The 53,259-nt window shown below is 68.4% G+C and carries 62 protein-coding genes, 1 tRNA gene and 2 pseudogenes (1 of these 65 running past the window's edge); 36 read left to right on the forward strand and 29 right to left on the reverse strand.

The window, feature by feature from the left end; genetic code table 11:
• The 3 genes from GGQ80_RS04935 to GGQ80_RS04945 all read right to left on the reverse strand — a co-directional run.
• On the reverse strand, positions 1–122 hold the 5' portion of the coding sequence (locus GGQ80_RS04935) for an acetyl-CoA carboxylase carboxyltransferase subunit alpha (protein ID WP_183982767.1). 826 nt of this gene lie to the left of the window's left edge; only the first 122 of its 948 coding nucleotides appear in the window; it begins with the start codon at positions 120–122; the stop codon falls past the left edge of the window.
• A 137-nt stretch (positions 123–259) separates the two neighbouring features.
• Positions 260–1,156 carry a tyrosine-type recombinase/integrase gene (locus GGQ80_RS04940; RefSeq protein WP_183982959.1) on the reverse strand — a complete coding sequence of 299 codons (897 nt, stop codon included), beginning with the start codon at positions 1,154–1,156 and terminating at the stop codon, positions 260–262.
• 32 nt (positions 1,157–1,188) lie between these two features.
• Positions 1,189–2,985 (reverse strand): hypothetical protein, encoded by a 1,797-nt coding sequence (locus GGQ80_RS04945; RefSeq protein ID WP_221364192.1) that lies wholly within the window; start codon positions 2,983–2,985, stop codon positions 1,189–1,191.
• 199 nt (positions 2,986–3,184) lie between these two features.
• Here GGQ80_RS04945 and GGQ80_RS04950 point away from each other — a divergent pair, with 199 nt between their 5' ends.
• Genes GGQ80_RS04950 through GGQ80_RS04960 form a run of 3 tightly spaced genes read left to right on the forward strand, consistent with a single transcriptional unit; the run spans position 3,185 to position 4,961 of the window.
• Positions 3,185–3,724: a shikimate kinase gene (locus GGQ80_RS04950; protein ID WP_183982768.1), complete on the forward strand. Its 540-nt coding sequence runs from the start codon at positions 3,185–3,187 to the stop codon at positions 3,722–3,724.
• Complete coding sequence (gene aroB, locus GGQ80_RS04955) at positions 3,721–4,821, forward strand: 3-dehydroquinate synthase (protein ID WP_183982769.1); 1,101 nt, start codon at positions 3,721–3,723, stop codon at positions 4,819–4,821. The genes GGQ80_RS04950 and aroB overlap by 4 nt, the downstream gene beginning before the upstream one ends.
• Complete coding sequence (locus tag GGQ80_RS04960) at positions 4,821–4,961, forward strand: DUF2256 domain-containing protein (RefSeq protein WP_183982770.1); 141 nt, start codon at positions 4,821–4,823, stop codon at positions 4,959–4,961. Before aroB ends, GGQ80_RS04960 begins: the two co-directional genes overlap by 1 nt.
• A 124-nt stretch (positions 4,962–5,085) precedes the next feature.
• On the opposite strand, the gene GGQ80_RS04965 is transcribed toward GGQ80_RS04960, so the two are convergent.
• The 5 genes from GGQ80_RS04965 to radA all read right to left on the reverse strand — a co-directional run bounded on the left by GGQ80_RS04965 (position 5,086) and on the right by radA (position 9,906).
• Positions 5,086–5,412, reverse strand: coding sequence for a DUF423 domain-containing protein (locus tag GGQ80_RS04965; protein WP_183982771.1), 327 nt, complete (start codon positions 5,410–5,412; stop codon positions 5,086–5,088).
• On the reverse strand, positions 5,409–7,172 hold the full coding sequence (locus GGQ80_RS04970) for a cation:proton antiporter domain-containing protein (protein WP_183982772.1): 1,764 nt from the start codon (positions 7,170–7,172) through the stop codon (positions 5,409–5,411). The genes GGQ80_RS04965 and GGQ80_RS04970 overlap by 4 nt, the downstream gene beginning before the upstream one ends.
• Positions 7,165–7,599: an iron-sulfur cluster assembly scaffold protein gene (locus tag GGQ80_RS04975; RefSeq protein WP_183982773.1), complete on the reverse strand. Its 435-nt coding sequence runs from the start codon at positions 7,597–7,599 to the stop codon at positions 7,165–7,167. The genes GGQ80_RS04970 and GGQ80_RS04975 overlap by 8 nt, the downstream gene beginning before the upstream one ends.
• A complete protein-coding gene (locus GGQ80_RS04980) occupies positions 7,596–8,147 on the reverse strand; it encodes a CvpA family protein (protein WP_183982774.1) in 552 nt (183 codons plus the stop codon). The genes GGQ80_RS04975 and GGQ80_RS04980 overlap by 4 nt, the downstream gene beginning before the upstream one ends.
• A gap of 388 nt (positions 8,148–8,535) precedes the next feature.
• On the reverse strand, positions 8,536–9,906 hold the full coding sequence (gene radA / locus GGQ80_RS04985) for a DNA repair protein RadA (RefSeq protein ID WP_183982775.1): 1,371 nt from the start codon (positions 9,904–9,906) through the stop codon (positions 8,536–8,538).
• Positions 9,907–10,000: 94 nt separating this feature from the next.
• Here radA and GGQ80_RS04990 point away from each other — a divergent pair, with 94 nt between their 5' ends.
• A complete protein-coding gene (locus GGQ80_RS04990; protein WP_183982776.1) occupies positions 10,001–11,185 on the forward strand; it encodes a glycosyltransferase family 4 protein in 1,185 nt (394 codons plus the stop codon).
• Positions 11,186–11,281: 96 nt separating this feature from the next.
• Here GGQ80_RS04990 and GGQ80_RS04995 read toward each other — a convergent pair whose 3' ends face one another.
• Positions 11,282–11,572, reverse strand: a complete 291-nt coding sequence (locus tag GGQ80_RS04995; RefSeq protein ID WP_183982777.1) for a DUF2218 domain-containing protein — start codon at positions 11,570–11,572, stop codon at positions 11,282–11,284.
• Positions 11,569–12,189, reverse strand: coding sequence for a PadR family transcriptional regulator (locus tag GGQ80_RS05000; protein ID WP_183982961.1), 621 nt, complete (start codon positions 12,187–12,189; stop codon positions 11,569–11,571). The genes GGQ80_RS04995 and GGQ80_RS05000 overlap by 4 nt, the downstream gene beginning before the upstream one ends.
• A 134-nt stretch (positions 12,190–12,323) precedes the next feature.
• Between GGQ80_RS05000 and GGQ80_RS05005 the strand changes: the two genes are divergently transcribed.
• The 6 genes from GGQ80_RS05005 to GGQ80_RS05030 all read left to right on the forward strand — a co-directional run bounded on the left by GGQ80_RS05005 (position 12,324) and on the right by GGQ80_RS05030 (position 16,758).
• Positions 12,324–13,637 (forward strand): replication-associated recombination protein A, encoded by a 1,314-nt coding sequence (locus GGQ80_RS05005; RefSeq protein WP_183982962.1) that lies wholly within the window; start codon positions 12,324–12,326, stop codon positions 13,635–13,637.
• Positions 13,638–13,691: 54 nt separating this feature from the next.
• Positions 13,692–15,080 (forward strand): serine hydrolase domain-containing protein, encoded by a 1,389-nt coding sequence (locus GGQ80_RS05010; RefSeq protein ID WP_183982778.1) that lies wholly within the window; start codon positions 13,692–13,694, stop codon positions 15,078–15,080.
• Positions 15,077–15,421, forward strand: coding sequence for an MmcQ/YjbR family DNA-binding protein (locus tag GGQ80_RS05015; RefSeq protein ID WP_183982779.1), 345 nt, complete (start codon positions 15,077–15,079; stop codon positions 15,419–15,421). The genes GGQ80_RS05010 and GGQ80_RS05015 overlap by 4 nt, the downstream gene beginning before the upstream one ends.
• Positions 15,405–16,265 (forward strand): hypothetical protein, encoded by an 861-nt coding sequence (locus GGQ80_RS05020; protein ID WP_183982780.1) that lies wholly within the window; start codon positions 15,405–15,407, stop codon positions 16,263–16,265. The genes GGQ80_RS05015 and GGQ80_RS05020 overlap by 17 nt, the downstream gene beginning before the upstream one ends.
• Positions 16,266–16,284: 19 nt before the next feature.
• Positions 16,285–16,360 (forward strand) — tRNA-Thr (locus tag GGQ80_RS05025).
• Positions 16,361–16,614: 254 nt separating this feature from the next.
• A complete protein-coding gene (locus GGQ80_RS05030) occupies positions 16,615–16,758 on the forward strand; it encodes a hypothetical protein (protein WP_183982781.1) in 144 nt (47 codons plus the stop codon).
• A 169-nt stretch (positions 16,759–16,927) separates the two neighbouring features.
• Here the strand turns inward: GGQ80_RS05030 and GGQ80_RS05035 are convergent, their stop codons facing one another.
• The 6 genes from GGQ80_RS05035 to GGQ80_RS05060 all read right to left on the reverse strand — a co-directional run bounded on the left by GGQ80_RS05035 (position 16,928) and on the right by GGQ80_RS05060 (position 20,463).
• Positions 16,928–17,884 (reverse strand): DUF2971 domain-containing protein, encoded by a 957-nt coding sequence (locus GGQ80_RS05035; protein WP_183982782.1) that lies wholly within the window; start codon positions 17,882–17,884, stop codon positions 16,928–16,930.
• A 129-nt stretch (positions 17,885–18,013) separates the two neighbouring features.
• On the reverse strand, positions 18,014–18,424 hold the full coding sequence (locus GGQ80_RS05040) for a hypothetical protein (protein ID WP_183982783.1): 411 nt from the start codon (positions 18,422–18,424) through the stop codon (positions 18,014–18,016).
• A 75-nt stretch (positions 18,425–18,499) separates the two neighbouring features.
• Positions 18,500–18,979 (reverse strand): hypothetical protein, encoded by a 480-nt coding sequence (locus GGQ80_RS05045; protein ID WP_183982784.1) that lies wholly within the window; start codon positions 18,977–18,979, stop codon positions 18,500–18,502.
• A 47-nt stretch (positions 18,980–19,026) separates the two neighbouring features.
• The gene (locus GGQ80_RS05050) at positions 19,027–19,377 is read right to left on the reverse strand and encodes a hypothetical protein (protein WP_183982785.1); all 351 of its coding nucleotides are present in this window, start codon (positions 19,375–19,377) and stop codon (positions 19,027–19,029) included.
• Positions 19,378–19,406: 29 nt separating this feature from the next.
• Positions 19,407–19,853 carry a LuxR C-terminal-related transcriptional regulator gene (locus tag GGQ80_RS05055; RefSeq protein WP_281375326.1) on the reverse strand — a complete coding sequence of 149 codons (447 nt, stop codon included), beginning with the start codon at positions 19,851–19,853 and terminating at the stop codon, positions 19,407–19,409.
• 82 nt (positions 19,854–19,935) lie between these two features.
• Positions 19,936–20,463 carry a helix-turn-helix domain-containing protein gene (locus GGQ80_RS05060; RefSeq protein WP_183982787.1) on the reverse strand — a complete coding sequence of 176 codons (528 nt, stop codon included), beginning with the start codon at positions 20,461–20,463 and terminating at the stop codon, positions 19,936–19,938.
• A gap of 54 nt (positions 20,464–20,517) precedes the next feature.
• Between GGQ80_RS05060 and GGQ80_RS18800 the strand changes: the two genes are divergently transcribed.
• The 13 genes and pseudogenes from GGQ80_RS18800 (at position 20,518) to GGQ80_RS05125 (ending at position 31,480) form a co-directional block, all read left to right on the forward strand.
• Positions 20,518–20,826 (forward strand): transcriptional regulator, encoded by a 309-nt coding sequence (locus tag GGQ80_RS18800; protein ID WP_183982788.1) that lies wholly within the window; start codon positions 20,518–20,520, stop codon positions 20,824–20,826.
• A pseudogene (locus tag GGQ80_RS18805) lies at positions 20,789–21,010 on the forward strand (site-specific integrase); the annotation flags it as partial. The gene GGQ80_RS18800 and the pseudogene GGQ80_RS18805, both read left to right, overlap by 38 nt.
• Positions 21,011–21,174: 164 nt before the next feature.
• On the forward strand, positions 21,175–21,732 hold the full coding sequence (locus GGQ80_RS18410; protein WP_246346860.1) for a tyrosine-type recombinase/integrase: 558 nt from the start codon (positions 21,175–21,177) through the stop codon (positions 21,730–21,732).
• A 58-nt stretch (positions 21,733–21,790) separates the two neighbouring features.
• On the forward strand, positions 21,791–22,501 hold the full coding sequence (locus GGQ80_RS05080; RefSeq protein ID WP_183982791.1) for an endonuclease/exonuclease/phosphatase family protein: 711 nt from the start codon (positions 21,791–21,793) through the stop codon (positions 22,499–22,501).
• The gene (locus GGQ80_RS05085) at positions 22,501–24,789 is read left to right on the forward strand and encodes a patatin-like protein (protein ID WP_183982792.1); all 2,289 of its coding nucleotides are present in this window, start codon (positions 22,501–22,503) and stop codon (positions 24,787–24,789) included. Before GGQ80_RS05080 ends, GGQ80_RS05085 begins: the two co-directional genes overlap by 1 nt.
• Positions 24,790–24,869: 80 nt before the next feature.
• Positions 24,870–25,229, forward strand: coding sequence for a hypothetical protein (locus GGQ80_RS05090; protein ID WP_246346861.1), 360 nt, complete (start codon positions 24,870–24,872; stop codon positions 25,227–25,229).
• Positions 25,226–25,900: an orotidine-5'-phosphate decarboxylase gene (gene pyrF, locus GGQ80_RS05095; RefSeq protein ID WP_183982793.1), complete on the forward strand. Its 675-nt coding sequence runs from the start codon at positions 25,226–25,228 to the stop codon at positions 25,898–25,900. Before GGQ80_RS05090 ends, pyrF begins: the two co-directional genes overlap by 4 nt.
• 143 nt (positions 25,901–26,043) lie before the next feature.
• Positions 26,044–26,676, forward strand: coding sequence for a phosphoribosylanthranilate isomerase (locus GGQ80_RS05100; protein WP_183982794.1), 633 nt, complete (start codon positions 26,044–26,046; stop codon positions 26,674–26,676).
• Positions 26,673–27,902, forward strand: coding sequence for a tryptophan synthase subunit beta (trpB, locus tag GGQ80_RS05105; protein ID WP_183982795.1), 1,230 nt, complete (start codon positions 26,673–26,675; stop codon positions 27,900–27,902). The genes GGQ80_RS05100 and trpB overlap by 4 nt, the downstream gene beginning before the upstream one ends.
• Positions 27,899–28,699, forward strand: a complete 801-nt coding sequence (gene trpA / locus GGQ80_RS05110) for a tryptophan synthase subunit alpha (protein ID WP_183982796.1) — start codon at positions 27,899–27,901, stop codon at positions 28,697–28,699. The genes trpB and trpA overlap by 4 nt, the downstream gene beginning before the upstream one ends.
• Positions 28,696–29,553 (forward strand): acetyl-CoA carboxylase, carboxyltransferase subunit beta, encoded by an 858-nt coding sequence (gene accD, locus GGQ80_RS05115; RefSeq protein ID WP_183982797.1) that lies wholly within the window; start codon positions 28,696–28,698, stop codon positions 29,551–29,553. Before trpA ends, accD begins: the two co-directional genes overlap by 4 nt.
• Positions 29,554–29,671: 118 nt before the next feature.
• Positions 29,672–30,979 (forward strand): bifunctional folylpolyglutamate synthase/dihydrofolate synthase, encoded by a 1,308-nt coding sequence (locus GGQ80_RS05120; RefSeq protein WP_183982798.1) that lies wholly within the window; start codon positions 29,672–29,674, stop codon positions 30,977–30,979.
• A 72-nt stretch (positions 30,980–31,051) separates the two neighbouring features.
• Positions 31,052–31,480: a DUF6628 family protein gene (locus GGQ80_RS05125; protein ID WP_183982799.1), complete on the forward strand. Its 429-nt coding sequence runs from the start codon at positions 31,052–31,054 to the stop codon at positions 31,478–31,480.
• 1 nt (position 31,481) lies between these two features.
• On the opposite strand, the gene GGQ80_RS05130 is transcribed toward GGQ80_RS05125, so the two are convergent.
• The 3 genes from GGQ80_RS05130 to pgsA are packed head-to-tail and all read right to left on the reverse strand — an operon-like array spanning position 31,482 to position 32,739.
• On the reverse strand, positions 31,482–31,919 hold the full coding sequence (locus GGQ80_RS05130; RefSeq protein WP_183982800.1) for a molybdenum cofactor biosynthesis protein MoaE: 438 nt from the start codon (positions 31,917–31,919) through the stop codon (positions 31,482–31,484).
• Positions 31,916–32,173, reverse strand: a complete 258-nt coding sequence (gene moaD / locus GGQ80_RS05135) for a molybdopterin converting factor subunit 1 (RefSeq protein ID WP_183982801.1) — start codon at positions 32,171–32,173, stop codon at positions 31,916–31,918. Before moaD ends, GGQ80_RS05130 begins: the two co-directional genes overlap by 4 nt.
• Positions 32,173–32,739 carry a CDP-diacylglycerol--glycerol-3-phosphate 3-phosphatidyltransferase gene (gene pgsA / locus GGQ80_RS05140; RefSeq protein WP_183982802.1) on the reverse strand — a complete coding sequence of 189 codons (567 nt, stop codon included), beginning with the start codon at positions 32,737–32,739 and terminating at the stop codon, positions 32,173–32,175. The genes moaD and pgsA overlap by 1 nt, the downstream gene beginning before the upstream one ends.
• Before the next feature lie 112 nt (positions 32,740–32,851).
• On the opposite strand from pgsA, the gene GGQ80_RS05145 reads away from it, so the two are divergent.
• On the forward strand, positions 32,852–34,150 hold the full coding sequence (locus GGQ80_RS05145) for an MFS transporter (RefSeq protein WP_183982803.1): 1,299 nt from the start codon (positions 32,852–32,854) through the stop codon (positions 34,148–34,150).
• A gap of 39 nt (positions 34,151–34,189) precedes the next feature.
• Here GGQ80_RS05145 and GGQ80_RS05150 read toward each other — a convergent pair whose 3' ends face one another.
• Entirely contained in the window at positions 34,190–34,357 is a 168-nt protein-coding gene (locus GGQ80_RS05150) for a hypothetical protein (RefSeq protein WP_183982804.1), read from the reverse strand.
• Positions 34,358–34,451: 94 nt separating this feature from the next.
• On the opposite strand from GGQ80_RS05150, the gene GGQ80_RS05155 reads away from it, so the two are divergent.
• The 3 genes from GGQ80_RS05155 to GGQ80_RS05165 are packed head-to-tail and all read left to right on the forward strand — an operon-like array spanning position 34,452 to position 36,881.
• Entirely contained in the window at positions 34,452–34,904 is a 453-nt protein-coding gene (locus tag GGQ80_RS05155; RefSeq protein ID WP_183982805.1) for a GreA/GreB family elongation factor, read from the forward strand.
• A gap of 40 nt (positions 34,905–34,944) precedes the next feature.
• A complete protein-coding gene (locus GGQ80_RS05160; protein WP_425506015.1) occupies positions 34,945–36,657 on the forward strand; it encodes a M1 family metallopeptidase in 1,713 nt (570 codons plus the stop codon).
• Positions 36,654–36,881, forward strand: coding sequence for a hypothetical protein (locus tag GGQ80_RS05165; protein WP_183982806.1), 228 nt, complete (start codon positions 36,654–36,656; stop codon positions 36,879–36,881). The genes GGQ80_RS05160 and GGQ80_RS05165 overlap by 4 nt, the downstream gene beginning before the upstream one ends.
• Positions 36,882–37,009: 128 nt before the next feature.
• On the opposite strand, the gene GGQ80_RS05170 is transcribed toward GGQ80_RS05165, so the two are convergent.
• The 6 genes and pseudogenes from GGQ80_RS05170 to ffh form a co-directional block, all read right to left on the reverse strand.
• Complete coding sequence (locus GGQ80_RS05170; protein ID WP_183982807.1) at positions 37,010–38,113, reverse strand: calcium:cation antiporter; 1,104 nt, start codon at positions 38,111–38,113, stop codon at positions 37,010–37,012.
• 80 nt (positions 38,114–38,193) lie between these two features.
• Positions 38,194–39,843, reverse strand: a complete 1,650-nt coding sequence (locus GGQ80_RS05175; protein WP_183982808.1) for a glycosyltransferase — start codon at positions 39,841–39,843, stop codon at positions 38,194–38,196.
• Positions 39,840–40,289 (reverse strand): annotated as a pseudogene (gene rimM / locus GGQ80_RS05180) (ribosome maturation factor RimM); the annotation flags it as partial. The pseudogene rimM and the gene GGQ80_RS05175, both read right to left, overlap by 4 nt.
• 19 nt (positions 40,290–40,308) lie before the next feature.
• Positions 40,309–40,443 (reverse strand): hypothetical protein, encoded by a 135-nt coding sequence (locus tag GGQ80_RS18585; RefSeq protein WP_281375327.1) that lies wholly within the window; start codon positions 40,441–40,443, stop codon positions 40,309–40,311.
• A gap of 54 nt (positions 40,444–40,497) precedes the next feature.
• Positions 40,498–40,953 carry a 30S ribosomal protein S16 gene (gene rpsP / locus GGQ80_RS05185; protein WP_183982810.1) on the reverse strand — a complete coding sequence of 152 codons (456 nt, stop codon included), beginning with the start codon at positions 40,951–40,953 and terminating at the stop codon, positions 40,498–40,500.
• Between the two features lie 31 nt (positions 40,954–40,984).
• Positions 40,985–42,469 (reverse strand): signal recognition particle protein, encoded by a 1,485-nt coding sequence (gene ffh / locus GGQ80_RS05190; RefSeq protein WP_183982811.1) that lies wholly within the window; start codon positions 42,467–42,469, stop codon positions 40,985–40,987.
• 288 nt (positions 42,470–42,757) lie between these two features.
• Between ffh and GGQ80_RS05195 the strand changes: the two genes are divergently transcribed.
• The 9 genes from GGQ80_RS05195 to GGQ80_RS05235 all read left to right on the forward strand — a co-directional run bounded on the left by GGQ80_RS05195 (position 42,758) and on the right by GGQ80_RS05235 (position 50,448).
• The gene (locus tag GGQ80_RS05195) at positions 42,758–43,078 is read left to right on the forward strand and encodes a MarR family transcriptional regulator (protein ID WP_183982964.1); all 321 of its coding nucleotides are present in this window, start codon (positions 42,758–42,760) and stop codon (positions 43,076–43,078) included.
• Between the two features lie 52 nt (positions 43,079–43,130).
• Positions 43,131–43,385, forward strand: coding sequence for an SH3 domain-containing protein (locus GGQ80_RS05200; protein WP_183982812.1), 255 nt, complete (start codon positions 43,131–43,133; stop codon positions 43,383–43,385).
• Positions 43,382–44,299 carry an N-acetyl-gamma-glutamyl-phosphate reductase gene (gene argC, locus GGQ80_RS05205; RefSeq protein ID WP_183982813.1) on the forward strand — a complete coding sequence of 306 codons (918 nt, stop codon included), beginning with the start codon at positions 43,382–43,384 and terminating at the stop codon, positions 44,297–44,299. The genes GGQ80_RS05200 and argC overlap by 4 nt, the downstream gene beginning before the upstream one ends.
• A gap of 20 nt (positions 44,300–44,319) precedes the next feature.
• On the forward strand, positions 44,320–45,783 hold the full coding sequence (zwf, locus tag GGQ80_RS05210; RefSeq protein WP_183982814.1) for a glucose-6-phosphate dehydrogenase: 1,464 nt from the start codon (positions 44,320–44,322) through the stop codon (positions 45,781–45,783).
• Positions 45,784–45,882: 99 nt separating this feature from the next.
• Positions 45,883–46,587 carry a 6-phosphogluconolactonase gene (gene pgl / locus GGQ80_RS05215; protein ID WP_183982815.1) on the forward strand — a complete coding sequence of 235 codons (705 nt, stop codon included), beginning with the start codon at positions 45,883–45,885 and terminating at the stop codon, positions 46,585–46,587.
• Between the two features lie 157 nt (positions 46,588–46,744).
• Positions 46,745–48,565 (forward strand): phosphogluconate dehydratase, encoded by a 1,821-nt coding sequence (edd, locus tag GGQ80_RS05220; RefSeq protein WP_183982816.1) that lies wholly within the window; start codon positions 46,745–46,747, stop codon positions 48,563–48,565.
• Positions 48,566–48,578: 13 nt separating this feature from the next.
• A complete protein-coding gene (glk, locus tag GGQ80_RS05225) occupies positions 48,579–49,544 on the forward strand; it encodes a glucokinase (RefSeq protein WP_183982817.1) in 966 nt (321 codons plus the stop codon).
• The gene (eda, locus tag GGQ80_RS05230; RefSeq protein WP_343050862.1) at positions 49,541–50,146 is read left to right on the forward strand and encodes a bifunctional 4-hydroxy-2-oxoglutarate aldolase/2-dehydro-3-deoxy-phosphogluconate aldolase; all 606 of its coding nucleotides are present in this window, start codon (positions 49,541–49,543) and stop codon (positions 50,144–50,146) included. Before glk ends, eda begins: the two co-directional genes overlap by 4 nt.
• A gap of 17 nt (positions 50,147–50,163) precedes the next feature.
• The gene (locus tag GGQ80_RS05235; protein ID WP_183982818.1) at positions 50,164–50,448 is read left to right on the forward strand and encodes a hypothetical protein; all 285 of its coding nucleotides are present in this window, start codon (positions 50,164–50,166) and stop codon (positions 50,446–50,448) included.
• Between the two features lie 195 nt (positions 50,449–50,643).
• Here GGQ80_RS05235 and mltG read toward each other — a convergent pair whose 3' ends face one another.
• The 3 genes from mltG to GGQ80_RS05250 form a co-directional block, all read right to left on the reverse strand.
• On the reverse strand, positions 50,644–51,609 hold the full coding sequence (mltG, locus tag GGQ80_RS05240; protein WP_183982819.1) for an endolytic transglycosylase MltG: 966 nt from the start codon (positions 51,607–51,609) through the stop codon (positions 50,644–50,646).
• 44 nt (positions 51,610–51,653) lie between these two features.
• Positions 51,654–52,910, reverse strand: a complete 1,257-nt coding sequence (gene fabF / locus GGQ80_RS05245) for a beta-ketoacyl-ACP synthase II (RefSeq protein WP_183982820.1) — start codon at positions 52,908–52,910, stop codon at positions 51,654–51,656.
• A gap of 105 nt (positions 52,911–53,015) precedes the next feature.
• Entirely contained in the window at positions 53,016–53,252 is a 237-nt protein-coding gene (locus tag GGQ80_RS05250) for an acyl carrier protein (RefSeq protein ID WP_183982821.1), read from the reverse strand.
• Positions 53,253–53,259: the final 7 nt, after the last annotated feature.

The raw sequence follows: 53,259 nt of genomic DNA on the forward strand, positions 1-53,259 counted from the left end.
GCCTGAAGGCGTCCGACCTCCGCATCGATATCGACCGTCCCGCCCTCCGCGGTGTCGCGCAGTTCGTCGATCTTCGCCTGAAGGTCGGCGATCGGTTTCTCGAAATCGAGGAAGCTAGGCATCGGCGGCGGTTAGGGCGCATCGGCGAAGGGATCAAGGATCGTTACGTTTCCCTCCCTTACCCCACCCCACCTCGTCATCCCCGCGCAGGCGGGGATCCATATCCGCCGAACGTCGTGAGACCCACCGCGACCAGCGACTATGGATCCCCGCCTTCGCGGGAATGACGTTTACGCTTCCCACCACCACCAAGCGCCTCCGCCAGTGGGTGCCGCTCGTTCACCAGCGTTACCAACCGGCTCGCATCGACATGGGTATAGATCTCGGTCGTCGCGATATCGGCATGGCCCAGCATCGCCTGTAACGCGCGCAGATCGGCGCCGCCCTCCAGCAGGTGAGTCGCGAACGCATGGCGCAGCACGTGCGGGCTAACGCGATCGGGCGGGATCCCGGCCTCCGCCGCCAACGCCTTGATGAGCTGGTACAGCCTGATCCGCGACAGATGCTTCTTCCCCGACGGGAACAGCCACGCCGACTCGGCGGGCACATGGGCCCGCCACGCCGCCACCGCCGCCCGCGCCCGATCAGATAGAGGCACCAGCCGCTCGCGCCCGCCCTTGCCCTTCAGGATGATGTACGGCCGGTCGCCCTGGATCGCCGCTCGCGGCAGCGACACCAGCTCGCTCGCGCGCAGCCCCGATCCGTAGAGCAGCTCGACCAGCGCCGCCATCCGCAGGTCGAGCGCCGCGGGCGGCACCCTGGCCAGCCGTTCGCCCAGCACCGCGAACAGCCGGTCGACATCGGCATGGCTCAGCACCTTGGGCAGGGGCCGCGCCTGTCCGGGCCGCGGCAGCGCCGCTCCCGGATCGTCACTGCGAAACCCCTCGTCGACCAGAAAGGCGTAGAAGCGCCTGAGCGCCGCCGCCTTGCGCGCCACGGTCGCCCTGGCCAGCGCACGCCACTGCTCGCTCACTCGCTCGATCGCGGCCGCATCGGCCTGCGCCAGCGCGCCGCCCGCGGCCTGCGATGCGAGCGTCAGGTCGCTGCGATAGGCGGCGATCGTATTGCGCGCCGCCCCGGCCTCGGCCGCCAGCATTTCCAGAAAGTGCTCGATCAGCGCCGCATCGGTCACGCCCGTGCGATCGCCTCGGCCGCGATCATGCGCGCATAGCCGTCGAGCCCCACCGCGGTCAGCGCCGCGGTGATCCGGTACAGCGTCGCCGGCGGCACCCCGCGCCACGCCGGCGTCTGCAAGCCGACCGCGCACAGCAGCACCACCGTTCCCGGCTCCCGTGCCATCACCGCCCGGTCGAGCGCCTGCGTCCAGGCATTGCTCGCCCCCACCGGCACCTCCAGCGCCTCGGCCGCGCGCTGCGCATCCTCGGGCGTCAGCCGACCCAGCCCGGCGAGCCCGGCGAAGAACAGCCGCTGCTTCAGCGCCGCATCGCCTGTCCCGCCATATCCCGCAACCGCATTATACGTCAGCCGCCCGCCACGATCGGGATCGGCCAGCGCGATCATCGCCCACGCGTCGCCGCCCTGCGTCACCCGCCCGCGCCACCGCGCCGCCGACCGATCGAGCCCGGCGCTCAACATCGACGCGACCAGCCGGTCGGCATCCTCGAGTCCCTCGCCCACCGGCAGCCGCGCCGCCGCCCGCGCGGTCAGCACCAGCCGGGCATAGGGCGTCGCCGCCGCCTCGCCCCACAGCTGGCGGATCGCGCCGATCCGCGCGTCGGTGTCGCCACCGACATAGGCGACGCGAAGGTCGCTCGCCGCCGCGCTCGCCGCCGCGGGCACGTCGTCACCCTCGTCGATCGCACCGAACAGGTCGACCAGCGCCGCATTCGACAACACGCCCTGCCCCGCCGCCGCCTCGGCATAGGGCAGGCGATCGGCATCGCCGACGCTCGGGCTCAACGCCTGCCAATATCGCACCTGCGATCCCGTGGTCGCGAACATCTCCGCCGGGATCGCGACGCCGGTCGCGCTCGCGAGGCCGAAGCGCCACACCGTCAGCGTGTCGGCGGGGCTCCATTCGATCGTCACCGCCTGGCCGCCGCCCGGCCCTGCCCCCGACACCTTCTGCGCCAGCCTGAGGTCGACGCCCTCGGCCACCCGGCGCCGCCGCGCCTGCGCCATCAGCGACTTCGCCGCCGTCGCATTGCCCGACAGGCCGGCGCACATTGCCTGCGCCATCACCCAGCCGCGCTCGCCCGTCGCCTGGCGTCCACGATCGGCGAGCGGACACAGCCCGCCCGGATCGCCCGTCGCCAGCGACGTGTTCATCGCGACTTCCAGCAGCTTGCGGCTGGCATTGCCGGTATCGACGCTCTGCGCCACCGCCCGCGCCGCCACCGACTCGCCCATTCGCAGCAACAACCACGCACGCTCGGCCGCGAAGTCGGCGCCGTTGACGTTGCGCGGCGTCCGCAGTTGCGATGCCAGCGTCCGCCGCAGCAGGATCGACATCCACCGCGACGGCAGCGGCGCGTCGAGCGACCGCATCAATCCTTCCAGGTAGCGCCCATCGGCCCGGCCGAACGCATCGGCCGGCAACCCGCCATCGACGCCACCCGGCCCCACCAGCGCCAGCGAACGGCGCGCGAACGGCGGCAGCTCGTAGTCGGCCAGCGCCTTGGCATCCATCGGCGTCGGCGTCGGCGTCGCGCTGGGCGTGGGCGACGGCGTATCGGTGGGCAGCGGCTGGACGATCGCGCCCGGCTGCCCCGGCGACGCGGCGACCGACGGCGGCAACAGGCTGGCCGGGCCATTGCCCGTCGCGCGCGGCGTCGGCGTCGGCTGGTTGTCGCCGAACCCCGGCGGCAGCAGCGATTCGGGACGATCCTGCCCGATCGCCGGCAAGGCGGCGGCGGCGATCGCCAGCGCCGCGATGCCCGCGCGCGTCTTAGCTGAGATTGGCAAGCGTGACGGCCTTCTCGACATGCGTCTGCGGGCGCTCGCTGGCACGGCCCGCGAGCAGGAACAGGCCCCCGACCACCACGACGGCGATGACCAGGATCGAGACGAGGAGGCGAGTCATGACGGGGCCGATCCGATGCTGTGGACACACGTACCCACGGCTTTGCCGCGGGCAGGTCTGCGCTGTATAGCGCGCGGCTCCATGTTGCAAAGCGCCAAGCCAGACTTCCCGCCGATCGATCGGGCCATCGTCCTCGTCGGCCTGATGGGGGTCGGCAAATCGACCGTCGGCCGCCGCCTCGCCACCCGCCTCCGCCTGCCCTTCGTCGATGCCGACGAAGAGATCGAGCGCGCCGCCGGCATGCCGATCACCGAGATCTTCGAGCGCTTCGGCGAGGCTTATTTCCGCGACGGCGAGCGCCGGGTCATCGCCCGGCTGATCGATGGCACGCCCAAGATCGTCGCGACCGGCGGCGGCGCTTTCGTTAACGAAGAGACGCGGGACCTGATCCTGCGCGATGCGACCGCGATCTGGCTCCACGCCCATCCCGACGTGCTCGCCGAGCGGGTGAAGCGCCGCGACACCCGCCCGCTGCTGCGCGGCCGCGACCCGGCACAGGTCCTGCGCGATCTCGCCGCGGTACGCGATCCGCTCTATGCGCTCGCGCCGATCCATGTTTCCAGCCACAAGGCGCCGCACGAAAACACCGTCGCCGCCATCCTGAAAGCCATTGGCCGATGACGACGATCCAGGTGTCCTTGGGCGAGCGCAGCTATCCCGTCGTCATCGAGAGCGGCCTGTTGTCGCGCGCCGCCGACCACCTCGCGCCACTCGCGCGTGGTCGGCGGATGGCGATCGTCACCGACGCCAATGTCGCTCCCCACCTTGATACCCTGGCCCGCTCGCTCGATACCGCCGGCGTCGCGTATGAGGCGATCGTGCTGCCGCCGGGTGAGGCGACGAAGAGCTGGGCGCAGCTCGAGGCGCTGACCGATCGCCTGCTCGAACTCGGCGTCGAACGCGGCGACCATGTCGTGGCCCTGGGCGGCGGCGTCATCGGCGACCTCGTCGGCTTCGCCACCGCCATCCTCAAGCGCGGCTGCGGCTTCGTCCAGATTCCCACCACGCTGCTTGCCCAGGTCGACAGCTCGGTGGGCGGCAAGACCGGGATCAACGCGCGCGCCGGCAAGAATCTGATCGGCGCCTTCCACCAGCCGGCGATGGTGCTGATCGATCCCGACGTCCTCGATACCCTGCCGCGTCGCGATCTCGCCGCCGGCTATGCCGAGGTGGTGAAGTACGGCCTGATCGACGACCCCGACTTCTTCGCCTGGTGCGAGGCGAACGGGGCAGCGCTGCTCGCCGGCGACGCCTCGGCGCGCGTCTACGCCATCGCCCATTCGGTCGCCGCCAAGGCCCGGATCGTCGGCGAAGACGAATTCGAAACGACCGGCCGCCGCGCGCTGCTCAACCTCGGCCACACCTTCGGCCATGCGCTGGAGGCAGAGGCCGGATTCTCCACTCGCCTGCTCCATGGCGAGGGCGTCGCCGCCGGATGCGCGCTGGCCTTCGCCTATTCCGCTGACCTGGGTCTCTGCCCGCGCGAGGATGCCGACCGAGTCGCCGCACACTGGCGAAGCGTCGGCCTTCCCGACGGCCTCGCCGCGGCGGGGATCGATGCGAGCGGCGCGACGTTGGTCGAGCATATGCGACACGACAAGAAGATGAGCGCCGGCACCCTCCCCTTCCTGCTCGCGCGCGGGATCGGGCGGACCTATCTCGACAAGACCGTCGACCTCGCCCGCGTCGAGGCCTTCCTCGACGCTCAAGCCCGCTGATGCCCAACGGCATCGCCAAGCGCGACCTGCCGACCAAGACCTGCCCCGCGTGCCAGCGCCCCTTCATCTGGCGCAAGAAATGGGCCCGCGACTGGGACAGCGTCGTCTATTGTTCGGATGCGTGCCGGAAGAAGCGATAGAGCCCGGCCACCCCCGTCATCCCCGCGAAGGCGGGGATCCATTTTCCTCGGAACGGGGTGATACCCACGAAGCTTAGCCAGTATGGATCCCCGCCTTCGCGGGATGACGGAGTCCCAGTCGAACCTACCCCCGCAACCCCCAGGCCAGCCACAACCAGCCAGCGATCAACGCAGCCCCGCCGATCGGCGTCACCGCCCCCAACCACCGCGGTGCGCCCAGCGCCATCGCGTACAATGTGCCGGCGAACACCGCGCCACCGACGACGAACAGCCACGCCGGCCCTCGCGCCTCGAACCGCAGCGCCACCAAAGCCACCACCGCATGGATCAGCTGGTAATGGCTTCCCGTCTTGAGCCACTCGACCGCCGGCCCGCTCGCGCCATGCGCCCCGAACGCCCCCGCTGCGACGGCGAGAGCGCCCGACAGCGCCGCCAACACCGCCAGCATCATCGGTCGTTCCCCCACGGCTGCTGCTCCGCCACCAGTGCCCGCGCCGCGCGCAGGTCACCCGTCTCGATCTGGATGCGCAAGCGCTCCTTGTCGCGCGACCGGTACATCTGCTCGGCGCGATCGATATCACCCTCGCCCACGCCAAGCCCGTCGAGCGCCAGCCGTGCCATCTTGACCGCCGACTCCAGCACCTCGCGCACCACATAGCGGGCGGGCGAGTTCTTCAACTTCACCAGCGCGCGCCGGTCGAAGGCGCGAACATAGATCGCGGCATTAGGAAATGCCTCATGCACCGCTTCGACCGTGTCGGGCTGGATCTGGTCGCCATCGATGCAGAAACAGATCAGCTCGGCCTCGGCGGCGCCTGCCTGCCGCAGTAGGTCGAGCCGCGTGCCGTCGCCATAATAGACCTTGGCGCCGAACTCGCCGGCGATGTCGATCATCTCGATGTCGGTATCGATCAGCGTCACCGGCACGTCGCTCGCCGCCAGGATCTGGCCGACCGTCTGCCCGAACCGGCCATAGCCGACGATGATCGCATTGGCGCCGTCCGCGGTCGGCCCATCACGCTCCTGGTCCTTGGCGATCGGCTCGGCGCGAAAGCGGCGGGTGGCGCTCATCAGGAACGGCGTCGTCGCCATCGACAGCGTGATGATGGCGCCGAACAGGCTCGCCGCCTCGGGCGCGATCAGCTGCCCCGATTGCGCCGCCGCGAACAGCACGAAGCCGAACTCGCCGCCCTGGCTCAGCAGCAGGCCCAGCGCCAGCGCCCCCCGCCACGGCATGCGGAACGCGAGCCCGATCAGGAAGATCACCAGCGCCTTGGTCGCGATCAGCGCCAGCGCCATGCCCGCCACGAACAGCGGCCGCTCCGCGATGGCATGCAGGTTCAGCATCATGCCGACCGCCAGGAAGAACAGGCCGAGCAGGATCGAGCGGAACGGCTCGACATCCGCCTCCAGCTCATGCCGATACGGGCTATCGGCCAGCATCACGCCCGCGATGAACGCACCGAGCGCGGTCGACAGCCCCAGTAACTCCATCACGGCCGCGCTGGCGATGACGGTGAACAGCCCCGCGAACACGAACATCTCACGCTCGCCCAGATTGCCGATCAGCCGGAACAGCGGCCGCAGCAGGAAACGCCCGGCTACGATCAGCCCGCCGATCGCGGCGACCGTCTCGATCGCCAATATCCACCCCGGCGGGCCCTGCGCATCGGCCGGGTTGCGGCTCATCGCCGCGACGATCGTGATGAGCGGGACGATCGACAGGTCCTGAAACAACAGGATCGAAAAGGCGCGCTCGCCGAACGGCGTACGCAGCCGCCCCGACGATTGCAGCATCGGCAGCACCTGCGCCGTCGACGACAGCGCCAGCGGCAGACCAAGCGCGAACGCCGCCGGCACCGAGAAGCGCGCGCCCAGCCACACCACGCCCGTGATCGCCAGCCCGCAGGCGACGACCTGCACCAGCCCGACCGCGAATATTTCCTTCTTCAGCTTCCACAGCCGCGTCGGGTTCAGCTCCAGCCCAACGATGAACAGCAGCAGCGTGATGCCGAGCTCGGCGATGCCGATCTTCGATTCGGCGTCGCCCACCAGCCCCAGCAGCTGCGGCCCGACCACCGCGCCGGCGACGAGATAGCCCAGCGTCGCACCGAGCCCCAGCCGCCGGAACAGCAGCACGAAGAACAACCCCGCGCCGAGCAGGATGCTGCCATCGCGCAGCAGCGACGTGGCCTCGGCGGCATCATGCATGGTTCAGTGCCTTGGCCTCGGCCGCCGCGTCCGCCGCCGCCTCAAACGCGAGCCGGATCGAGGCATGCCGCGCGCTGTGTGCCAGCGCCGGGGTGAACACCTCGAGCCCCGGCCAGTCCGGCACCTCGCCCTCGCCCGCCAGCCACGCGGTCAGCGCATCGCGCGCCGCCGCCAATTCCTCGGGCGAGCGCCCGACGACGTTCGCGGCTAGCAGCGACGACGATGCCTGGCCCAGCGCACAGGCGCGCACCAGCATCCCGACCTCGCCGACCCGGCCATCGTCGCCCAGCGACACGTCGACCGTCACCCGGCTGCCGCAGATCGGCGAGCGCTTCTCGCTGGTCGCCATCGGCGCCGCCAGCCGCTCCTGATGCGGGATCGACGTGGCAAGCCGCAGGATCTCGGCATTGTACAGCGACGCGCTCATGGTGCGGTGCTCGCGTTATCGGCCGGGTTCATGCCGAACACCGGCAGGCCGCGGCGGCGGCGATCGACGAAATCGGCAATCCCCGCACTGGTCGCGTTGAGCAGCGGATAGGTGCGCGACCGGGTCATCCAGTCGGGCCGCCGCGACGGGCCACCGCGCGCGGTATCGACCAGCAGCGCGGCGAGCAGGAAGCCCAGACTCGCCAGGATCAGCCCCTTCAGCGCGCCGAAGCCGAACCCCAGCGCGCGGTCGATCGGCCCCAGCACCGATGTCCGTGTCCGCTTGCCGATCGCATTGGCGACCAGCCGACCGCCGATATAGACGCCGCCCGCGATCACGACGAACGCGAGCACCGCCGCGCCCGACGGCGTCCCCACATAGCGGCTGAAGACGGCGGCGAGCGGGATGTGGAACAGCTTCAACGCCGCGACGATGCCGACCCAGGCGAACAGCGACAGCACTTCCGTCACGAAGCCCCGCTTCAATCCGAGCAGCGCCGATCCGGCGACCAGCAGGAGGACAATGGTGTCGAGGGCGGTCAAACTCATGCCTTCGGGAATAGGGGGCCGAGGGACGAGGCGCTAGGGGGCGACGCAAAGTCCCTGCCTGCACGGGGAGGGGATCGCCGGCAACGCCGGTGGTGGAGAGGACAGCCACGAGCACGCGTCCTGCCGTTGCATCCCCACCCCCGTCATCCCGGCCTTGAGCCGGGATCCATGTTTCCGCAGCCTGCTCGTTTGCTGACTATCCGAGCCGCTCGCCGCACGTTGGATCCCAGCTCGAGGCCGGGATGACGAGGGAAATTGGAGGCCGAGTTGTCCCGCCCCATAGGTCATGTCAGGCTCGTCCCGGCACCCACCGGGCGGCAAATACATCAGCCGAGGACACGCGGAACCTTGGATGCTGAGACAATCTCTGCATGACGAAGCTAGACGATCACCGCCCCAGCATATACTCCACGAACTGCCCAAGCGTCCGAAACCCGGTCGTCCGCAGGCCGCCGCCATCGCCCGCCATCGCCTGCGGCACCAGCGCGCGCTCGAACCCCAGCTTGCCGGCTTCCTTCAGCCGCAGCGCGGCATGCGCCACCGGCCGCACCTCGCCCGACAGCGCGATCTCGCCGAACGCCACCGCGTCGATCGGCACCGGCCGCTCCGACAAGGCCGACACCAGCGCCGCGGCCACCGCCATGTCCGCGGCGGGATCCTGCACGCGATAGCCGCCCGCGATGTTCAGATAGACTTCCGCCGACAAGAAGCTCAGCCCGCACCGCGCCTCCAGCACCGCCAGCACCATCGCCAGCCGCCCCGAATCCCAGCCGACCACCGACCGCCGCGGCGTCGCCCCGCTCGCCAGCCGCACCACCAGCGCCTGGATCTCGACCAGCACCGGCCGCGTCCCCTCCAGCGCGGGGAAGACCGTTGTCCCCGTCACGCCTTCGTCGCGGTGCGTGAGGAACAGCGCCGACGGATTGCCGACCTCGCTCAGCCCTGCCGTCTCCATCGCGAACACGCCGATCTCGTCGGTCCCGCCGAAGCGGTTCTTGATCGCCCGCAGGATGCGATACTGGTGGCTGCGCTCGCCTTCGAAGCTCAGCACCGTGTCGACCATATGCTCCAGCACGCGCGGCCCCGCGATCGAGCCGTCCTTGGTGACATGGCCGACCAGCACCAGCGCCGTGCCGCGCTCCTTGGCGAAGCGGATCAGCTCCTGCGCCGACGCGCGCACCTGGCTGACGGTGCCAGGCGCCCCTTCGATCAGGTCCGAATGCATCGTCTGGATCGAATCAATGATGAGCAGCGCCGGCGGGCGCGCGCCCGACAGCGTCGTCAAAATGTCGCGCACCGACGTCGCCGCCGCCAGCTTGACCGGCGCATTGCCCACGCCCAGCCGCTGTGCACGCAATCGCACCTGGTCCGCCGCCTCCTCGCCCGAGACATAGGCGACGTCGCGTCCCGCCAGCGCCATCTTCGCCGCCGCCTGCAGCAGCAGCGTCGACTTGCCGATCCCCGGATCGCCACCGATCAGCGTCGCCGACGCCTCGACGAAGCCGCCGCCCAGCGCGCGATCGAACTCGGCCACCCCGCTCGGCATCCGCTCGGGCAGTGCGACCTCGCTGTCGAGCGCACTCAACGCGATCATCCGCCCGCCACCCTGCAGATTGTGCTTGGCGTGGAACGGTGTGACGTTCGCTCCCGCCTCTTCGACCAGCGTGTTCCATTCCGAACAATCGGCGCATTGCCCCTGCCACCGGTGCGACACCGATCCACAGGACTGGCAGACATAACGCTTCTGGGGTTTGGCCATGGCGCCTGCGTATCAGGAGAACGGGAGGGGAACAAGGACCCCATTCGGCGTCGGCTCTCGCCAACACCCGCGCGCCTCGCTATCCGCCGCTGCCATGCAGCCGCCCGTCACGTCCAGCGACCTTCGCGTTGCGCTCTTCAGCGGCAACTACAACTACACGCGTGACGGCGCGAACCAGGCGCTGAACCTGCTCGTCGGGCACCTGTTGAAGCGCGGGGTCCACGTCCGCGTCTATTCGCCGACGCTCGAGACGCCCGCCTTCCCGCCGACCGGCGATCTCGTCAGCGTCCCCGCCATCCCGATGCCCGGCGGCCGCGCCGAATATCGCCTCGGCCGTTATCTTCCCGCCGAAACCCGCCGCGACCTGGAGGCATTCGCCCCCAACATCGTCCACGCCTCGGCGCCCGAATTCCTCAATCACGGCGCGGTCACCTGGGCGAAGAAGCACGGCATCGCGACGGTAGCCTCGGTCCACACCCGCTTCGAAACCTATTTCCGCTATTACCACATCGGCTTTGTCGAGCCGCTGATCCAATGGATCCTCACCCGCTTCTACAATCGCGTCGACCAGGTCATGGTGCCGTCGCCCAGCATGGGCACGCTGCTGAAATCCTGGGGCGTCGAGACGCCGATCGGCATCTGGAGCCGCGGCATCGACCATGACCGCTTCCACCCCAGCCGCCGCAGCCTCGAGTGGCGGCGCAGCCTCGGCATCGCCGACGACGAGATCGCGATCGGCTTCCTCGGCCGACTAGTGAAGGAAAAGGGCCTCGACGTGTTCGCTGACGTCCTCGCCGAGCTTACCCGCCGCGGCGTGCCGCACAAGGCGCTGGTCGTCGGCAAGGGCCCGGCGCAGGAATGGTTCGCCGCCCAGGCACCCGGCGCCGTGTTCGCCGGCTTCCAGTCTGGGGACGACCTGGGCCGCGCGGTCGCGTCGATGGACGTATTCTTCAACCCCTCGATCACCGAAACGTTCGGCAACGTCACCACCGAAGCGATGGCCGCCAGCGTCCCCGTCGTCGCCGCCCGTGCGACGGGGGCAGTCGACTTGGTCGACGACGGCGTCACCGGCTTCCTGGTCGAGCCGACCGACATCAAGGGCTATGCCGACGCGATCCAGCGCATCGTCGAGGAACCCGCCCTGCGCGCCAGCATGGGCGAGGCGGGACACGCCAAGGCGGCGAACTATCGCTGGGACATTGCGAACCAGGCGATGCTGGATGCGTATCTGGCGCTACTCAAGTCCTCCCCGGCACGGGGAGGGGGACCGCGCCCGTAAGGGCGTGGTGGAGGGGCAGCCACAAGCGTCCCCGCCCGGCTTCCGCCCCTCCACCATCGCTGCGCGATGGTCCCCCACCCCGTTCCGGGGAGCGGTTCAGGGTTGCCGCCACTCGAACGTCAGCGCCCCCTCGCGGAACGCAAAGCGATTGAGGTGCTCCTCCACTACCGTGCGCATCCGCGCGGCGTCGCCATCCTCGGGCACCGTCAGCACCAGATCGAGCGTCTCGCTATCCGCCCGCATCTCCAGCCGCGACGCGTTGGGAAATTCGATCGTCCCCTCTTCCGCGGAATAGGTGACGGCCATCTTGTGGCTCCAATGCTTCGCCAGCTGTTGCAGATAGCGGCTCGCCGACAGCGTCGGCACGCGGGCGACCGAGGCGCTCACTTCAGCCGCTCGATCTTGCGCGCGACCTCGTCGAGCAGGTCCGCCACATCGTGCGCCGCCTCGTCGGACAGCGCGCCCGCTTCCAGCTTGTTCTGCAAGACGGCACGCAAATTGTGCATCGCCCGCCGGATCGGCGCGCGGTCGGAACGCGCCCGATGCTCGCCCAGCGCCTGGAGCCGCGCGATCAGCGCCGCGACCGCCTCCGCATTCTCCGCCAGGTGCTGGCGACCCACCTCGGTGATCGCATAGCGCTTCCTGGCGCCCTCGCTCTCCTGCTGCTCGATCTGCCCCAGCTCGTCGAGCAGCGTCAGGGTCGGATAGACGACGCCCGGGCTCGGCGCATAGGCGCCGTTGGTGAACGCCTCGATCGCCTTGATCAGCTCATAACCGGCGAGCGGCTGGTCGCCGATTAGCTTGAGCAGCACCAGCCGCAGCTCGCCGCCGTCGAACATCCGCCGACTACGCCCGCCACCGCCGCCGCCGCGCCCCTCGCCGAACATCTCGGCGAAACGATGCTCCAGCCGCTCGTTCCACTGTTCCCATCCGCCGCGCGGCGCGAAGCCGCGAGCGCGCGCGTCTCGGTATCGCCCTTCGTTGCAATGCCTATGTCCGAACATCATCATATTCCTGTCTATCGTGATCATCGTAAGATATATCTCAGTGAATGGTAGTCAAGATATATCTTGTACTTTCTCTACTGGCAGGCAAAGAGGCCCTCCCCGCAAAGGCCGAGACCCACTAGATGAAGCCGATGCCCGACCTGCTCACCGGCCTCGAACCCGAACCGGTCCCCACCGCTCCGGCCGCCGACGCCCCCCTCGCCGACCGGCTCCGACCGCAGCGGTTGGAGGATGTCGTCGGCCAGGAACATCTCACCGGCCCCGATGGCGCGATCGGCAGGATGGTCGCCGCCGGCCGCCTGTCGTCGATGATCCTCTGGGGCCCGCCCGGCACCGGCAAGACCACCATTGCCCGCCTGCTTGCCGATGCGGTCGGTCTCCGCTTCGTCGCGATCAGCGCCGTCTTCAGCGGCGTCGCCGACCTCAAGAAGGCCTTCGCCAACGCTCGCGAGCATGCCCGCCTCGGCAAGCGCACGCTGCTGTTCGTGGACGAGATCCATCGCTTCAACCGCGCGCAGCAGGACGGTTTCCTTCCGTACGTCGAGGATGGCACCGTCACCCTCGTCGGCGCGACCACCGAGAATCCGTCGTTCGAGCTCAACGCCGCCGTGCTCAGCCGCGCGCAGGTGCTGATCCTCCACCGTCTCGGCCCGCCGGCGCTGACCAAGCTGCTCGACCGCGCCGAAGCGCTCGAGGGCCGCCCCCTGCCCCTGACGCCCGAGGCACGCGACGCGATGGTTGCGCAGGCCGATGGCGACGGCCGCTTCCTCCTCAACCAGGCGGAGACGCTGTTTTCGGTCGACCTGCCCGAACCGCTCGATCCCGCCGGCCTGTCGGGCTTCCTCCAGCGCCGCGTCGCCGTCTACGACAAGGACCGCGAAGGCCATTACAACCTCATCAGCGCACTGCATAAATCGATCCGCGGCTCCGACCCGCAGGCCGCGCTCTACTATCTCGCGCGAATGCTGACCGCGGGGGAGGAGCCGCTCTACGTCCTGCGCCGTCTGACCCGCGCCGCGGTCGAGGACATCGGCCTCGCTGACCCCCAGGCGCTGGTGCAATGCATCGCCGCCAAGGACACCTACGACTTCCTCGGCTCGCCCGAGGGCGAACTCGCGATCGCGCAGGCCTGCCTCTATCTCGCCACCGCCCCCAAATCGAATGCCGCCTACAAGGCGCAAAAGGCCGCCTGGCGATCGGCGAAGGAAACCGGCAGCCTGATGCCCCCCGCCAACATCCTCAATGCGCCGACCAAGCTGATGAAGCAGATCGGCTATGGTGCGAACTATCAGTACGACCACGACGCCGACGGCGGCTTCTCCGGCGCCAATTACTGGCCCGACGAGATGACGCCGCAGCGCTTCTACGACCCCACCGACCGCGGCTTCGAAAAGCGCCTCGCCGAACGCCTCGCCTGGTGGGACGAGCGGCGCCAGCAACGCTGATTTGCGCTCGACCTTGCCCTTCCCATGCCGACGAAGCTCTGCTCTGTTCGCCCAATGGCTTATCGGCACCGTCTCGCAGCACTCGCCACCCTTCTGCCCCTCGCCGGCGCAGCGCCCGCCCAGCAGGTCCCCGCCACGCCGCCGGCGCCCTACGCCCGCGCCATCGCCGCCGGGTACAAGGCGCTCACGCTGTGCGAGGGCATCTTCGCCGCCGGCCGCAGCCAAGCGCAGATCGACGCCACCGAGCTGAAGGGGATCTACCCGGAATATGACGCGATCGTGCCGACGCTCACCGCCACGGTCGAGCCGTCGACGCTGGACGTCACCGTGCCGTTCACCGCCGACCTGCCGCCGCGCCGCGCGTCTTACTACCGCGAGTTCGGCTGCGTCCTGTCGCCGATCGGCGCCACCTTCCAACCGTTGCGTCGCGACGCCTTTCCGCTCGACCAGGCTCCCGCTCCGGCAAACCCCGCCCCCTGGCCGCAGGGCGATGCCGGCATCGCGCCACGGCCCTCGGCCGCCCTCGCCTCGACCGTCGCTAGCGCCTTCGACGCCGCGACCTATGGCAGCGGCACGACAACCGGTGTCGTCGTCCTGCGCGACGGCAAGGTCGTCGCCGAACGCTACGCCGCCGGATGGGGCCCTCTGATCCCGAACCGCACCTGGTCGGTCGCCAAGAGCATGGCCGGCACGTTGATCGGCCTCGTCAGGCAGCAGCTCGATATCGACGTGAATGCCCCGACGCGGTTGCCCGAATGGAACAAGGACGATCCGCGCGCCGCCATCACGCTCGACCAGCTCATGCGCATGGCATCGGGCCTTCACGGCGACACCGCCGGCAGCCGAACCGACGCGCTGTACTTCGGCGGCAGCACCGTCTCCGAAACCGCCGCCGCCTCGCCGCTCGAGGCAAGGCCGGGCACGCGGTTTCGCTATGCCAACAACGACATCGTCCTCGCCGTCCGCGCAATCAGGGGGCGCATGGCTGATGACGATCGCTACCTTGCCTGGCCCGCCACCCGTCTGTTCGCACCGCTCGGGATGAACCACACCACCGCCGGCATCGACTGGCAACGCAACTTCATCCTCTCCAGCCAGGTCTGGTCCACCGCCCGCGACTTCGCCCGACTCGGCCAGTTCTGGCTCCAGGACGGCGTGTGGCAAGGCAAGCGTCTGCTGCCCGATGGCTGGATGCGCTACATGACGACGCCCTCGGGGCCGCAGCCGCAGGGCGACGGCCCGGGCTATGGCGCGACGATGTGGCTGTTCGGCCCGAAGCAGGGCCTGCCCGCCGGCAGCTACGCCGCGCAGGGCAATCGCGGCCAGTACATCATGGTCGTTCCCTCGGCCCGGCTCGTCGTCGTCCGACGCGGCGAGGATGCCGGCGCAGCGCGCTTCGACATCGCCCGCTTCACCGCCGACGTCTTCGCGGCCCGGCCATGAAGGACTGGGACGCGATCGTCACCGCCGCGCTTGCCCTCCCCGGCGTCGAGCAGGGCACCAGCTACGGCAAGCCCGCGGTCAAGATGCGCGGCAAGATGCTGGCCGCGACCACCGCGCCGGCCGACGACAGCTTCGTCCTCGCCGTTACGCTCGACGACAAGGACGTGCTGATCGAGCACGACCCAGCCACTTTCTGGCAGACCCCGCACTATGATGGCTGGCCCGCCGTGCTCGTGCGCTACGGCACCCCGGCTACCGATCGGATCGCCACGCTGCTCGCCCGTGCCTGGTGGGATCGCGCCACCGTCGCCCAGCGGAAGGCTTATGGCCCCCGCCCCTGATCGCTTCGCCCGCTTCGCCGCTGTCGACTGGTCGGGTGCAAGGGGCAGCCGTCACAAGGGCATCGCGCTGGCGCTGTGCGAGGCCGGCGACGACGCCCCGCGCCTCGTCGAACCGCCCGCCGGCGCGTGGTCGCGAAGCGCCGTTCTCGGGTGGCTGCTGGCCCATGCCGACGAGCCGCTGCTGATCGGCTTCGACTTCAGCTTCTCGGCGCCCTTCGTCGACCGCGGCGCCCATCTGCCCGGCGAGCCGGCCACCGCCGATGCCCGCGCGCTATGGGCGCAGGTCGACGCCGCCAGCGCCGACGACGACCTCGGCGCCGCCAGCTTCCTCGAGGCGCGTCGCGGCACCCATTTCTACTTCGGCGCGGCGGACGGGGAGAAGGCTCGCTTCCTCCATTGGCGCGTCTGCGAAACCACGTCCGACGGCACGCGAAAGCCCTCCACCGTCTACGATGCGATCGGCGCGTCGCAGGTAGCCAAGGCAAGCTTCGCCGGCATGCGCTTCCTCCACCACCTCGATGGCCGGGTGGCGGTATGGCCGTTCGATCCGCTGCCAGGCGCCGGCGCGCTGGTGGTCGAGATCTACACCACCATCGCCGCCCGCGCTGCCGGCATTCCGAAGGGCCGCAGCAAGATGCGCGACGCCGCCGCGCTCGACGCCGCCCTCGCCGCGCTGGGCAGTCATCCCCACGCGCCCCTCGCCCGCTACGACGACCATGCCACCGACGCGATCCTCACCGCCGCCTGGCTTCGCCACGCCGTCACCGACGCCGCGCTGTGGCACCCGCCCCGCCTGACCGATGAGGTCGCGCAAACGGAAGGCTGGACGTTCGGCGTCCGCTGACGCTAGGGATCGCGCCAGTGCCGGTTTAGCTCAGCTGGTAGAGCAGCGGTTTTGTAAACCGAAGGTCGCGGGTTCGATTCCTGCAACCGGCACCAGCTTTCCCGCGGGTTTCAGCCAGTTCTGGCCCGCGGAGAAAGCGCGAAACGCGCAAATCGCTGCGGTTCGCGACGACACAGTCGACGGCACAATCTGTTCGCCCCCCATTCCCGCCCGGGGCCTGAAACGGTGTCGCATACCGTGCCGGCACGCCTTGCACCTCAGGGCGCGAAGACGCGGCAAGTGCTCTTCCGGGAACGGCTCGGGCGTGTGGGGCGCATCACCGTTCACGCCCCAGCCCAGGCGATCCATGATGTCGGTAAGCAGCTCGCGGCTCTTCGTGACGTCGCGGATGACGATGCCGCGCTGCACGCCGCGGCTGCGCTCGATGATGCCGGCCTCCTCGAGCTGGGCCAGCAGCACCTTCACGCGGGTGACGCTGACCTTCAGCTCGTGAGAGATCTCGAGCAGGCTCGGACTGCGCCGATCGCGGACCAGCTTTTCCATGATGAACGCCAGCGCCTGGTCCCTGCGCCGCGGCGCCGGACGACGACCCGATGCTCCACGCTGCCAATATCCCCCGGAACCGCGAACATAGGGTGAATGGCCTGCACGTCCAGCCCTTGCTATCTCGCGTGGCGTAGCGGGATGTCTGACGCAGTAATCAGATCATACGCGTTGCCAACGCCGGCGTCCGACAGCTCCTGTACCAGCGCCTCGATGCATTGCGTCGGATATTGGCAAGGACCAACAACTAAGCCATGGAAAACGTCAGCAAAGTTAAATAGTGGCCCAAGCTTTGGATTGGTCCGCTCCAAGGGAAGCGGCAAAATCACCTGTGGGAGCCCCTGAACGCATTTTCTAATCGTTCCAAAATCGGCTCCGTCTACGAAGAGAGAATAGATCAACCGCCACTCTTGTTCTTCCTCAAAACCTTTATGCTTCGCGGTAAGCACTGCCTCTTGGAGCAACCGGTAAAGAAGACTCACCGTTCTAGAGGGCTCAGCGCTGAGTGGTCCAGCAAATCCTGCCAGCGTATCCAGCAAGTCGATAAAAAATTGCTCGAACGCATGATCACCATATCGCACTGGATGAAGCATAGCTGCATATGGATCCTCCCGCGCCAGTAGATCGGCAAGGTTGAAGATGATCGCCACACCCCCGTCAAGGCCTCCGTAAGCACGCCACATTGAAAGTCGGCCAAGCTTCTCGTCGGCCTTGATAACAGAAAGGGAGCTTATGTAGGTCTGGGATTTAAGGACATCCTCTAACCCACGAAGCCATGATAGTGTCAAACGCTCCACGTCCGGGTGGATCATAGCAGTTACGGTTGAAAACCGTTCCGCGTACTTATTGAGACAAGCATTTAACAGCTTTGTCCCATATTCGATCTCCGAGAAGTCATTCATCAGCGCGGCATTGCGTAACCATAGTGACTTCCCGCTGATGATGTCCATAGCGGTGCCAGCAGCGGTATAATGAGCAAGCTTCTCTCCCTGCACCTCCAACATGGCGAGCGCCCGGTTTCGGTGTCCTCTCAATAGCCTGGCACAATTGTCGAAGGAGATCGGGTTACCGGTCATGCCAATCCCCTAAAGTGTGCCTGCGGCGGAGGTACCCTCCGCCATGGCGCCGCGGAAGGCGCGGATTAGCGCGATTTTGCGCAGCGTGGAGCCTTACGATACCCGCCCGGTACCCGCATGGCTCTCGGGTCAGATCATCGAGAAGACCGCTAGTCCGACGACGATCAGGACGATGATCCCTACCGCGGTCATCGTCACGCGATCGCGACCGGCGCCGATTGACATCGGATCGATCGGCACAGCTGCCTCCAATTCGGGGCCGTTGCCGAGGTCGGAAGGTCCAATCGGCGCACGCAGCGGCGTGGCAGCCATCGCTTGGGGGCGCATCGATTCGACGATCGCCCCGGCGCCCACGAACACCGCACCTGCCACGAAGATTGCGAGGCCGGCCATGAACGCCAGCTGCTGATATTGAAGCAGCCCCAGATTCAGGGTCGACGCCACCGGCAAGCTGGTGATCGCGGCGAGGACCGGATCGTTCGGTACTGATGTTCGCATCAGCAGCGACAGCAAGGCGGCCGCGGCGCCACCAACCATCATCCAAATACCCAGTAATTTCACCCCTCATGCCCCCTGCAAGATCGCCCCCTTACTCGGCAGGGGTGTTCCTTGAGCCTAATTCAGATCAGTCGATCGGAATGTGCCTCGTGAGCGTAGCCCCGCGTGCTTCCATGCGGGATCAACGACCCCTGTCTGAAGCCGTCGCTGATGGCGCCATGCGCCAACGGCAGTTGCGAGTAGCATCGGGTACGCCCAAAACTGCGCCTGGATGGCATAGCCCGCTGGATACATGCCCGGATCCAGGCCCTTACCCAGATGGACAAGGATCGTCGTCAACTGCCACGCTGCCACGTACAGCGGCCAGAACCGCGTCGATCGCCAAGCAAGGACGAAGAGCGCCAGGAACAACGCTCCATCGATCAATGCGCCCGCAAACTCGATCGATCGATAGTCGGCTTTCGCCAAGTGGAGCGGCATGCCGGCAGCGAACGCGGCGAGCTGAAGTGCCGCCGACCAGCGTTCCGGTGCGCCGCCTCGCAGCAGCGCATAGCCGCAGCAGCTCGCCAACAGCACCAGGAACAAGGGAAAGCTCACGTCGCCTGTCGTCCTCCGCAACCAACTGTGCCGTCAAGCCAAGATCGTCAGGCGACGATCTTGAGCGGTGCGGCCACGCCATTCGGTCCACCGCTGTCGGGCGTGTCGCCATAATCGCCATAGGCGTGGATCGGCATCCGCATCCCGTCGCGAACCGCGCGGAAGTCGTAGTGGGCGCGGTTTACATGGCTGCGCGCCGTGGCGAGCAGCGGCGCCATGCCGGCGACGCGCTCGAACCCGTCCAGGCCGGCGTCGAGCGGCAGGTTGGCCTTGCGGCGCGCCTCGATCAGCGTCGACTGCAGCCCGGCCTGGGCGATCATCGCCGCGTCGATCAGCGCCTCGAGCTTGACCAACTGCTCGGTAACGTCACGCACCGCCGTCATCTTGGTATTCAGCATGAGCCCTCCTCGCGGGAGAGCCCCGCGGTTTACATCAGGTGCCGGACGACGCGAATGGCCGGCAGGGCGACCGAAGGAAGCCCGCTGCCCATCGCCACGATCATCGCCAGCGCCACGATCAGCCCGGCCGCGATCACCGCGACCCAGATTGCCGTCTGCTTCAGCGAGAACGTGTTGAGCGGCTGGTACCGCGACCGCCAGGGCCGCGCCGCCGGCTGCTCATCCGTCGACGTCGGCATCGATGCGTCGGCGATCGGCCCGGCGAATAGCGGCGTTAAATCACCCCCTGATTCGGTACGGGGGGGTCCGAAGAGCATCACGGCCGCCTCGCGCCGATCGCGCGCGCCCAGCTCCTCGACGGCGGCGCCGATATATCCGTCGACCGTCGACTTGCTGATCCCTAGCTCGGCCGCGATCTCGCGCGACTTCTTGCGCTCCCACACCAGGCGCATGCACTCGTGGGCGCGGGGTGTCATCGCGCTTGCCGCCCGATGAGGATGCTGATGGCGGCGCCGGCGTGCGCGATCGGCTGCACGGCGTGCGAAACGCGGTGCGCCGTCACCGTGCGGATCCGCGATGCGGCGTGGCGGGCGGTCCAGGATCTGCGGTCGACGCCCGGGCCGTCGCCGGCCGCGGCGGCCGCGCGTCTCGAAGAACTGACAGCCCGGTGGGAAGCGACTGCGCGAGCAGCCGAGCTTGCTCGGCCAGCGGCTTCGCCTGATCGATCCCCGTCAGCAGCGCCTCGAACATCTCGGTCAGGGCATCTTCATTAGGGAGGTGGACTTGTAGCCAAATCGCCGGCGCAGGTGCAACTGGTGCCCCCTCGTCGGGATCGTCGAGTTCTCCGTAAAGATATTCGGGCGTCGTCAGCAGCGCGCGCGCGATCTTGAAGATCGATCGAGACGAGCGTGATTCGCCATTGATCAACGAGTTGATCGTCGACTGTCGCACACCGACCCGCCGAGCAAGCTCAGCCTGGGAAATGCCGACGACCTTTCGCCGCTCCTCGATGCGCTCGCCCAAAGTCACAGACGGCTTATCTAATGATGACCCGTTAGCCGCGAGTTCGTTTTTCCTGTTGATCACCTACCGTTTACTCGTTAGCCAAATCGTATAGCGCTCGAACACAAGTCAGTTTCGGTGATCGCATTGGCGGTCCGCAAGGCGGGCTCTCAGTCGAAGTTCGGCCGCCTGGTCGGCACGCCGCAGTCGACTGTTCGCGAATGGCTCCCCAAGGGACGCGTGGGCGACCGCTCCGTCCTGAAGGTCGAGGCGGCGACAGGCGTCTCCCGCCATGACCTCCGCCCCGATCTTTACCCGCACGAATCGGCTGCCCGCACCGGTGCCTCGGACAGGCTCAAGATCATGTCGGCTATGGCATTGCCGGTCCGGTCGCCTGGCCTGACGCCGCGTGTCGTGGAACGAGGCGGTCTCCGGCAGCCTGGGTAAAGCAACGTTCGCCCGGTACGTGTGCAGCCTACGCCAGCTAAGCAATTTTTTGGATCCGCTGATCGTCCAAGAAATGACGGCCGACACGCTGAAGGATATCGTGAAGGCGCGTCGCCGTGCCGGCGTAAAGGACGCGACGATCCAACGGGACCTGACGGCGATCGGCAGCGTGCTCAACCATGCGGCCGACGAGGGCTGGATCGAAGAGAACCCCGCCGGCGCGCTCTACCTGCGTCGGATCGCGCCCGAGCGCGTGACCTGCATCGTGCTGCCCCAGGAGGCATCGATCGCGATGGTGTTTCCGCGCCTCGACGATCGCGTGCGCGACATGTGCGACGCGTGCGCGACATGTGCGAGTTCACGCGGGAGACGGGGCTCCGCCTCGCCGAATACGTCGAGCTGCGGCACGTCGCCCTGGACCGTGTTGAGCGGACGATCACCGTCGAGAAGGGCAAGGGCAACAAGCTGCGCGTCGTCCCGCTCACGGCTCAGGCTGACGGCTGGCGGCCGGGCGTCGCTCCCCGGGACGAACCGACCGTCGTCATCCTCCACCGGACCGCCTCACCCACGCTGCACCGCAGGAACCGGCGCCGAACCCGCCCGTTGCCGCTTCGCACCGAACAGGGAGTTTGCGCGATGATCCGTATGATGACGGCCGGTACCGCGGCGCTGGCCATGCTCGCTACGCCCGTGGCGGCATCCGCGGGCGGCAAGGCGCGCGGGTCGGCGCCGTCCGCTTCCGCCCTGTCGCTCTCCCCCACCGCCCGCGCCGGCACTGCGGGGAAGCGTTCGACCAAGCTGGGCCAGCAGGGCTACGTCATCGCTGGCGTCCTGGCGCTGGGCGTCGTCGCCGGGGGGATCATCCTCGTCGCGCGCGACGATAACAACGGCCCAAGCAGCAACTGATCGCCGGGCGTCGCGCCCGGTGCAACCAGCAGCGACCTGACGGCGTTACGCTTGCGCAATGTTCGCCAGCCCCACGCTCAAGGTCGCCAGCTACAATATGCGCAAGGGGATCGGCACCGACCGGCGCCGAAGCCCCGAGCGCATCCTCGACGTCCTGCGAGAGGTCGATGCCGACGTCATCGCGCTCCAGGAGGCCGACCGCCGCTTCGGCGAGCGGCAAAGCGTCCTGACCCAACATCTGCTCGACGAGCATAGCGACTGGCGCGCCGTCAATGTCGGCATGCGCGCCGCCAGCATGGGGTGGCACGGCAACGCCATCCTCGTGCGCAAGAGCGCCGACGTCGCCTGTGTCGAACCGCTCCACATCCCCTCGCTCGAGCCACGCGGTGCGGTGATGGCGGAGGTCGGGACGGGCATCGGCCAGCTTCGCATCATCGGCATGCACCTCGACCTGTCGGGCCTCTGGCGCCGGCGTCAGGCGACCGCGATCATGGCCCGCGCCGAAGCTGGCGAGGCTCCACCGCCGCGCGTGCTGATGGGCGATCTGAACGAATGGACCGCCGCGGCCGGTTGCCTGCGCGACTTCGCGCGCGGCTATCGCATCGCCGACACCGGCCCCAGCTTCCACGCCCGCCGCCCCGTCGGTCGGCTCGACCGCATCATGGTGTCGCGCGACCTCGCGGTCCTCGACTGCGGCGTCCATGCCAGCGCGACGTCGCGCAAGGCATCGGATCACCTGCCGATCTGGGCGGTGATCGGCGCTGCCTGATGCGCGAGAAGGAGCTTCGCCTCGCGCTCGTCTGTTACGGCGGCATCAGCCTCGCCGTCTACATGCACGGCATCACCAAGGAGGTCTGGCACCTCGTCCGCGCCAGCCGGGCGCATCATCAGGGCGAACCGATCGCGGGCGGCAGCGCCGCCGTCTACGCCGCGCTGATCGACGAGATCGAGGCGGAGGGTGGCCTTCGCCTGCGCATCCTCGCCGACATCGTCGCCGGCGCGTCGGCGGGCGGGATCAACGGCATCTTCCTGGGCCAGGCGATCGCGACCGGCCAGTCGCTCGATCCGCTCACCGAGCTGTGGCTGACCAGCGCAGATGTCGAGGCGCTGATCGATCCCGAGGCGGCGCCGGCATCGCGCCTGTCGAAGCTGTGGGCGCTGCCGCTTGCCTGGATGGCTGCCGGACGAAGCGCCGACACCGTCGAACGGCTCGACGACGAGCGAACCCGCGACGAGGTGCGTGCCAAGCTGTCGCACTTCGTCCGGTCGCGCTGGTTCGAACCGCCGTTCGGCGGCAAGACCTTCACCAACCTGCTGCTCGACGCCTTCGACGCGATGGCGGCGGCGCCGCGCGGGCCGCGCCTGCTGCCGCCAGGCCAGCCGCTCGACCTGTTCGTCACCGTCACCGACTTCACCGGCCATCCCGAGCGATTGCCGCTCAATTCGCCGCCCGAGGTCGTCGAAACCGAGCATCGCCTCGTCCTCGATTTCTCCGATCATGGCGAGGCGACCGCCTCGATCGCCCCTATTCCCGAACTCGCCTTCGCCGCCCGCGCCACGTCGAGCTTCCCCGGCGCCTTCCCGCCGTTCCAGGTTACCGAACTCGACGCCGTCCTCGCCGATCGCGAGCGCTCGTGGCCCGAGCGACGCGCCTTCCTGCGCCGCATCCTGCCGCGTCAGTCCGCCGCCAACCAGGCGGACAAGGCGGTGTTGATCGACGGTTCGGTGCTCGCCAACGCTCCCTTCCGCCCCGCGATCGACGCCCTGAAGGAACGCCCCGCCCGACGCGAGATCGACCGACGCTTCGTCTACATCGATCCCGCGCCGGGCCAGAAGATTCGCCTGACCGGCAACGGCGGCCAGCCCGGCTTCTTCCAGACCATTCTCGGCTCGCTCAGCGACCTGCCGCGCCAGCAGCCGATCCGCGACAATCTCGATGCGCTCGCCCAGCGCTCGGCGCGGATCGACCGGATGCGTGGCATCGTCACCGCGCTCCGCCCCGAGGTTGAGGACGAGATCGAGCGTGTCTTCGGCCACACCTTCTTCCTCGATCACCCCACCGCCGCCCGCCTGGTCGCATGGCGCCGCCGCGCGCAGCAGGCGGCGGCGGAGCGCGCGGGCTTCGCCTATGCCGCCTACGGCCATCTGAAGCTCGCCGGGGTGGTCGAAACCATCACCCAGCTGCTCTATCGCGCCGGCGGCGAGCCCGGTCGTGCCCGCTGGCGGCGAATCCGCAGCGCGATCGAAACCGCCATCGCCACCAAGGGGTTCGGCGATGCCGGGCCCAGCTTCGCGGGCAAGGAAAGTGCCGCGACGATCGACTTTCTGCGTCGCTACGACCTCGGCTTCCGCATCCGCCGGCTCCGCCTGATGGCGCGCCGCGTCGCCGAGATGGAGGCAGAGCGTGACGACCTCGGCCCGATCCGCGACGCAATCTACGCCGCGCTGTCCGCCTATCTCGACCGCCAGCGGGTCGACGACCATCGCGAGCTTCGCCCCCTCGTCCGCCAGCTTCGCGCCGACGACGCCGATGGCCTGCTGACGGCGCTGTCGGACGCGCTCGACCTGACCGGCCTCGACGCCGCAACCGACGAGCGGCTGGCCGAGGGGCTGGTCGCGCTGAACCGCGAACCGCGCCGCGCGCTGCTGCTGACCTATCTCGGCTTCCCCTATTTCGACACCGCGACCCTCCCGCTTCTCCAGGGCGAGGGGCTCGACGAATTCGATCCCGTGAAGGTCGACCGCATCGCCCCCGACGATGCCACCGCGATCCGCTCGGGTGGCGCGGAAGCGACGCTGAAGGGTATTCAATTCAACAACTTCGGCGCCTTCTTCAGCCGTGCCTACCGTGAGAACGACTATCTGTGGGGACGCCTCCACGGCGCCGAGCGGATGATCGACATCACCGTCTCCACCCTCCCCCGCAGCGTCCGCCTCCGCCCCGGCCGCGTCGCCGCGATCAAGCGCGCGACCTTCCTCGCGATCCTGACCGAGGAGGAACCCCGGCTGACCGCGATCCAGCCGCTGTTCGCGAAGCTGCGGCAGGAGATCGGCTAGTCCGCTCGCGGGACCGACGCCCAAGACTGGCCAACCCCTCCACCCCCCGCTACCCTGTAGTTCCACGACGGGAGACACCGATGCAGTTCCTGAAGATCCTGTTCTGGTGCCTGCTCGCCTTCGTCGCCGCGCTGTTCACTTACGGCAACTGGACGTCCGTGCCGATCCAGCTGTGGAACGGGATGGAGGCGCTGGTCCGTTTGCCCTTCCTGCTGCTGGTCGCGGTGCTGGCGGGCTTCCTGCCGACCTATGCCTATCAGCGCGCGCTGCGCTGGCGCCTCAAGCAGCGGCTGGTGAACGCGGAGCGGCTGGTCGCCGACCTGCGCACCCCCGCTCCCCTCGCCGGCACCTCCTACCCGGCCGATGCCGCGCCGATCCCGACCATCGCCATGTCCCCCGCGGCCGAGGCCGCGCCGCCATCCGAAGGCCGTTTGCTGTGACCAGCCGTATCTACGTCGCGCTCGACACCACCGATCTCGCCCAAGCCAAGTCGATCGCGACCCGCGTCCGCCATCATGTCGGCGGCATCAAGCTCGGCCTCGAATTCTTCTGCGCGCACGGGCAGCATGGCGTCCACGAGATGGCGCAACTCGGCCTGCCGATCTTCCTCGACCTGAAGCTCCACGACATCCCCAACACCGTCGCCAAGGCGGTGCGCGCGCTGGCGCCGCTCGAACCGGCGATCCTGACCGTCCACGCCAGCGGCGGCCGCGCGATGCTCGAGGATGCGAAGGCCGCGGCTCCCTTGAACACAAAGGTCGTCGCGGTCACGATGCTGACCAGCCTCGACGCATCCGACCTGACCGCGACCGGTGTTCAGGGCACGCCCCACGACCAGGTCGTCCGCCTCGCCGCACTGGCGCGCGAATCGGGCGTCGACGGCATCGTCTGCTCGGGCGCCGAAGTGGCCGCGGCCAAGGCGGCCTGGCCCAAGGGCTTCTTCGTCGTCCCCGGCGTTCGCCCCGCCGACGGCCACCATGGCGACCAGAAGCGAGTCGTCACCCCCCGCGCCGCGGTCGACGCCGGCGCCTCGATCCTGGTCATCGGCCGCCCGATCACCCAGGCCGAAGACCCGGACGCCGCAGCGAGGGCAATCAGCGGGACGCTCTGACGGACAGGCCCGACGCTAGTCCACAGTGCTTCCCCTCCCTGGAAGAGAGGGGCTAGGGGTGGGTGCCAACCGCGCAGGAAACCCTCTGCGAGGCTCCACCCACCCCCGACCCCTCCCTTGCCGGGAGTGGAGCAGGACAGACCATGACCACCGCCAAGATCTGCGGCCTCTCGACCCCCGACACGCTCGCCGCCGCCGTCCGCGGCGGCGCGAGCCATGTCGGCTTCGTCTTCTTCCCGCCCAGCCCCCGCCATCTCGGCTTCGATCAGGCCGCCGCGCTCGCCGGCCAGATGTCGCAAGCGGCGGCCCGCGTCGGCGTCTTCGTCGATCCCGACGACACGCTGCTCGACCAGGCGATCGCCGCCGGGCGGCTGGACGCGCTCCAGCTTCACAAGACCGGCCCGGAACGCACCGCCGCGATCCGCGCGCGCACCGGCCTGGAGACATGGGCCGCGGTCGCGATCAAGACCCGCGCCGACCTCGATGCCGTCCGCGCCTTCGCCGGCGCCGCCGACCGTATCCTCTATGACGCGAAGACCCCGCCGGGCGCCGCGCTCCCCGGCGGCATGGGCGTGCGCTTCGACTGGGGCCTGCTCGACGGCTACCGCCACCCGCTGCCGTGGGCCTTGTCGGGCGGACTCGACCCGACCAACGTCGCCGAGGCGATCCGCCGCACCCACGCCCCGATCGTCGATGTCTCGTCGGGCGTCGAGAGCGCGCCGGGCGTCAAGGATGTGGACAAGATCGCCGCCTTCCTTCAGGCGACGCGGCCATGAACGCCCCCAACTCCTTCCGCGCGCAGCCCGACGATCGTGGCCACTTCGGCGACTATGGCGGCCGCTACGTTGCCGAGACGCTGATGCCGCTCGTCCTCGACCTGGAACGCGAATATCGCGCCGCCCAGGCGGACCCCGCCTTCAAGGCCCAGTTCGACGATCTGCTCGAACATTATGTCGGCCGCCCCAGCCCGCTCTATTATGCTGAGCGGCTGACCGAGGCGCTGCGCGAGAGCGCGCCCGACGGCATGGGCGCCGAAATCTGGTTCAAGCGTGACGAGCTCAACCACACCGGCGCGCACAAGATCAACAACTGCATCGGCCAGATCCTGCTCGCGATGCGGATGGGCAAGACCCGGATCATCGCCGAGACCGGCGCCGGCCAGCACGGCGTCGCCACCGCGACCGTCTGCGCCCGCTTCGGGCTACCGTGCACCATCTTCATGGGCGCGAAGGACGTCGAGCGCCAGGCGCCCAACGTGTTCCGCATGAAGCTGCTCGGCGCCGAGGTCCGCGCGGTATCGTCGGGCGCGGCGACGCTGAAGGACGCGATGAACGAGGCGCTGCGCGACTGGGTCGCGAACGTCCACGATACCTTCTACATCATCGGCACCGCCGCCGGCCCGCACCCCTATCCCGAGCTGGTCCGCGACTTCCAGAGCGTCATCGGCCGCGAGGCGCGCGCCCAGATGATGAGCCGCACCGCCCGCCTGCCCGACCTGCTCGTCGCCGCGATCGGCGGCGGGTCGAACGCGATCGGGCTGTTCCATCCCTTCCTCGACGACGCCGACGTCGCGATGCTCGGTGTCGAGGCGGCGGGCGAAGGGCTGGAGGCGAAGCACGCCGCCAGCCTGGCGGGCGGCTTCCCCGGCGTCCTCCACGGTAACAAGACCTATCTGCTCCAGGACGACGACGGCCAGATCACCGAGGCGCATTCGATCTCCGCCGGCCTCGACTATCCCGGCATCGGTCCGGAACATGCGTGGCTGAAGGACATCGGCCGCGTCGAATACACCTCGGTCACCGATACCGAAGCGCTCGACGCCTTCCAGCTGCTCTGCCGCACCGAAGGCATCATCCCCGCGCTCGAACCCGCCCACGCCATCGCCGCGGTGACCAAGCGCGCCCGCGAGATGAAGCGCGACCAGGTGATCCTCGCCAACCTGTGCGGCCGTGGCGACAAGGACATCTTCACCGTCGCCGAGGCGCTGGGGGTGGCGATATGAGCCGCCTCGCCACCGCCTTCGCCAAGGACCATCCCGCGCTCGTCACCTTCGTCACGGCGGGCGATCCTCATGTCGCCGCGACGCCCGCGATCCTCGACGCGCTCGTCGCGGGCGGGGCGGACGTGATCGAGCTCGGCATGCCGTTCACCGACCCGATGGCCGACGGCCCCGCGATCCAGGCGGCCAACATCCGCAGCCTTGCAGGCGGCACGACCACCGCCGACATCCTCGCCATCGCGCGCGGCTTTCGCGACCGGCATCCGCACGTGCCGCTCGTCCTGATGGGCTATGCCAACCCGATGCTGCGCCGCGGCCCCGGCTGGTTCGCCAAGGCCTTGCAGGACGCGGGCGTCGATGGCGTCATCTGCGTCGACGTACCGCCCGAGGAGGACGACGCCCTCGGCCCGGCATTGCGCGACGCCGGCATCGCTCCGATCCGCCTCGCCACCCCGACCACCGACGCAGCGCGCCTTCCGCAGGTGCTCGATGGCGCCAGCGGCTTCCTCTACTATGTCTCGGTCGCTGGGATCACCGGCAAGCAGCAGGCGGAGCAGGCCTCGATCGACGAGGCCGTGGCGCGGCTGAAGGCGGCGACCGATCTTCCCGTCGCGGTCGGCTTCGGCGTCCGCACGCCCGAGCAGGCGGCGTCGATCGCGCGGATCGCCGATGGCGTCGTCGTCGGCTCGGCGATCGTCGAGATCATCGCGGCCCATGGCGCCGATGCGCCCGCCGCCGTCACGACCTATATCCGATCTCTCGCCGATGCCGTCGCGTCGGCCCGCAAGGTGACCGCATGACCTGGCTCAACAGCGTCCGCAACGCGCTCTCGTTCGTCGTTCCCAAGAAGGAAACGCCCGACCACTTGTGGCACAAGTGCAAGGGCTGCGGTCAGATGGTCTTCACCAAGGAATTGGAGGAGAACTACTACGTCTGTCCGCAATGCGACCATCACGAGCGCGTCGGCCCCAAGATCCGCTTCCAGCAGATTTTGGACGAGGGCAGCTGCCAGGCGCTGCCCCCGGTCAAGGTGCCCGAGGACCCGCTGAAGTTCCGCGACTCGAAGCGCTATGCCGACCGCATCAAGGCCGCCCGTACCGCCACGGCGGAAAACGACGCGCTGCTCAACGCGCGCGGCACGATCGACAACCACCGCGTCGTCGTCGGCGTTCAGGACTTCGCCTTCATGGGCGGTTCGATGGGCCTCGCCGTCGGCGAAGCCTTCATCCAGGGCGTCGAGGCCGCGATCGCCGACCGCTGCCCCTATGTCATCTTCACCGCAGCCGGTGGTGCGCGGATGCAGGAAGGCATCCTCAGCCTGATGCAGATGCCGCGCGCGACCGTCGCGATCCAGATGCTTCACGACGCCGGCCTGCCCTATATCGTCGTCCTCACCGATCCGACGACCGGCGGCGTCACCGCGAGCTATGCGATGCTCGGCGACGTCCAGATCGCCGAGCCCAACGCGCTCATCGGCTTCGCCGGCGCGCGCGTGATCGAGAGCACGATCCGCGAGAAGCTGCCCGAAGGCTTCCAGCGCGCCGAATATCTGCTGGAGCATGGCATGCTCGACATGGTCGTCCACCGCCGCGACCTGCGCGAGCGGCTGGCGCAGACGATCGGCTATCTGTGCGGTCAGCGTAAGGCGGCATAGCGTTCGGCGTTGCCCTCTCCCCTTCAGGGGAGAGGGTTGGGAGAGGGGCAGTGCGGGACGCCAAACGATGCGTCCCCCTCTCCCCGGCCCTCTCCCCTGAAGGGGAGAGGGAGACATCATGCCCGACCATGCCACCCACACCAACTCTGCGGTGCAGGCGCAGCTCGACCGGCTGACCGCGCTGTCCCCCGGTGCCGACATCCTCGGGCTGGAGCGGATCACGACGCTGCTCGCCCGGCTCGGCGATCCGCATCGCTCGCTGCCGCCGGTGTTCCACGTTGCCGGCACCAACGGCAAGGGTTCGACCTGCGCCTTCCTGCGCGCCGCGATCGAGGCATCGGGGCACAGCGTCCACGTCTATTCCTCGCCGCACCTCGTCCGCTTCAACGAGCGGATCCGAGTCGCCGACCGCCTGATCGACGACGACGATCTCGCCGCGTTGCTCGACGAGGTGTTGCGCCATGCCGAGGGGATCGGGGCCAGCTTCTTCGAAGTCACCACCGCCGTCGCCTTCCTCGCTTTCGCCCGCACCCCCGCCGCGGCGACCATCGTCGAGGTCGGGCTCGGCGGGCGGCTCGACGCGACCAACGTCATCGCCGAGCCCGCGGTGACCGGGATCGCCGCACTCGGCCTCGATCATCAGGCGTTTCTCGGCGATCGCCTCGTCGATATCGCCGCAGAGAAGGCCGGTATCGCCAAGCCCAGCGTTCCGCTCGTCACGATGGACTATGCCCGCCCGCTCAAGGCTCGCATCGCCGAGGCGGCGGCGTCGGTAGGTGCGCGCGTGATCGCCCGCGGCGACGCCTGGACCAGCGAGACGGCACGTTCGACGATGCGCTATGCCGACGAGGGGTTCGAGGTCGTCACCCGCCGTCCGCGGCTCGTCGGGCCGCACCAGAGCCGCAACCTCGCGCTCGCGATCGCCATGCTCCGCCACCAGGGCGCTGTAAGCGTCCCCGAGGCGGCGATGCGGGCCGCCGCCGATTGGGCGACATGGCCAGCGCGGATGCAGCGCCTGGGCGACGGCCCGCTGGCCGCTCGCCTGGCCGACGGGACCGAGCTGTGGCTCGACGGCGCGCACAACCCCTCCGCAGCCATCCCGGTCGCACGGGCGCTGCGCACCATTGCGAAGGGGCGCCCGGTCACGCTCGTCGCCGGCTTCCTGGCCAACAAGGATGCGGCGGGCGTCATCGCTGCGCTGTCGTCGGTGGTCGCCCAAGTCGTCGCGGTGCCCGTGCCCGGCCACGCCTTCCATCCGCCCGAAGCGATCGAGGCGATCGCTCGCGAGCATGGCATGACCGCAGCGAGCGCCGTCGATCTTCCCGCCGCTATGGCACTTGCCGGCACGTCGCCCGTCGTGCTGATCGCAGGCTCGCTCTATCTCGCGGGCGAAGCGCTCGCGCTCAACGACGAACCGCCCGCCTGACGCCTTCTATTGATATTGACTATCATTAACGGACACGCGAGGCTGAGTGGACAGCCACGGAGTCGCGTGTTCATGACCGCCGCCACCACGATCGTTAGTCCCCTGCCCCATGCCCTGCCCGACTGCGCCAATGCCCGCATCGCGTTGTTCGCGATCCGCCGGATGGGTGCGCATGGACTCGCCGATGCCCGCGCCGCCCATGCGCTGCTCACCGCGTTCGGCCAGGAATTCCGCCGTCCTCTCATATTGATGCGCAATCTGATGGCCGATCTGGCCGGGGTCGCGGCGGGACAGATCGCGATCGCGCCATGCTGCTGCAACCGCATGACCGCGGCGGAGGCGGCGTTGATCGCCGTGCTCGGCCGAGTCGAAACCATGCCGGAAGCGGCGCGCCTCCTTCTCAGCGACCTGCTGGGTACGCGCCACGTCGACGGCGTCTTGGCCAGCGCCGCCGCCGTGACGGCAGCCTTCGCCGACGACGGCAGGCCGATCGGGCGCTAGATCAGTCCCATTTGGCCGCAGCGGCATCGTCGCTGTCTTTCGCGTCCACCCATTGGGCCTCGCCGCCCCGCGTCTCGCGCTTCCAGAAGGGCGCATCGGTCTTCAACCGGTCGATCAGATAAGCGCACGCCGCCAGCGCATCGCCGCGATGCGGCGCTGCGGCGGCGACGAAGACGATCCGCTCGCCCGGCGTCATCGGCCCCACGCGGTGGACGATCGTCGCGCCCAGCAGCGACCAGCGCGCTGCCGCCGCTTCCGCCACCCGCGTCAGCGCCGCCTCGGTGCCGCCGGGATAATGCTCCAGCTCGAGCATGCCGACGCCGTCGTCGGCGCGGACCAGCCCGGTGAATGTCGCCACCGCCCCCGCGCCCTCGCCTTCCGCGGCGGCGATCTCGGCCGCGAGGTCGATCGGCTCGCGCTGTACCGCGACGCGGATCACCCGCCGGTCACCGGCGGGAAGATCGCGACCTCGCGCGCGCCGACGATCGAGGCGTCGAGCGATACGAAGCCCTGGTCGACCGCCGCTCTCAGCTTCGCGCGATCGGCGAACGCCTGCGCGTGGGCATCGCTACGATTCGCCAGCCACCCGATCAGCGCGGCGACCGTCGTCACCTCGGCCGGCGGCGTCACCACTTCCTCGCCGGTGCCGATCGCCTCGCGCACCCAGGCGAAATACAGGACGGTCAGCGCCATCAGTCCATGTGCCTCAGGCCGACGCGCAGATAGTCCCAACCCGTGATCGCCGTCAGCGCCGCGGCGCCCCACAGGCAGACGAGCCCGACCAGCTTGATCCACGCCAGCGTCGGCAGCGCGCCGGCCAGGATCAACGCGCCGAGCGACACGAACTGCAACGTCGTCTTCCACTTGGCCAGTTGCGATACCGGCAGCGACACCTGCAGCCCCGCCAGAAATTCTCGCAACCCCGATACCGCGATCTCCCGCAGCAGGATGGTGAGGGCAGCGATCAGGTGGACGCCCGTGATCAGCGCGGTATCGTCGTGCCGCGTCCCGACCAGCATCAGAATGACCGCCGCGACCATGATCTTGTCCGCGATCGGATCGAGGAAGATGCCCAGTTTCGACACCGTCCCCTGCGCCCGCGCCAGATAGCCATCGAAGTAATCGGTCACGCCGACGAGGCAGTAGAGCGCGAAGGCGACGCCGAAGCCGAACTCCCAGCGGGGCCACCACAGCAGCCCGACCAGCAGCGGCACCGCGACGATCCGCGACAGCGTCAACAGATTGGGCAGGGTCAACATTCCCCCTCCTATCGCGGCGCGCGGCGTTGCGGAACCGGGTTTAGCGTTGGCGTGGTCGCTCACGCTCGGCTATGTGCCGTATTCCTGCCATGTTCGAGGCCCGCTCCCGGTCATGATCAATGCCTTGGGGTTGCTGAAGCAGCGCCGTTTCCTGCCGCTGTTCACGACCCAGTTCCTCGGCGCGTTCAACGACAATCTGTTCAAGACGTCGATGGTGCTGTTCGCCACCTACGCCATCTTCAACGATGCGCGGATGGAGGCGAATTTCAATGCGCTCGCCACGGGTATCGGCATTCTGCCGTTCTTCCTGCTGTCGGCGCTCGCCGGGCAGCTCGCCGACAGCCAAGACAAGGCGAAGATCATCCGCCTAGTGAAAACGGCGGAGATCGGGATCATGCTGGTCGGCGCCGCCGGCCTCGTCACCGCACGGATGGGCTTCACCACGCTCGGCATCGTGCTGATGCTGTCGGCGGTGCTGATGCTGGGCGTCCACTCGACCTTCTTCGGCCCGATCAAATACGCGATCCTGCCGCAGCATCTGAAGGAGTGCGACGTCCTCGGCGGCACCGGACTGGTCGAGGCGGGCACCTATATCGCGATCCTGATGGGCACGATCACCGCCGGCGTGCTTGCGCGCTATTCCTATTGGTGGTCGGTCGCCGCCTTCATGATCGTCGCGTTCGCGGGTTTCTTCGCCGGGCGCCAGGTGCCACCCGCTCCCCGCGAAGGGCCACCGCTGGCGCTCAACTACAACATCCTCACCTCGTCCTGGCGCCTCATTGCCGCGACGCTGCACATTCCGCGGCTGTTCCTGGCGATCTGCTCGATCAGCTTCTTCTGGACGATCGGGGCGGTGCTCATCATCGTCTTCCCGCCGCTGGTGAAGAACGTCCTCACCGCCGACGAGCTCGTCTCCAGCCTCGCCATCGCGGTCTTCTCGGTCGGCGTCGCGATCGGTTCGATCGTCATCAACACGCTGCTCAAGGGGCGGATCTCGGCGCGCTACTCGCCCGCGTCGGTCATCGCGATGGGGGCGTTCGTCGTGCTGTTCTCGTTCGAATGCCGCAGCTTCGTCGGCGCGGGATCGGGCCAGCTCTATGGCTGGCGCGAATTCCTGGCGCAGCCGGGCGCGATCGCGATCATGGCGACGCTGCTTGCCATCGCGGTCACCGGCGGGATGTTCGTGGTGCCGCTCTACGCCTTCCTCACCACCACGGTGGAAAAGGACCAGACCGCGCGCACGGTCGCGGCGAACAACGTCGTCAATTCGGGGGCGATGACGATCGGCTCCGCCGCCGTCCTCGGCATCACCGCGCTCGGCGTGACGCCCGAGGACATGCTGTTCCTCGTGGCCGCCATGTGCCTGTTCTCGGCCTGGCTCGCACAGCAGCTGCATCGCGCCTGCGACTGACGGCTGGTCCTTCCCGCGGCCGTCGGGCCGGCGGGAAGGTTACAAAAACAGCGTGTAGAAGCAGGTGAAGAAGGCGGCGAAGCTCAGCAGGAACAGCTTCCAATCGCTGTCGTCGTTGCGTGACGCCGCTGCCTTGGGCGGGGGCGGCAGGGCGCGACGGAAAGGATGGCGGGCTGCTTCGTTGGAAAGGACGAGACGGCGTGTCATGGCGAAGTGTTAACGCGCTATTTACGATTTGGACCACTGGAAAGATGGTTAACGGCCCCTTGTCCATGTTCGGCACACAATTAGGAGAATTACGGTGAGCGTGGCCTTCCGCCGCGAGAACGACGACGAGCATCTGGAACCCAAGTTCGAGCTGCCGATTCCGCCCGGCCCCAACCTCGTCACTGCTGCCGGCCGTGCCCTGATCGAGGAGCGGATCGCGGCGCTCGAGGCGCAGCTCGCCGCCGCCGACGACACTGCTGCCGTCCCGATCAAGCGTGACCTGCGCTATTGGAAGACCCGCCGCGCCACCGCGATCGAGACCGCGCCGCCGACCGACGATACCGCGGGATTCGGGTCGGTCGTGACCATCCGCCTCGCCGGTAAGCAGCGGCGCATCGCCATCGTCGGCGACGACGAGGCCGATCCCGCTGCCGACCGTATCGCCTTCTCCGCCCCCCTCGCCCGCGCGATCATCGGTGCCGAGGCGGGCGAGACGCTGCCCTTCAACGGCCGCGAAGACGCGATCGAGGTGCTGGCGATCGACTGATCCGCTTGCCGTGGGCGGCAGCGTTGCGCACACTGAGGTGGTGACTCGCCTCCTCGCCCTCGCCGCCCTCCTCCCCCTCACCGCCGCCGCGCCCGACAAGGGTCAGCCCGCGCTGACCGAGCAGACGATGCGATCGGGCGGCGTCCGTCCCGCCGAACAGACCGCGGTCCGCTTCGACAGTGCCGACCTGTCGTTCGAGGTACTGCCCGATCAGCAGCGGCTGAACGGTGTCGCCACCCTCGCCTTCACCGCCGTCAAGCCGGTCGATCGGCTCGTCATCGACCTCGACCGCAACCTGCCCGTCAGCGCGATCGAGATCGACGGCCGTCGGCTCGCCGCCGGGCGATGGTCCAACCCCGACGGTCAGCTCGTCGTCAGCCTGCCGCGCCCGCTCGCCGCCGGAGACAGCGTCAGCGCCCGCATCACCTATGGCGGCACGCCGCATGTCGCGGTCAACGCGCCATGGGACGACGGCATGGTCTGGTCGAAGACGCCCGACGGCCGCCCCTGGGTCGCGACGACCGCCGAGGGCTATGGCTGCGACCTCTTCTGGCCGTGCCTCGACTTCCCGCAGGGCGAGCCTGCGGTCGTGACGCTCCACATCACCGTTCCTGCGGGATTGAAGGCGCCGTCCAACGGCGTCCTCCTCGGCGTCGACCAGCTCCCCGACGGCCGCAGCCGCTGGAACTGGCGGACGAAGCATCCCAATACCTACGCCATCGCGCTCAACATCGGCCCGTACGAGGAGATCACCGGCACCTACAAGAGCCGCTACGGTAACAGCATTCCGATGATGTACTGGTATCTGCCGGGCGAGAAGGAGCAGGCCCAAAGGCTCTTCGCCGAATTCGCGCCCACGATCGACTTCTTCGAGGCGAACATCGGCCCCTACCCCTTCGGCGACGAGAAGGTCGGCGTCGTCGAGACGCCCTACAAGGGGATGGAGCACCAGACGATCGTCGCCTACGGCAATGGCTATGCCAAGGCGATCGAGGGCTTCGACTGGCTGTTCCAGCACGAGTTCGCGCACGAATGGTTCGCCAACCAGCTGACTGCCGCCAACTGGGACGATTACTGGCTGCACGAAGGCTATGGCAGCTACATGCAGCCGGCATACGGCGAATGGCGCGAAGGTCGCGCCCGCTACGCTACGATGATGCAGGCGCAACGGGCGACGATCGCCAACAAGGTGCCGATCGTCCGCGGCCGCGTCATCACCGAGGAAGAGGTCTACGAGCCCACGAAGGGTGGCCCCGGGCAGGACATCTACGTCAAGGGATCGTGGATGCTCCACACGCTGCGCTGGCTGGTTGGCGACCAGGCGTTCTGGGACGTCACCCGCCGCGCCGTCTATGGCCGGCCCGATCCGAAGCCGGGCAACTTCGTCCCCCGTTTCGGCTCGAGCGAGGAATATCAACGCATCGTCCGCGACGTGACGGGCCGCGACTACGACTGGTTCTTCGACGTCTATCTACGCCAGGCCGCCCTTCCCGACCTCGTCGAAACCCGCAATGGCGACACGCTGTCGCTCGCGTGGAAGGCGCCCGGCGGCGGCCCCTTCCCGATGCCGGTCGAGGTGTCGATCGACGGCAAAACCCAGCGCCTGCCGATGACGGGTGGCAGCGCCACCCTCTCGGTTCCGCCGAACGCGCATGTCGTCATCGATCCCGACGCCCGCATCCTCCGCCGCAGCGAGGCGATCGAGGCGATGCAGGCCTGGCGTGCCGAACAGACCAAGGCGCGTCGCAAATGAGCCGCCTTCCGGCCCGCATCGCCGAGATGGCGGCGATCTTCATGGTTGGCGACGGTCTCGTCGCGCTGGTGCAGCCCAGGCGCCACGTCGACCTGTGGAAGGACGATGCGCTGGGCGCCGAGAAGACGGTGGCGCCCTTCGTCGACCGCCCCGGTCGCCGCCGCGCCTATGCCCTGCTCCAGATCGCCGCCGGACTGGCGCTGGCGGCACGGCAACGGCCCTGATTTCCGTTCGTACCTACGGACCATCCCGCCCCCCGTTCGTGCTGAGCGAAGTCGAAGCACATACCTCAAGCGACGGGCTCGCGGCCTGTCCTTCGACTTCGCTCAGGACGGACGGGGGATAATGAACCCTACGGCACCACCGTCGTGAACAGATACGCCGCGAAGATCACCAGATGCACGACCCCCTGCAGGATGGTCGTCCGCCCTGTCCCCAGCGAGATCGTCGCCACGAACAGCGACAGCGCCAGCAGCGTGATCCCCTTCGCCCCGATCCCCAGCGCCAGCGGCAGGCCGAGGACGAGGCTGACGATCGCAACCGACGGGATCGTCAGTCCAATCGTCGCCAATGCCGATCCTAGCGCCAGGTTCAGGCTGGTCTGCAACCGGTCGCGCCGCGCCGCGCGATAGGCAGCCAGGCTCTCCGGCGCGAGCACCAGCGCCGCGATCACCACGCCGACGATCGCAAGCGGCAGTCCCGCCTCGATCAGCGCCTGCTCCACCGTCGCCGCCAGCCCCTTGGCCAGCAGTACGACCGCGACCAGCGCCGCAAGCAGGATGCCGAACGACGTCCACGCCACGGCGTTGCTCGGTGGCGCAGGCTCGTCAACCGTCTTATCGGATTCGTCCGGCAGGAAATAGCCGCGATGCCGCACCGTCTGCACCAGCACGAAGGTCCCGTAGAGGACGAGCGACATGATCGCGACGAAGACCAGCTGCGAAGTGGAATAGGTTGGCCCCGCCCCGCTCGACGTGTAGTTGGGCAGCACCAGCGTCAGCACCGCCATCGCCGCCAGCGTACACAGCGCCGCACTCGCCCCGCGCAGCGAGAAGCGCTGCTCGTGATGGGTCAGCGCGCCTGCCAACAGGCACAGCCCGACGATGCCGTTGAGGATGATCATGATCGCCGCGAACACGGTGTCGCGCGCCAGCGATGCCGCATCGCCCGAATCGGACAGCATCAGCGAGACGATCAGCGACACCTCGATCACCGTCACCGCCACCGCCAGCACCAGCGTGCCGAACGGCTCGCCGACGCGATGCGCGACGACCTCGGCGTGATGGACCGCCGCGATCACCGTGCCGATCAGGACCAGTGCCGCCGCGACGGTACCGATCAGGCCCATCTTGGCCAGCCCGATCGCGATCGCGATCAGGCCCAGCGCCGGGAACAGCACGGCCCACACGGGTTGCCCGAATCTGCCCAAGAGGCCGTTGCTCGCCACCGCCGCCATCATCGTCCCCTTCGATCGATACGCTGGGGAAATGAATTGGGGAGCATTTGGCTCCCCGTCATGGCACGTTTAACGTCCGCTCAGCCGAGCCGGACGATGCCCAGCTTGGCCAACCTGGCGATGCCGTCGACCGTCATCGCCGGCTCCTGCCGCGTCGCCAGCGCCAGGTCCGCCACCGTCCGCGGGCCGCCCCGCAACGCGCCGATCCAGGCGCCGGTAACGTCGGCTGGCGGGTTCCAGCGGTTGAGCGAGACATGCGCCGTCAGCGCCTCGAACAGCTCGACCGAAGCGCCGTCCACCAGGGTGACGCGGGTTGCCGGCTTGACGTGATGGGTGGGATAGCTGGCGAAGCTTGCTGTCGGATCGCGAAACGGGGCCGTTTCGCGTGGCGCTTGCGACAATCGGTCCGCCGTCGCCGCATCACGCGACAGCCGATCGCGCACCGCCGCCTGTTCGGCCCACAGCGCGCGATACTGGGCATAGACTACGGCCCAATCATAATCGGCCCGCGCACGCTCACGTCCCGAGGTGCCGAGTCGCCGGCGCAGGTCGGGATCGCGGATCAGCGCGGCCAGCCGATCGACCAGGACCGCCATGTCGACCGACACCGCCGTGCTCGTCTGCGATGCCTGCTGGTCGAACGTCGACGCTTCGGCCTCGTAGCGGGCGGCGACATCGAAGCCGCTGCCCGGTTGCGGTGCCCAGGTGGGCACCCGGAACCCGTCGACGCCGTCGCGCACCGTGTCGCGATAACCGTCCCAATCGCTCACGACGACCGGCAATCCCGCGGCCATCGCCTCGATCGGCGTGATGCCGAAGGTTTCCTGGATGTTGTCGGAGAGCGACACGAAGGCATCCGCCGCCGCCCAGCCGTCGCCATAGGCCGTGTCGTCGGCACCATCGACGATGATCGGGCGGACGTGCGGCGCGAACTGCGCCAGCGCCGACCGGTAAGCATCGGCAATGGCGTCGTTGAAGAACTGCCCCGCCAATAGCAGCGTCACCGGCTGCCCGGTCAGCTGCGCCGCCATGTCGAGCCCGCGCAGCATCTCGAACGGGTGCGCCTTGCCGTGGAACGACAGGCGCCCCGCGAACAGGAACACCGTCTCGTCATCGCCGATCGCCAGCCGCGATCGCGCCGCCGCACGCCGGTCGTCGTCGATGGCGAACCGAGCGGTATCGACGCCGAGCGGGATGATCGGCAGCATCGGCCCGGTCACCTGAATCCGCGTGCCGAGCCGCCAGGCGAGATAATGCGCCTCGTCGCGCGTCACCGTCTCGACGACCGCCCGCGCCGCCTTCGACGTGCAGATCAGCGCGTCCCACGGCATCACCGGCCCGGCGACGCAGTCGGCGATCATCGCGATGGCGTTGCTGCTCGACAGGGTGTGCGTGACGCCCGTGAGGAAATAGGCGTCGGGCCGCGCCCGCAGCCTCAGCCGCGCCGCACGTCCCAGCCGCGGGTCGGCGAGATGCAGACCACCGATCGAGCGAAGCGCGGCGAAACCCGGCGCCGCCACCCAGCGCGGCGTCACCGCCGCATTGATCGTCCTGACGATCTGGGCGAATACCTCCGCCGAACTGCGGCTCGGGGTGTAGCAGGCGAGCGACCCGTCCTCGGCACCCGCGACTGCCGCCCGCAAAAAGGCGCTGCCCGCCGCTCGCCGGCCCATCATCTGGTTGCCCGCCAGCGCGACGCTGTCGGGCTCGAACGTGATCGCCGGCGTCACGGCTCGACGAAGGCCGGATCGATCACCAGCCGGTCGTCGTCCCAGATCGGCACCGCTTCGGGGCGCATCGGCACCATGAAGCGCTTGCCGCCCGGCCGTTCGACCTCGATGACGTCGCCCGCGCCGAAATTATCGATCGCGACGACGACGCCCAATGCCACGCCGGCGCTGTCTTCCGCCGGCAGCCCGAGCAGGTCGGCGTGGTAATATTCGCCCTCGGCCAGCGGCGGCAGCGCGCTGCGCGGCACCGTCAGTTCGGTCCCGCGCATCGCCTCCGCAGCGGATCGATCCTTCACCTCGGCGAAGCGGGCGATCGAACCATTGTTGCCGCCGCGCAGCGACGACAGCGTGAGCGCGCCGTCGTTGAACGATCGATGCGCCGACAGGTCCTCGGCGAAGACCTTCAGCCGCACCTCGCCGCCGACGCCGTGCGCGCCGATGACGGCGGCGAGTACGACCGGCCGTTCAGCCCTGGGGCGATCCGTCGTCGGCGGGCGGCGTGTCGTCGCTGCCTTCGGCGGGGTCCTGGCTGGAGAGTCCCCGGCCGTCGGCGGGCTGGTCGTCATCGGCAGGGGTCCTGGGATCGGGGTCGTGGATCATGGCGGTCCTCCTCTCGTTACCGATCGGCAACGCGCCATGATCCGGTTTGGCTGCTTACTGCTCGGTCGTCGCTTCGGCGGGGGCGTCGCTCTCGGCGGCCGGCGTCTCGTCGGCAGCAGCCTCGGCGGGTGCGTTCTTCTCGGCCTCGGCAGCCTTCGCGGCCTCTTCGGCCTCGCGCTGCTTCTCGGCACGCTCCTCGGCGCGCTCGGTGGCCTTCTCGCCCGGCTTCGCCTTGTTCGGGTTGTTGCGCGCGGCGCGCTCACGGACGCCGGCGGCGTCGAGGAAGCGGGCGACGCGGTCGGTCGGCTGCGCGCCGTTCGACAGCCAGTGCTTCGCGCGCTCGGCGTCGAGCACGATGCGCTTCTCGTCGTCCTTCTTCAGCAGCGGGTTATAGCTGCCGATCCGCTCGATGAACTTGCCGTCGCGCGGGCTGCGCGCATCGGCGACGACGATGCGGTAATAGGGCCGCTTCTTGGAGCCGCCACGCGACAGGCGAATGCTGAGTGCCATTGTAATTATTCCTTCGTTTTCTGGTCAGTTGTTACTTTTTCTTGATGAAATTCTCGAAGCCCGGCGGCAGCTTGGGCATGCCATCGGCGCCGCCGCCGAGGCCCGGAAGCCCGCCGCCCGCCTTCTGCATCATGTCGCCCAGGTCCTGGCCGCCGATGGCGTTGCCGAGCCCGCCGAGCCCGCCCTTGCCGAGCATCGACATCATGCCCTTCAGGCCGCCCATCTTCTTGATCTTCTTCATCGCGGTCGACATTTCCTGGTGCATCTTCAGGAGCTTGTTCACCTCCTGCACCGTCGTGCCCGAACCCTTGGCGATGCGGATCTTGCGCTTGGCGTTGACCAACTCGGGCTTGGCGCGCTCCTTGGGCGTCATCGACCCGATCATCGCGTCCATGTGGATCAGCACCTTGTCGCCGCCCACCTGGCTGACCGCGGCCTGCGCCTTCTTCATCCCCGGCATCATGCCGGCGAGCGCACCCAGGCCACCCATACGGCGCATCTGCTGCAGCTGCGCGCGCAGGTCGTTCATGTCGAACTGGCCCTTGGCAAGCCGGTTCGCCATCCGCTCGGCGTCTTCCTGCTGGATCGACTCCGCGGCACGCTCGACCAGGCTGACGACGTCGCCCATGCCCAGGATGCGACCCGCGACGCGGCTCGGATGGAACGCCTCGAGCGCATCCAGCTTCTCGCCGGTACCCGCGAACTTGATCGGCTTGCCGGTGACCGCGCGCATCGACAGCGCCGCGCCGCCGCGGGCGTCGCCGTCCATCCGGGTCAGCACGACGCCGGTCAGCGGCACCTGGTCGGAGAAGTTCTGCGCGACGTTGACCGCGTCCTGGCCGGTCAGCGAATCGACGACGAGCAGGATCTCGTTGGGGGTCGCGATGTCGGCGACCGCCTTCATCTCGTCCATCAGCGCCTGGTCGACGTGCAGGCGACCCGCCGTGTCGAGCATCAGCACGTCGAAGCCCTGCAGCTTCGCCGCCTGCATCGCGCGCCGGGCGATGTCGACCGGCTGCTGTCCCGCCACGATCGGCAGCGTCGCCACCTCGATCTGCGTGCCCAGCGTCGCCAGCTGCTCCTGCGCCGCCGGGCGATTGACGTCGAGCGACGCCATCAGCACCTTCTTGCGGTCGCGCGACGTCAGCCGCTTGGCGATCTTCGCCGTCGTCGTCGTCTTGCCCGAGCCCTGCAGGCCGACCATCATCACCACCGCGGGCGGGGTGACGCCGATCTCCAGCTCGCTCTCGTCCGCGCCGAGCATCTCGACCAGCGCATCGTTGACGATCTTGACGACCTGCTGCCCCGGCGTGACCGAGCGCAGCACGTTCTGGCCGATCGCCGCCTCGGTCGCCCTGTCGACGAACTGGCGGGCGACGGGCAGCGCCACGTCCGCCTCGAGCAGCGCGACGCGCACCTCGCGCATCGCGGCGCGCACGTCCGACTCGGTCAGCGCACCACGACCGCGCAGGCGGTCGAACACGCCTCCCAACCGGTCGCTCAGGCTTTCGAACATTCGCTTTTACCTCGACACACGAGCCGCCAAACACAAAAGCGCCGGCGGGCGAAACCTCGCCGGCCAGCGTGCACCCGTGGGCGCTCATCGATCACGTTCTGCGACAGAACAGCGAGGTCATTAGCTGGGTACGCCCCCGAACGCAAGTCAACGCCGGCCAAGCTTTGTCACCGGTCGCCCGCAACCCGTGGCGATTCACGGCGTTATGTCACCGAAACGACGCCCGTCAGAGGCGAAGATGGAACAGCAAACGTGGCAGCAGCAGAGGCGCAAACGCTCGCGGTGTGGATGTCGACCCTGGTCGACTATGTCCGCTCTGGTGAGCCCGATCTGACCAACCGCCAGATGGCGCTTCTTCTGCTCGTCTACCTCAAACCCGGCCCCCACACCGTCCGCGGCCTGGCCCGCGCGCTGAACGTCTCGAAGCCCGTCGTGACGCGCGCCTTGAATAGGCTGGGCGCGCTCGGCTATCTGCGCCGCCAACGCGACGACAGCGACAAGCGTAACATCTTCGTCGCTCGCACATCCGAAGGGGCAGAGTTTCTTGAAGAATTCGGGCAATTCCTCGGGGTTGGCGAGCATCCCCAGCGAAGCAGGGCCCTCGCGTAAGGCGTTCGCGCTGACCGGTCGCTCCGCCGATCTCGATCCTCGGACGCATGCCGTGCGCGGCGATCTCGCCGATGTTCGTCTCGCCGAATACGTATTCGCCCCACACTACGCCTCGCCGATGATGTGCATCGCATCCCGCGCCGCATCGCTTCATGCCGAGCGCAACGGTGTCGAGATCGTCGGCCAGATCGTCCCCGGCGACCGGTTCGAGGTGTTGGAGCTGGCAGGCGGCAACGCCTGGGGGATCGCCGTCGGCCCCGGCCTCGTCGGCTATCTCGATCGTACCGTATTGGAGCTGGAGGCATGACCGCTACCGTCTTCATCGATGGCGCCGCCGGCACGACCGGTCTGGAGATTCGCGAGCGGCTGGCCGAGCGTGCGGACCTCAGCGTCGTCACCCTGCCCGACGACAAGCGCAAGGATGCCGAGGCCCGGCGCCAGGCGCTCAACGACGCCGATTTCGTCATCCTCTGCCTGCCCGACGAGGCGGCGCGCGAGGCGGTGGCGCTGATCGCGAACCCCCGCACCCGGGTGATCGACGCCTCCTCCGCACATCGTGTCGCCGATGGCTGGACCTATGGCTTCCCCGAACTGGGCTTCGACGTCGCCGGCGCCGCCCGCGTCTCGAACCCCGGCTGTTACCCCACCGGCTTCCTCGCGTCCGTCGCGCCGCTGGTCCGTGCCGGGCTGGTCCCTGCCGACTGGCCTCTGACCGTCAATGCGATCTCGGGCTATTCGGGCGGCGGCAAGGCGCTGATCGAACGCTTCGAGGGTGACGACAGCCTCGCCTTCCGCGATTATGGCTTCAGCCTCGCGCACAAGCATCTGCCGGAAATGCAGCGCCATGCCGGGCTTTTGTATCCGCCCGTCTTCGCGCCGATGGTCGCCCGCTCGTTCCGCGGCATGATCGTTGAAGTGCCGCTGTCGCTCGCCGCGTTGCCGGCCAAGCCGACGCGCGCCGCGATCCTGGACACGCTGCATCAGGCCTTCGACGGCCAGCCGCTGGTCCACGTGATCGCCGACCAGCCCGACGAACTGCTGATGACGACCGCCGGTGAACGAACCGACCGGCTCGACCTCTACGTCTTCGCCGACAAGGCCGATGCCCAGGCCCGCCTCGTCGCGCGGCTCGACAATCTCGGCAAGGGTGCCGGCGGCGCCGCCGTCCAGAACCTGAACCTCATGGCGGGTCTCGATCCGCTCGCCGGACTGATCCTCTGATGCCCCACCAAGGAGCGACCATGCAGCGCAATCCCGTCAGCAAGCTCCTCCTGTTCGGCGCGACGGGCGACCTGTCGCAGCGCATGCTGCTGCCGTCGCTCTACGCGCTGCATGCCGACAAGCTGCTGCCCGACGGCCTGACGATCACCGGCTCGGCACGGTCCGACTATGACGATGCGGGCTTTCGCGATTTCGCCAAGCAGGCTCTCGACAAGTTCCTGCCCGACGACCGCAAGGACGAAAGCGCGGTCGGCAGCTTCCTCGAACGGCTCCAGTTCCAGCCGTGCGACCTGTCCGATTCAAACAGCTTCCAGCCGCTCGCTGACAAGATCGGCGATATTTCGGGCGGGCTCGCCATCTACCTGTCGACCGCGCCGTCGCTGTTCGAATCGGCGGTGGAGGGGCTGGAGAAGGTCGGGCTGACCGCGGGCACCGTGCGCATCGCGCTCGAAAAGCCTCTCGGCTACGACCTCGCCTCGTCGATCGAGATCAACGACACCGTGGCGCGCGTCTTCCCTGAGGATCGCATCTTCCGCATCGACCATTATCTCGGCAAGGAGACGGTGCAGAACATCCTCGCGCTGCGCTTCGGCAACAGCTTCTTCGAGCCGGTGTGGAACAGCAGCGGCATCGACAACGTCCAGATCACGATCGGCGAGACCGTCGGGCTCGAGGACCGCGCCGGCTATTACGAGGGCGCCGGCGCGCTGCGCGACATGGTCGCGAACCACATGCTCCAGCTGGTCGCGCTGATCGCGATGGAGCCGCCCGCCCGCTATGACGGCACCGCGATCCGCGACGAAAAGGCCAAGGTTTTCCGCTCGCTGCGCAAGATCACGCCCGACAAGGTGGCGCAGGACACCGTCACCGGCCAGTATGAAGAGGGTGCGGTAGGCGGCAAGGTCGTCAAGGGCTATGACGAAGAGCTCGGCAAGGACAGCGACACCGAGACGTTCGTTGCGATCAAGGCGCATGTCGACAACTGGCGCTGGCAGGGCGTGCCCTTCTACCTTCGCACGGGCAAGCGCATGGCGAAGCGCCGCAGCGAGATCGCGATTCAGTTCAAGCCGGTGCCCCATTCGATGTTCTCGGGGCGCGGCGGCATCCTCCAGCCCAACATGCTCATCATCCGCCTCCAGCCGGAGGAATATATCCAGATGCTGGTGATGGCGAAGGAGCCCGGCCTCGACCGCGAGGGCGTGAAGCTGCGCGAGGTACCGCTGACGCTCAACATCGACGCCGCCTTCGCCGGCAGCCGCCGCCGCATCGCGTACGAGCGGTTGATGCTCGACCTGATCGACGGCGACCAGACGCTCTTCGTCCGCCGCGACGAGGTGGAAGCGCAGTGGCAGTGGATCGACGCGATCCGCGAGGGCTGGACGGCGAACGGCACCAAGCCCAAGCATTATCCCGCCGGCAGCTGGGGCCCCTCCGCCGCGATCGCCCTGACCGAGCGCGACGGGGTGACCTGGCAGGACGATTGATCTCCCCTCCCCCCGTTCGTGTCGAGCGAAGTCGAGACACCTTGGCGCGCCATGTCCCTCGACTTCGCTCGGGACGAACGGAAAATTGAGTAGAATGACATGACCGAAATCGAATGGTGGGAATATGACGACGCCGCCGAACTGGCAGCTGCCGTCGCCGGCGACATCCAGTTCGTCATCGAAAGCGCGCTCGACGCGCGCGGCTCGGCGGTGATCGCACTGGCGGGGGGCAGGACGCCCTTCCCCGCCTATGAGAAGCTGGCCCAGGCCAAGCTCGACTGGAAGAAGGTGACGATCGTTCCCAGCGACGAGCGCATCGTTCCGCTCGGCGACCCCAAGTCGAACGTCACCGGACTCGCCAAGATCTTCCTGCCGAAGGGCGCGCGCGTCATGCCGATCGTCCCCGCGGCGACCGACGACTACAAGGCGGCGGGCCGATCGGCCGATGCGCTGATGCAGGATCTGCACTGGCCGCTCGACCTGTGCCTGCTCGGCGTCGGCGGCGACGGCCACACCGCGTCGATCTTCCCCGGCCCCGACTTCGACGAGGCGCTGAACGGCCCGCGCGAGCGCCGCGCGCTCGGCGTGATGCCCGATCCGCTGCCGCCCGAGGCGCCCTTTCCGCGTGTCACCCTATCGCGCGCCGCGATCGCGGCCTCCAAGGCGCTGATGATCATGATCACCGGCCAGGACAAGCGCGACGTGCTGGAAAAGGCGATCGACCAGGGCGTCTCGTCCGCCTATCCGATCGGCCGCATCCTCGCCGACGTCGAGCTGCCCGTCGACATTCACTGGGCACCGTAAAGCCTCCCCGTTCGTCCCGAGCGCAGTCGAGGGACATGACGCACGCGACCGGCAGCGTGTCTCGACTGCGCTCGACACGAACGGATAGGAGACGAATACGTATTCGCCCGCACGCCGCCTTCGACAATCGCGCCCCAACCGGAGTAAGAGCCCGGCGATGCCGACCCTCCATACCACCATCGCCGCCGTCACCGACCGCATCGTCGAGCGCTCGCGCCCGACCCGTTCGGCCTATCTCGCACTGATGGACGACGAGGCGGAGCGCGGTATCCGCCGGCCGCAACTCGGCTGCGCCAACCTCGCCCACGCCTATGCGGGGACCGAGGAGGACCGCGACGCGCAATGCGCCGCGACGGGAATGAACATCGGCATCGTCACCGCCTACAACGACATGCTGTCGGCGCATGCGGTCTATTATCGTTATCCCGAGCAGATGAAGGTGTGGGCGCGCGAGGCCGGGGCGACCGCGCAGGTCGCCGGCGGCGTTCCCGCGATGTGCGACGGCGTGACCCAGGGCTATGCCGGCATGGAGCTGTCGCTGTTCAGCCGCGACACCATCGCGCTGTCGACCGCGGTCGCGCTCAGCCACGGGACGTTCGAGGGCGCGGCGCTGCTCGGCATCTGCGACAAGATCGTTCCCGGCCTCATCATGGGCGCGCTGCGCTTCGGCCATCTGCCGATGATTCTGATCCCCGGCGGCCCGATGCCCTCGGGCCTGCCCAACAAGGCGAAGGCCGCCGTCCGCGAACGCTATGCGGAAGGGAAGGCGGGCCGCGAGGAACTGCTCGGCGCCGAGATCCAGGCCTATCACGGCAAGGGCACCTGCACCTTCTACGGCACCGCCAACACCAACCAGATGATGATGGAGGTGATGGGCCTGCACATGCCTGGCGCCGCCTTCGTCAATCCCGGCACAAAGCTGCGCCAGGCGCTGACCCGCGCCGCGGTCCACCGGCTGGCGGCGATCGGCGCGCGCGGCGACGACTATCGCCCGCTCGGCCGCTGCATCGACGAGCGTGCGGTGGTCAACGCCGCGGTCGGCCTGCTCGCGACGGGTGGCTCGACCAACCACCTGCTCCACCTGCCGGCGATGGCGCGCGCCGCGGGAATCGTCATCGACTGGGAGGATTTCGATCGCCTCTCGGGCGCCGTTCCGCTGATGGCGCGCGTCTATCCCAACGGCTCGGCCGACGTGAACGGGTTCGAGGCGGCGGGCGGCATGGCGTTCGTCATCCGCGAACTGCTGGGCGAAGGCCTGCTGCACGGTGACATCCTGACCGTCGCTGGCGACGGCCTGGCCGCCTATGGCGAAAAGCCCTACCTCGATGGCGATACGCTCGTCTGGCGTGATCCGGGTGCCACCGGCGACGATACCATCCTTCGCCCCGCCGCCAGCCCCTTCGCCCCCGATGGCGGCATGCGCATCCTCCAGGGCAATATCGGCCGCGCCTGCATCAAGGTGTCGGCGGTCGAGCGCGAGCGCTGGGTCGTCGAGGCGCCCGCCCGCGTGTTCGAGGACCAGTCCGACGTCCTCGCCGCGTTCAAGGCGGGCGATCTGGAGCAGGACGTCGTCGTCGTCGTCCGCTTCCAGGGTCCGCGCGCCAACGGCATGCCCGAGCTGCACAAGCTGACCCCCCCGCTCAGCGTCCTCCAGAACCGCGGCTTCCAGGTGGCGCTCGTCACCGATGGCCGCATGTCGGGCGCCAGCGGCAAGGTGCCCGCCGCGATCCACGTCTCGCCCGAGGCGCTCGGCGGCGGCGCGATCGGCCTGATCCGCGACGGCGACCTGATCCGCATCGACGCCAACGCCGGCACGCTCGACGCGCTCGTCGACCCCGCCGAATGGGCGGCGCGCGAACAAGCTCCCGCCCCCGCCCCGGCGAGCGGCATGGGCCGCGAACTCTTCGGCCTGTTCCGCGGCCATTCGGACGAAGCGGAAAAGGGCGCGTCTGCGATCCTCGCCGGCGGCGGTATGTAGGGAGGCTATCGACATGCAGATCGTCTCAGTCGACATCGGTGGCACACACGCCCGCTTCGCCCTCGCCGAGGTCGAGAACGGCCGCGTCGTCCATCTCGGCGAGCCCGTCACCCAGAAGACCGCCGAGCACGCCAGCCTCCAGACCGCGTGGCAGGCGTTCGAACAGAGCGTCGGCCGGCCGCTGCCGCGTGCGGCGGGCATCGCCGTCGCCTCGCCGATCACCGGCGACGTCATCCGCCTGACCAACAACCCCTGGATCATCCGCCCGTCGCTGATCACCGAGCGGCTGAACGTCGACGAGTGGGTGTTGATCAACGACTTCGGCGCCGTGGGCCATGCCGTCGCCCAGGTGCCCGACGACAATTTCATTCATCTGTGCGGACCCGACGTGCCCCTGCCGCCGCTCGGCGTCACCACCGTTTGCGGTCCGGGCACCGGGCTGGGCGTCGCGCAGGTGCTGCGCACCGACGCCGGCTATTTCGTGCTGGAGACCGAGGGCGGCCACGTCGATTTCGCCCCGCTCGACGGCATCGAGGACGCCTTCGTCAAGCGCCTGCGCCGCACCTTCACCCGCGTCTCGACCGAGCGGATCTGCTCGGGGCCCGGCATCGTCGCCATCTACGAGACGCTGGCAGAGCTCGAAGGCCGGGCCGTCCCCAGTCGCGACGACAAGACGATCTGGACCGAGGCGCTGGAGGGCACCGATTCGATCGCGCTCGCCGCGCTCGATCGCTTCTGCCTCGCGCTCGGCGCGGTCGCGGGCGACCTCGCGCTGACTCACGGCGCGAAGGGCGTCGTGATCGCCGGCGGCCTGGGCCTGCGCATCAAGGACAAGCTGATCCGCTCCGGCTTCGACCAGCGCTTCGTCGCCAAGGGCCGGTTCCAGTCGATGATGGCCGCGCTGCCGGTCAAGCTCATCACCCATCCGCAGCCGGGCCTCTTTGGCGCCGCGGCTGCCTTCGCGCAGAGGCACACGTGACCGACATCGCCACCATCATGCAGACCAGCCCCGTCATTCCGGTGCTGGTGATCGACGACGCCGCCACCGCCAAGCCGCTCGCCGAGGCGCTCGTCGCGGGCGGTCTGCGCGTCCTCGAGGTGACGATGCGCACCCCCGCCGCGCTCGACGCTATCCGCGAGATGAAGAAGGTGCCGGGCGCGATCGTCGGCGCCGGCACCGTCGTCAACACCGACCAGTTCGAACAGGTGATGGCCGAGGATGCCGAATTCATCGTTTCCCCCGGCCTGTCCGACCGGCTGGGCCAAGCGATCGTCGGCAGCCGCGTTCCGTTCCTGCCCGGCGTCGCCACCGCGGGGGACATCATGCGCGGGCTTGACCTTGGCCTGACCCACTTCAAATTCTTCCCGGCGGAAACGTCGGGCGGCCTCAAGGCGCTCAAGGCGCTCGCCGCGCCCTTCCACCAGTGCCGCTTCTGCCCCACCGGCGGCATCACCGAGGCGAGCGCACCCGAGTGGCTGGGCTTCGGCCCGGTGCTCTGCGTCGGCGGCAGCTGGGTGACCGGTGGCACCATGGCAGAAGTCGAAGCGAAGGCACGTGTCGCGGCGGCGCTTCCCCGCTAAGGCATCAGGGGCGGCCGATGGGACGGACGACCGATTTCGACATCCTGCTCGATCCGGATGGTATCCTCCATATACGGATCGACGGTGTCTGGACGCGCGCTGAGGTCGACGCCTTCTTTGCCGCGCTCGTGCCCTATCACGCCACCGCCCGGGCGGCGCATGGGCGTGTGCTCACCCTCGTCACCGTCGCGTCGATCCAGTCGCCGCTGGTTGCGCTCCACGTTCGCGATCATGCGCTCGCGATCAAGGGCCCACGGGACCGCACCGCGATGGTGATCGCGACGATGCTCTCGAAGCTCTAGATCAAGCGCCTCGCCAGCAACGAGAATTTCGCTCTGTTTACCGAGCCGGAGGCAGCGCTGGCGTGGCTTCGCAGCCCCCAGCATGTAGCCGGCGATGCTGACTGAAGACCGCAAAAAGCGTCGGGTGTCAGCTTATCGCCGCCCATCAGCCGCAGGCGATAGCCGCTCACTGACATGACGATGGGAGGACGAACCTCACATCTCCCCGCGCGACCGCCGGATCGCATACCACTTCTGCACATTGGCATTATGCTGGGCGAGCGTGTCGGCGAACACATGGCCGCCGGTCCCATCGGCGACGAAATACAGCGCCTGGCTCTGCGCCGGGGCCAGCACCGCGTCGATGCTTGCACGCCCCGGATTGGCGATCGGCCCCACCGGCAGGCCGGCGCTGGCGTAGGTGTTGTATCCGTTCTTCGCGCGCAGCTCCGACTGGCGGATGCGCCGGCCGAGCGGGCGGCCCTTGGTGATCGGATAGATCACCGTCGGATCGGCCTGTAGCGGCATCCCCAGCCGCAAGCGGTTGGCATAGACGGCGGCGACGGTCGGCCGCTCGGCGGGCTTGCCTGTTTCCTTCTCGACGATCGAGGCGAGGATGATCGCCTCGCGCGGCGTCTTCACGACGATGTTCGGCTTGCGCTTCCTCCAGGCGGCGGCGAGATAGTCGCTCATCGCCTTCTGCATGCGCTGCGCCACCGATGCCCGCGTCGCGCCGCGTTCATAGGCATAGCTGTCGGGCAGCACCGATCCCTCGGCCAGCACCGGCACCGGGCCGGTCAGCCCATCGGCGCGGCGAAGCGCGTCCTCTACCAGCACCGACGGATAGCCTTCGGGCACCGCGACCAGCCGCTGGCGGACCTTGCCCTCTTCCAGCAGCTTCAGGATATCGGCCTGACTGGCGTGGGCCGGGATCAGATACTCGCCAGCCTTAACCGGCGCGCCCGTGCCGAACACGCGGCTGAACAGTCGGAACCTGCTGGCCGAGCGAATTGCCCCCGCCTTCTCCAGCTCGTTCGCCGCCCGTGCGAAACTGGCGCCCGCCGGCACCACCACCGTCGTGTCGCGCGGCACGGGGCCGTTCCCTGCCCACATGTTGGTCGCCACCAGCGCGCCGATGACCAGCAGGGCGACGAGCAGGACGAGGCATCCGAACTTACGCATCAATTCACCCCGGCCATCCCGGCACAATGCCGGGATCGATCAGATCAGATCGCCTTCATCACCAGCGACGCATTGGTGCCGCCGAAGCCGAACGAATTGTTCAGCACCGCCTTCACCTCACGCTTCTTGGCCTTGAGCGGGACCAGGTCGACACCCTCCGTCCCCTCGTCGGGGTTGTGCAAATTCAGCGTCGGCGGGACGATCTGGTCGCGCAGTGCCAGGATGCAGAAGATGCTCTCGACCGCGCCGGCACCGCCAAGCAGATGCCCGATCGCCGACTTGGTGCTCGACATCGAGGCACCCGACAGGTCGTCGCCGAACACACGCTTCGCCGCCGCCAGCTCGATCGTGTCGGCCATCGTCGAGGTGCCGTGGGCGTTGATATAGTCGATGTCCGACGGCTCCATCCCCGCCTTGCGCAGCGCCATGCGCATCGCGTTCTCGGCGCCCTTGCCCTCGGGATGCGGCGCGGTGACGTGATAGGCGTCGCCCGACAGGCCGTAACCGACGACCTCGGCATAGATCTTCGCGCCGCGCGCCTTGGCGTGCTCATATTCCTCGAGCACGACGACGCCCGCGCCCTCGCCCATCACGAAGCCGTCGCGATCCTTGTCGTACGGCCGGCTCGCCTCGGTCGGCCGATCGTTCATGCTCATGTTGAGCGCGCGTGCCTGGGCAAAGCCGGCGACGCCGAGCGGGTTGACGGTGCTCTCCGCACCGCCCGCCAGCATGATGTCGGCGTCATCGTCCTTGATCATCCGTGCCGCGTCGCCGATCGAATGCGCGCCCGTCGAGCAGGCGGTGACCACCGCATGGTTGGGGCCCATCAGGCCGTATTTGATCGACACCTGGCCGCTGATAAGGTTGATCAGCCGACCGTGGACGAAATGCGGGCTGACCCGGCCGGGACCGCGCTCGTGCAGGTTGATCGATTCGATCTCGATCCCAGGCAGGCCGCCGATGCCCGATCCGATCGACACGCCGGCACGCAGCTTCGTCGCCTCGTCCATCTCGGTCAGCCCGGCATCCTCGAGCGCCTGGCCGGCGGCATCGATGCCATAGATGATGAAGGGATCGACCTGGCGCTGGATCTTGTGATCGACGCGCTTGTCGGGATCGAAGCCGTATTCGTGATCCTTGGGCTTCACCTCGCACGCGATGGTACACTTCTGGCCCGTGGTGTCGAAGCGGGTGATCGTCCCCGCGCCGGACTTGCCGGCGATGATATTGGCCCAGGCGGTTTCGACATTCGCACCAAGGGGGGTGACCAGGCCGAGGCCGGTGACGACAACGCGCCGCATGCTTCTCTCCGATGTCCTTATAACGAAACGGCTCCCCGCCCTTTTAGCCCGGACGGGGAGCCGTTCAAATACTGCCCGCGAACGGGCTGGGTGATCCCGAGGGAATCAGCCCTTGTTCTCGTCGATGTAGGTGATCGCGTCCTTGACGGTCGTGATCTTCTCGGCTGCATCGTCGGGGATCTCGACGCCGAATTCCTCCTCGAACGCCATCACCAGCTCGACGATGTCGAGGCTGTCAGCACCCAGATCGTCGATGAAGCTGGCGTCCTCGGTCACCTTGTCGGCCTCGACGCCGAGATGCTCGACGACGATCTTCTTCACGCGGTCGGCGGTCTCGCTCATGTGTAAA

This window comes from Sphingomonas jinjuensis, assembly GCF_014197105.1.
GTDB lineage: Bacteria > Pseudomonadota > Alphaproteobacteria > Sphingomonadales > Sphingomonadaceae > Sphingomonas > Sphingomonas jinjuensis.

What these genes read in the sequence shown, in the direction of transcription:
- GGQ80_RS05050 (WP_183982785.1), bottom strand. Translation starts at nt 19,377, where the DNA reads ATGCTGAATACCAAGATGACGGCGGTGCGTGACGTTACCGAGCAGTTG.
- GGQ80_RS04940 (WP_183982959.1), bottom strand. Translation starts at nt 1,156, where the DNA reads ATGCTGGCGGCCGAGGCCGGGGCGGCGCGCAATACGATCGCCGCCTAT.
- GGQ80_RS04980 (WP_183982774.1), bottom strand. Translation starts at nt 8,147, where the DNA reads ATGAGTTTGACCGCCCTCGACACCATTGTCCTCCTGCTGGTCGCCGGA.
- GGQ80_RS05100 (WP_183982794.1), top strand. Translation starts at nt 26,044, where the DNA reads ATGACCACCGCCAAGATCTGCGGCCTCTCGACCCCCGACACGCTCGCC.
- GGQ80_RS05145 (WP_183982803.1), top strand. Translation starts at nt 32,852, where the DNA reads ATGATCAATGCCTTGGGGTTGCTGAAGCAGCGCCGTTTCCTGCCGCTG.
- zwf (WP_183982814.1), top strand. Translation starts at nt 44,320, where the DNA reads ATGCAGCGCAATCCCGTCAGCAAGCTCCTCCTGTTCGGCGCGACGGGC.
- GGQ80_RS05015 (WP_183982779.1), top strand. Translation starts at nt 15,077, where the DNA reads ATGAAGGACTGGGACGCGATCGTCACCGCCGCGCTTGCCCTCCCCGGC.
- GGQ80_RS05030 (WP_183982781.1), top strand. Translation starts at nt 16,615, where the DNA reads ATGTCGGTAAGCAGCTCGCGGCTCTTCGTGACGTCGCGGATGACGATG.
- GGQ80_RS05120 (WP_183982798.1), top strand. Translation starts at nt 29,672, where the DNA reads ATGCCCGACCATGCCACCCACACCAACTCTGCGGTGCAGGCGCAGCTC.
- GGQ80_RS05000 (WP_183982961.1), bottom strand. Translation starts at nt 12,189, where the DNA reads ATGTTCGGACATAGGCATTGCAACGAAGGGCGATACCGAGACGCGCGC.
- GGQ80_RS05085 (WP_183982792.1), top strand. Translation starts at nt 22,501, where the DNA reads ATGCGCGAGAAGGAGCTTCGCCTCGCGCTCGTCTGTTACGGCGGCATC.
- GGQ80_RS05055 (WP_281375326.1), bottom strand. Translation starts at nt 19,853, where the DNA reads ATGACACCCCGCGCCCACGAGTGCATGCGCCTGGTGTGGGAGCGCAAG.
- trpA (WP_183982796.1), top strand. Translation starts at nt 27,899, where the DNA reads ATGAGCCGCCTCGCCACCGCCTTCGCCAAGGACCATCCCGCGCTCGTC.
- rpsP (WP_183982810.1), bottom strand. Translation starts at nt 40,953, where the DNA reads ATGGCACTCAGCATTCGCCTGTCGCGTGGCGGCTCCAAGAAGCGGCCC.
- GGQ80_RS05250 (WP_183982821.1), bottom strand. Translation starts at nt 53,252, where the DNA reads ATGAGCGAGACCGCCGACCGCGTGAAGAAGATCGTCGTCGAGCATCTC.
- GGQ80_RS04960 (WP_183982770.1), top strand. Translation starts at nt 4,821, where the DNA reads ATGCCCAACGGCATCGCCAAGCGCGACCTGCCGACCAAGACCTGCCCC.
- radA (WP_183982775.1), bottom strand. Translation starts at nt 9,906, where the DNA reads ATGGCCAAACCCCAGAAGCGTTATGTCTGCCAGTCCTGTGGATCGGTG.
- GGQ80_RS05195 (WP_183982964.1), top strand. Translation starts at nt 42,758, where the DNA reads ATGTCGACCCTGGTCGACTATGTCCGCTCTGGTGAGCCCGATCTGACC.
- ffh (WP_183982811.1), bottom strand. Translation starts at nt 42,469, where the DNA reads ATGTTCGAAAGCCTGAGCGACCGGTTGGGAGGCGTGTTCGACCGCCTG.
- GGQ80_RS04990 (WP_183982776.1), top strand. Translation starts at nt 10,001, where the DNA reads ATGCAGCCGCCCGTCACGTCCAGCGACCTTCGCGTTGCGCTCTTCAGC.
- trpB (WP_183982795.1), top strand. Translation starts at nt 26,673, where the DNA reads ATGAACGCCCCCAACTCCTTCCGCGCGCAGCCCGACGATCGTGGCCAC.
- GGQ80_RS05235 (WP_183982818.1), top strand. Translation starts at nt 50,164, where the DNA reads ATGGGACGGACGACCGATTTCGACATCCTGCTCGATCCGGATGGTATC.
- GGQ80_RS04965 (WP_183982771.1), bottom strand. Translation starts at nt 5,412, where the DNA reads ATGATGCTGGCGGTGTTGGCGGCGCTGTCGGGCGCTCTCGCCGTCGCA.
- GGQ80_RS05170 (WP_183982807.1), bottom strand. Translation starts at nt 38,113, where the DNA reads ATGGCGGCGGTGGCGAGCAACGGCCTCTTGGGCAGATTCGGGCAACCC.
- moaD (WP_183982801.1), bottom strand. Translation starts at nt 32,173, where the DNA reads ATGGCGCTGACCGTCCTGTATTTCGCCTGGGTGCGCGAGGCGATCGGC.
- GGQ80_RS04975 (WP_183982773.1), bottom strand. Translation starts at nt 7,599, where the DNA reads ATGAGCGCGTCGCTGTACAATGCCGAGATCCTGCGGCTTGCCACGTCG.
- glk (WP_183982817.1), top strand. Translation starts at nt 48,579, where the DNA reads ATGCAGATCGTCTCAGTCGACATCGGTGGCACACACGCCCGCTTCGCC.
- GGQ80_RS05020 (WP_183982780.1), top strand. Translation starts at nt 15,405, where the DNA reads ATGGCCCCCGCCCCTGATCGCTTCGCCCGCTTCGCCGCTGTCGACTGG.
- GGQ80_RS05125 (WP_183982799.1), top strand. Translation starts at nt 31,052, where the DNA reads ATGACCGCCGCCACCACGATCGTTAGTCCCCTGCCCCATGCCCTGCCC.
- GGQ80_RS05010 (WP_183982778.1), top strand. Translation starts at nt 13,692, where the DNA reads ATGGCTTATCGGCACCGTCTCGCAGCACTCGCCACCCTTCTGCCCCTC.
- argC (WP_183982813.1), top strand. Translation starts at nt 43,382, where the DNA reads ATGACCGCTACCGTCTTCATCGATGGCGCCGCCGGCACGACCGGTCTG.
- pgl (WP_183982815.1), top strand. Translation starts at nt 45,883, where the DNA reads ATGACCGAAATCGAATGGTGGGAATATGACGACGCCGCCGAACTGGCA.
- GGQ80_RS05150 (WP_183982804.1), bottom strand. Translation starts at nt 34,357, where the DNA reads ATGACACGCCGTCTCGTCCTTTCCAACGAAGCAGCCCGCCATCCTTTC.
- GGQ80_RS18410 (WP_246346860.1), top strand. Translation starts at nt 21,175, where the DNA reads ATGTGCGAGTTCACGCGGGAGACGGGGCTCCGCCTCGCCGAATACGTC.
- aroB (WP_183982769.1), top strand. Translation starts at nt 3,721, where the DNA reads ATGACGACGATCCAGGTGTCCTTGGGCGAGCGCAGCTATCCCGTCGTC.
- GGQ80_RS04950 (WP_183982768.1), top strand. Translation starts at nt 3,185, where the DNA reads ATGTTGCAAAGCGCCAAGCCAGACTTCCCGCCGATCGATCGGGCCATC.
- GGQ80_RS05080 (WP_183982791.1), top strand. Translation starts at nt 21,791, where the DNA reads ATGTTCGCCAGCCCCACGCTCAAGGTCGCCAGCTACAATATGCGCAAG.
- GGQ80_RS05040 (WP_183982783.1), bottom strand. Translation starts at nt 18,424, where the DNA reads ATGATGGTTGGTGGCGCCGCGGCCGCCTTGCTGTCGCTGCTGATGCGA.
- GGQ80_RS05090 (WP_246346861.1), top strand. Translation starts at nt 24,870, where the DNA reads ATGCAGTTCCTGAAGATCCTGTTCTGGTGCCTGCTCGCCTTCGTCGCC.
- GGQ80_RS05005 (WP_183982962.1), top strand. Translation starts at nt 12,324, where the DNA reads ATGCCCGACCTGCTCACCGGCCTCGAACCCGAACCGGTCCCCACCGCT.
- GGQ80_RS04970 (WP_183982772.1), bottom strand. Translation starts at nt 7,172, where the DNA reads ATGCATGATGCCGCCGAGGCCACGTCGCTGCTGCGCGATGGCAGCATC.
- mltG (WP_183982819.1), bottom strand. Translation starts at nt 51,609, where the DNA reads ATGCGTAAGTTCGGATGCCTCGTCCTGCTCGTCGCCCTGCTGGTCATC.
- pgsA (WP_183982802.1), bottom strand. Translation starts at nt 32,739, where the DNA reads ATGTTGACCCTGCCCAATCTGTTGACGCTGTCGCGGATCGTCGCGGTG.
- GGQ80_RS05035 (WP_183982782.1), bottom strand. Translation starts at nt 17,884, where the DNA reads ATGACCGGTAACCCGATCTCCTTCGACAATTGTGCCAGGCTATTGAGA.
- GGQ80_RS05165 (WP_183982806.1), top strand. Translation starts at nt 36,654, where the DNA reads ATGAGCCGCCTTCCGGCCCGCATCGCCGAGATGGCGGCGATCTTCATG.
- accD (WP_183982797.1), top strand. Translation starts at nt 28,696, where the DNA reads ATGACCTGGCTCAACAGCGTCCGCAACGCGCTCTCGTTCGTCGTTCCC.
- fabF (WP_183982820.1), bottom strand. Translation starts at nt 52,910, where the DNA reads ATGCGGCGCGTTGTCGTCACCGGCCTCGGCCTGGTCACCCCCCTTGGT.
- edd (WP_183982816.1), top strand. Translation starts at nt 46,745, where the DNA reads ATGCCGACCCTCCATACCACCATCGCCGCCGTCACCGACCGCATCGTC.
- GGQ80_RS18585 (WP_281375327.1), bottom strand. Translation starts at nt 40,443, where the DNA reads ATGATCCACGACCCCGATCCCAGGACCCCTGCCGATGACGACCAGCCC.